This window comes from Pedobacter sp. Bi27 (assembly GCF_918698255.1).
Lineage (GTDB): Bacteria > Bacteroidota > Bacteroidia > Sphingobacteriales > Sphingobacteriaceae > Pedobacter.
Window position 1 is genome coordinate 346,029 of sequence record NZ_CAKKMW010000003.1, and the last position, 57,671, is coordinate 403,699.

Below are 57,671 nucleotides of genomic sequence, written 5' to 3' on the forward strand. Positions count from 1 at the left end.
ATTACGCCAGTACAGGCTTCTTGGGCGCAGGAAACCGTTAATCAATATCTGGCTGTATTTACCGAAGCTTATAAATTTTATGATGGCTACGATCCGCAATTTACCAAAGCCACCAAAGCGGTGTATCCCGATGTAGTAGATGCCATAAAGGATTATGCTGATGCACTGGGTAAAATAGCTAAACCGTCAAATGCCAAAGACGATGGAAGTGGCATTATTGGAAATCCGATAGGAAGAACAGCTTTATTAAGCAGCTTAAGGGATGAGATGATTGCTTATACCCCTGAGCAGATTGAGGCCATTGCCATGAGAGAATTTGCCTGGTGTGATGCCGAAATGCTTAAAGCCTCGCAACAAATGGGCTTTGGTAAGGAATGGAAAAAAGCACTGGAAAAAGTAAAAACAGATTATCCTGAATTGGGGAAGCAGCCCGAACTGGTTTATGAACTGGCTAATGAAGCCATAGACTTTGTAGAGAAAAATAAACTCATCGCCATTCCGGCCCTGGCTAAAGAAGGCTGGCGCATGCGCATGCTAAGTCCGAAGGAACAATTATTTGCGCCGTTTTTTCTAGGCGGCGAATCCGTATTAATTGCTTATCCAACAGAAGATATGACGGAGGATGCCAAAATGATGACCTTGCGTGGCAATAACAAGCATTTTTCCAGAGCTGTAGTTTTTCATGAGCTTATTCCCGGGCACAACCTTCAGTATTTTATGCAAAGCCGTTACAAACCTTATCGTAAAGTATTTGGTACGCCTTTCTGGACGGAAGGCTGGTCGCTGTATTGGGAGATGTTGCTGTGGGACCAGAATTTTGCAAAATCTCCGGAAGATAAAATTGGAATGCTTTTTTGGCGCATGCACCGTTGTGCGCGTATCATTTTTTCAATGAACTACCATTTAGGCAAATGGAGGCCTCAGCAGTGTATCGATTTTTTGGTAGATCGTGTTGGTTTTGAGCGTGCTAATGCAGAAGCAGAGGTGCGTAGATCGTTTACGGGAGGTTATGGGCCCTTATACCAAATTGGGTACATGTTAGGTGGATTACAGTTCAGGGCATTGCACAAAGAGCTGGTACAAAGTGGTAAAATGACCAATATTCAGTTTCACAATCGTGTATTGCACGAAAACAACATGCCTGTAGAAATGGTAAGGGCCTTGTTAACCAACCAGCAATTGCCCGAAAATTTCAGTACCAGATGGAAATTTGCCGGCGATATTAAATAGTACAATTTTGACATAGGTGTAGATAACATAAAGTAATAGATGATCAGACAAAGGGATTGATAAAATATTTATCCGTGATTCGCAAGAGCGACTTATTTAACCTGATAAATTGGCATTGATTTATTTTATCAAGACGGATACTGCCGATTCCTGCCATTCGTAAAATATCCACAGAAAATAGGGCTATTGAGGCCTGAAATTAAAGATTTTGATTTTGGAAGAACTAGAGAGCTTAAACGCTGCGCTTACTGTTTTATAACGTGTCTTTTAGTTTTATTCAACGTACGTAACCGTTTATTAGTGTTGAAAAGTTGATAAGTATTTTTACATGCTTGTATTTTTGGTATGGCTATTGCAATACGGGTGCCAACGCTTATTCAACGTTAAAAGAAAATTTATGAAACTACAACTATTTAAAACACTCCCGGTTGCACTCGCTGGTTTACTCATCGGGTCTGTTGCTTCAGCTCAAGAAAGCCCTGCAACTTCTACAACAACGTTCAGAACATGGTCTATCGGTGTAAACGCTGGTGTACTTACTCCATTGTCACCATTAGGTGGAAAAAATGATTTCAGTAATAACAAATCAAGTTTAGGTTATGGCCTTTACATTAAAAAACAATTTACACCTTATTTCTCTCTTCGTTTAGATGGGGTTCGTGGTAAATTAAAGGGAGATAATACCGAGCCTTATGAAAGTGGTTTGGTAAACAACTCTCCGGTAAAAGCATTTGATACAGAGTTATCTTATTCTGGAAGTTTAAACGCTGTAGTAAACATGTTCAATATTGATATGTTTAAAAAAGAGAATACATTACAGCTTTACGCTTCTGCCGGTGCTGGTATTGCGGCCTACAAACCGACTATTACTACAGCAGCTGGAACTTCGACACTTAATGGTGGGGATAACATCAATGAGTTGATCATTCCTGTAGGATTAGGTGCTAAGTTTAAAATTTCTGATGCGGTTAATTTAGATTTAGGTTGGACTATCAACTTTGTTGATGGTGATAACTTAGATGGTTATTACAAAAACGGAAACGATAAATACAATTATGCATATGCTGGTTTAGAGTTTGCTTTAGGTACCGGAAAACAATTGGCTTTCCATAATCCGGTAGCTTTAACGTACGATGAAGCTTTAAAAGCAAAACAAACTGCAGAAGGTTTAAAATCTGATTTAAATGCTCAAAAGGCTGAAAATGCAAAACTACGTTCAGAAATGAACGACATCTTGAAAGATACAGATGGCGATGGTGTTGCAGATAAATTAGACAAATGCCCTGATACACCAACTGGTACTGTTGTTGATGGTTCTGGTTGTCCGTTAAAAACTCCAGAAAAAGTTGTAGAGAAAGTAATCGTTACAGAAGAAGATCGTAAAGTTGTTAACGAAGCGATTAAAAACTTAGAGTTCGATTTAGGTAAAGCAACCATCCGTTCTAAATCTTATGCTTCTTTAAACAGAGTTGCTGCATTATTAATCCAGAAAAACTTTAGCTTAAAATTAGCTGGCCACACAGATAATACAGGCTCAAAAGAATTAAACTTGCGTTTATCAAAAGATAGAGCAGAATCTGTAAAAGCTTATTTAGTTTCTCAAGGTGCAAATGCATCACGTATTGAGGCTACTGGTTATGGTATGGGGCAACCAATTGCTACCAACAAAACAGCGGCTGGTCGTCAACAAAACCGTCGTGTAGAGTTTACCCTTTACTAGTCTGTTTTAACATACATTTTAAAGCGCCCCGATTTATTGGGGCGCTTTTTTGTAACAAATTTTTTCTCAAAATATCTTATAGCACTATCAGATTTTAGTTAGAACATTAATTAAATGTGATTAAAGTAAATAAGGTTAACTGACAGGTTTTGGAATAAAGAGATGTAGGGTTGTAGCAACGCAAGCGCAATTCTCAGTAATGCTTGTTTAACTAGGGAGGTAGATTATCATATCAGCTTTTATCACATAGTGATTCCTGTAGCAAATCGAATGTTTGAGAATATCTTCTGTGACAATTTTTTTTTAAAAAGTAAACGAATATTTTAAGAGAAATGTACGGTCTCTCAAAGGTATATCAAATACCAATAACTGGTTAGAAGTCGAATTTATCTGCTTATAAACCTTCTGGGTTATTAAATTGAGGCACTGAAACTCAAAAAAGCTTTTCCACTTTGTAGGAGCATATTTTACATTCATATCCAAAAAAACATTGTGCATAGGTTGTTGTAATTTCTGTTTGTACAAAGTGAAATTATAAGCCACATTGTATGATAGTTTTTGGTTTAACTGATGTTGCCAAGTAGATTTTAACTTCTCGATATTAGTAGTGTTTACAGTTTTACCATTTACTGTACTTTGCTCGTTTATAAATCTTGAAAACTCTCCACTTACCGAAACTGTAATTTTATTAAATATTTTTTTCCTGACAGTTAATGCAGTAGCGATACTTTTAACGTTGAAAGGCAGAATCTCGTTGTTATAAAAATTAAAACCCCTTTGTAGGCTTGTATTAGCATTTGCCATGATATTTAATGAAGCAAAATATAAATATTTAGAAATACTGCCACCCAAAGCGTATTTTTTTGCGGTATTTTTAAAATTAATAGCAGTAGATTTTGTTAGGCCATTATCAATTTCAAAAGAGTTGATAAAGTTTTGTTGCGTTTTATCGTAACCTAGGTTTAAATTGTAAAAGAACATTGCTAAAGGTTTGCGATAGCTAAACCTAACGTTTGCCGAGTTGTTATTTGTTATGGGTAATGGCGTTTCGTTAAAATTAAACTCCCTGTAATTTACCAAAATGCTGCCCGGGTATATGTCTTCCACTTCTCCAAAAGTAGTTTGTTTAAGATATCTAAAATTAATTTCACTGTACCGGCCTAAATTTTTACGAAAATCTATAGAAGGGTTCAGTGAAAAATATCTGTTTTTTTTATAGATAAAATCTGTTTTACTGTCGTAATCTATAAAGTTGAATGTTGGCGTTACCTCCGCAATAATAACGCCTTTTTTAAGGAGGTAAGTTGCAGATGCCTTGCCCAATAGTCCTAAATTATTAAATATTACATCATTTTTAAATCTATCGCCCACTGCCGAAGTAACGTGTAAGCTGTCGGTTTTGTATAAATTGCTGGTTAGTAGATTGCCATTATACGATAAACCTATTGCGGTAGAAAGTATAAATTTGTTGAATTTTGTTTTAAAGGTTATAGCTTGGTCAATGAACGTATTTTTGGTTTGCGTCTGTTGTGCTAAAAAGAGATAACTTTTATTGTTATTGATAATATTTTCATGCAACCCAGGAGCGGTTTCTAAACGCTCATTTAATTTGTAATACTGCGTCAAGCCATTGTACTGAAGTATATTGTTTATTCCCAGCGCTTTTATTACCACCGTTTCATTACTAACGGATAAATATTGTGTTGGCAAATTTTGCGTTAATTCTTGATCGTTCTGTATGGTGCTTCCATTTTTTTTCCATGTTGGTAAATCTAACTTGGTAAGAGATTTTACATAAATGGCATTACTGTTTTTTTCTATTTGAGATTGTATTTGCCACTGGTTAAGCCTGTGTAAATGGTTCTGTATTTCGGTGTACCTAACTGTATCGCGGTTAAGGAAATAATTAACCGAGTTGTTAAAATTATATCTCCTTTTTAACTGTAGCGTAGCCACATTCATTCTTAAGGTCCAATCAGATTTTAGTTTAAAAAGCGCATTAATATTTCCTGCAAAATCATTGTTCATCAAGTAATACTTTTCATCTAGTGATGGGAGTTCGCTACTTGTAATCGACAGGAATGGTGCAGCTTTTTTTAAAATGGTTTCGTTGTTTGAGGATACGCCAACGTCGGCATTTTCATGTTCTAAATTTTCGCCAACATTATTGGCTTTTAGGTTGTTGATGCTCTTATTTTTTGATTTAAAGAACATGTTATTAAACTCACCACTATAGGCACTATTTCCGAGACCAGCATGACCGGTATTAATGGTTATTGCTTTGGCGCTATCGGTAAGTTTAAGATTTAGGGCAACGTTATTGGTAACCGTATATCCGTTTAGGGCTTTTATAGGCTGGTCCCGTTCTATAACCTGTACTTGTTCTACAGCATTTACCGGTACATTGTTGGTGGCCAGTTTATATCTGCCATCCAACAGATTGTCGCCATCAAGGTAAACCTTTGATATTGGTTTTCCGTTGTAGCTGATAGCGCCTTTGTCGTCTATTTTTATGCCAGGCAACCTGCCAATCAAATCGGCAATCACCCTATCATTTTGTTCTTTAAAGGCTTTCACATTGTAACTTAAAGTATCGCTAACAAGCGATACTTTTTTTAGTGAAGTAACCTTAACTTCTTTTAAAAGATTTACTTTTTTTTTAAGGATGATGGTATAAGGCTGGCTTGTATAACTGCTAATAGGTACTATCTTTTGTTCATATCCCATTGCTGTTACTTTTATAGAAAGGCTGTTGTCATTTGTTTGGAGTTTACAGCTAAAAACGCCCTGTTGATTGGTATTGGTAAAGGCTAAACCCGAGCCATTCTTAGTAACTATTGCAATGGTGGCAACATCAAGCGGTACAGCTAAGCTATCTTTTACCACACCATTTATAGTAATTGTTTGCTGGGCCGATGCTAAGATAATCGATAACAACAAAGCCCAGGTTGCTAACAAATGTTTTAAATACAAGCTTTCTAATTAATTTGTTAATTCTAAGGGGTAGTTCATGGTAAACTTCTTTTTTGAGGCAGTACCGTTATTACCTCCGCCACTGCTGGTAACTTTATCTATTGTAATGCCACTTCCAAAATCATCCGTACCCAAGCCTTCAGCTTCTGCCTTTCTCATACGTTCGTATTCTTTTAACGAGGTTGAAATTATTTTTGTTGGTATATTTACCGATGGAATATTTTGAAAACTTCCAGTAGTTACCACTTTGGTGCATGTAAATTTTATAAAATAATTATCGTCGTATGCTTCTAAAATAAGCCCGGGCAAACCATTTAATTTCCATGGGCCAAAATTTGCGGCTATGTCGGTAGTAAACCATGCTGTATATTTACGCCCCTTAACCATTGCAGTGGCCATTTGTGCGGTATAACCTAACAATTGTTTGGTGTCTTTTTCAATTTTCCAATTGGTTTTTGCTGTGCTCTCGTTAATTAAATAGCTTTGCTGGTTATGGTTTTTTACTACCGATAGTTTTAGCTTATCAACATAAATATCATCTTCTGTAGCAGGCGAAATAACGCCCATGTTAATTACATTGTTGTTTTTGGTTTCGGCCTGTTTTAATGCCGCCTGAATGGTAGAGTCTTGCTTTAACCGCGTTTGGCTGGTGTAAAGGCTTTTCTCAGTATTAAATGCCAAAATAAAATCCTCGCTAAAAACTTTTGCTTTTTGTGTAGTATCTTTTATATGATAAAATTGGTAATAGGCAATAGTTGTGGGTTGCTCGGGCAGTTTTGTGCTTTTATAGCTGAACGAGTATAAAACGAACAGGGATAATACCGGTGCAATAAATTTTAAATATCTGTGCATCTTTTTTTTTATAATGAATTAAAAACCATCCTCTTGCTTAATTATGTTATATTAATAGGGGTGAAAACAACCGTCACCAAACCAACCATCAGCAATACCGTTGTCAAAATAATTTACAGCAGATTGCATTAACGTCATATCATCAACATGGTTAGCGCCAGATACATGTATATTCCATTTCGTGCCACATGCGTCGGTAAACTGGAAGGTCTTTGCCCTGCGTAACAAGCTACTTTGTTTGTTGTTCACATCTAAATAGATGTTTTTTACAATTGCAACATTTTTAAATAACTTGGCTACTGGAGAAGCCTTCAATTTTAAATCGTTAGCAGATGCACTAAATCCTATTAGTGTGCATATAACTGCGAAAAATATTTTCCTCATAACTTTTTTCTTTATATTTCTATTATTATCCTACCCAGAAACAACCAGTTATAAGATTGTCTTTAAAGTAATCCCATGCGAACTGCCACAACGAATGATTAGATGCACTACTTGCACCTGAAACATATATTGTAGTTTGTGCTCCACAAGCATCTGTAAATGTGAAATTCATCTGTCTGCGAAATAGGCCAAGTTGTTCATTTGCAATCTTTCCAATCTCAACTTTATTGGGCTGCGGCAAATTTTTTACAACAATATTTGCCGAGTTCGGTTTTGCAACAGGTAATCTTAAATCTTTTGCGTAAGCGCCGGTACCTAGTACCGCGAATGCGAGTGCGAATAATAATTTTTTCATTTTCGTTAAATTTTTAATAATCTACGTAAGATAAAGGATGGTCTTAATTCATTTTGTTAGTGTAAAATTCAGTACAAAAATCCCAAACCCAAACCCCTAATCCATATCCGAATGTTAAGTGCAAATATTCGTAGTGTTTCATCTCATATTCGAAATAATTAAACTCATCATTTTATGATATTGATTGTTTAACTACGGATATCAGATTAAATCCAACGAATATTTACCCGTAGTTTCTAATCCATTATCTATTGTTACTTTTAAAAATGTTTTACATCAAATGCTTTCTCCGCTTAGCTAAAAAATAATGAGCTTAAAAATAAATATTGCTGTTTCTATAATTTCCATATGCATTGTCTCATCCTGTAGGCCAAAAAAAACGCCGAAAAGCGATATCAAAAACCTACAGGTTAATACCGTTACAGAAAAGGATTACCTGCAAAAAATATTCGATTTGGATACAGTGCCAACCGGTAAGGTCAAAATGGCCATTATCCTAAAAGAAGATCATGTTTTTAAGCATGATGCCCACTACAATACCAACCCATTTTATCATTATTTTAAGGCAAGAGCTTATGAATTAGAAAGAAAAACAGATAGCGCCATAATTGCCTACAAAAAAATGAAAATCAAAAGGAAATGGGATGATATCGATTTGCTTAAAACTTGTAGCATAGTTGACCATACTATAAATAACAGCGTAATGGTAGAGGCTGTATTGATGAGTCAGATTGTTGCTGCCACGAAAATAGCCGAACGTAAAAAGAGCAAACTGGTTTACAAGTATTACGATTTATTAGCAAAAGCCTATTACCAGAACCAAAACAATAAACAAGCACTTTATTATTCGGAACTTTACTACCAACACCATCCGCATAAATGGCACAGGGTCGTTAAGCAACGCTATTACGATATTTGTTTTTTGTTGGCGTCCAGGCTTCAGGATTATAAAAAGATGGCTAGTTACAATACTAAAGCCCGCCTTTTGGCTAAAACTATTCCCGATAGCATGGCCCTGGCCCGTACGTATGATAATGAATCGCAGATTTATGCCCTGCAAAAAGATTACCGCAATGCTTTGGCAAGTAGTAAAATCTACTTTAATTATTTAGCTAAGATAAATATGCTACATGATGTTGCCTTCAATAATCTGGCAAAAAGCTATTTAAATGTCAATCAACCAGATAGTGCCATATTTTATTTGAAAAAAGGTATGGAGCTGGCCAAAAGTAACAACCCCGCAAAGCAGAAAAGTTATTTGTACAAGGGATTAATTGATGCCTATGCCATGAAGGGCGATTATAAACAAGCATTTAATGTTGCCCTTAAGGCCCACGCTATAGAAATAGAAGATTTAAAAGCTATTGATGTTGTTAAAATCCAAGAATTGCACGAAAAATACGAAGCAGGAAAAAAAGATCAGGATATTGCGGTTTTAAAAAGTAAAAACCAACTCAGCGAAAGTATTATCCGCCAGCAGAAATGGCTGATTTTTTCAGTCCTTATAGTGTTTTTAGGAACAATCGCATTAATTTACACCATATATAGACAGCGTAGTTTAAAAGAGAAGAACAAGTTATTGCGCAGCGAAAACCAAAGGCTAAACATAGAGCAAAAATTGTTACAGGCACAATTAAATCCGCATTTTGTTTTCAATGCCATAGCCAATCTGCAAAGCCTTATCGCATCGGGCGATACTTCCGAATCGGTACGTTACCTTTCTTTTTTCTCTAAATTGCTGCGCAATGTGTTGGAGCAAAGCCGGAGAGATTTTATACCTATAGATGAAGAAATTGCATCATTGCACAATTATATGCAGCTACAGCAAATGCGTTATCACCATCTTTTTGATTACGAGATTGTAGCTGATGAGCTGGATACAGAATCAACACTTATTCCACCTATGCTTGTGCAACCGTTTATAGAAAACGCCATTGAACACGGTTTTAGGAACATCCGGTATAAAGGTATGCTGAAAATTCAGTTTAAATTGGCCAATGAACAATTATTGATCACGGTAGACGATAATGGAAGCGGCATTACAAACAAAGGCAAGTTGCAGTCAGGTAAAACCTCGTTGGCACAGGTCATACTAAAACAAAGATTACAGGCATTGTTTAAACTAGACTGTCAACAGGCTAATTTTGCTATTGTAGATAAAAAAATAAATAACGATAAAGGTGTAAAAGTCCAGATCACTATTCCAGCGGTATATGAATAAAAACGGGATGAAACTTTATATTCTTGAAGATGAGGTGCTCATATTGCAGCACTTGTTGCAAATATTGCAAAAAATCAGTTTTCTTCAGGTTGTTGGCCACTCGGCCTATGTTGCAGCGGCATCAAAAGAAATTCCGCTTTTAAAGCCTGATGTCGTTTTGGCCGATATCAGGCTTAAAGACGGTGATAGCTTTACGCTGTTTAATAATATTGATATTGAAGATTTCCAGCTTGTATTTCTTACAGCTTACGATCAATATGCCATACAGGCGCTTAATTTAGGGGCTTTTGCCTACCTGTTAAAACCTATTGAGGATGATGCTTTAGCTGTAACATTAAAAAAGTGCTACCATCACCGTGAGCAAGAGCTATTTAATAAACAACAGCTGCAAATAGCCCGTAGCCATTATTTAGAAAATGGTATAAATAACAGCAAGCGTATAGCCTTAAAAAGTTTAGAATATATAGAAATTGTTTTAATAGAAGATATTATGTACTGCCAAAGCGATAAAGGGTATACCACTTTCTATTTAAAAGATAAACGCGAAATTCTGGTTTCTAAAGGATTAAAGGAATACGAACTGATGTTATTGCCAATGGGTTTTGTTCGATGCCATCAATCTTACCTCATTAACTTTAATTATGTAAAGAAATATTTTCGGGAAGGCTTTTTGCAAATGTACGATAGTAGCCAAATTCCGGTTTCTAGCCGTAAACGGGAAGAAGTGCTTAAATATTTGCAAAATATCTCTTAATGGTTTAAGGTTTTTAATGGGAACCATTTTGTTTTTACAGGCGTTTGGTTCAAAAATACTGTTAGTCTTTTCCAAATTGAAATCTGTTTTTGTTAGTCTAGTGTATTAGTTGGCCGTTTATATGAATTGCCCTCCTGAACGCAATGAAGGATCTTTTATGCAGACCTTAGTGAAAATGGCTTTGTGAGATTGTAACGTCAGTGGTTCTTCTGTTAGGGATTCTTCACTGTGTTCAGAATGACAGATTTTATAGGATGTCATTATCGGGAGGAACGACGAAGCAATCCTACTATTATTTATTTCTCAGAAAAACGATTTCTCAGAATGGTTAGTGATTAATCTATACGGATCGTCAAAGACATTTATTTAAGCGAAACAATTACCTTTTTGATTTCGCTTAAATCATTCATTTCAAAATTTGATGATTGTGGATAAAAACGCTGGTAAATGATTTTATCGTCTTTGCTATCATAAACACTGATTATTTTATCATTAGAACGTTGAGTGTAAACTACATACTTAATATTCGTTTCAGTATTCAAAATTAAACTATCCAATTCCTTGTACGATACAAATTTGAGTTTATAATTATAAGGTTCTAAAACTACCCCCGATTGAGGCAAAAGAGCCAGTTTGGACGAGAATACCTGCTTAATATACTCAGGCACATACAGCGTTTCTTTTGTTAATTCTGGTAAACGGACCTTATTGTAAAACTGGTAATCTAAATTACAATCCTTGTTTGCGAGCAATCCATCATTAATCTGTTTTAAATAACCCATTAAAAACCCTGGCGACCAGTTTAGGAAACTAGACTTGTTGTAGAAGTTTGATAAAATATTATTTTTTATACTTCTTTTTGTGCCATATTGTTGATCCTGTGTTTGAACCAGCAGATTTGTGTTCCAATCAGCAAAAAGTGTAACTGTTGCCAATATACTTTCTTCCTTTACCTTAGGTTTTTTAGATGGCGTAATTAATTTTAGCGCATAAACGATATTTACATTGGTTGTACTGTCTAGCTTTTCGGCATAACCATCAAAATAAAAAAAAGAGTAATTTGAAAGCGTATCGTAACGGGCAAGCTCTTCGGGTTTAATAATTTTATAAGGTGTAATGGTCCAGTTTTTTTTAATGGCCCGATCAAATTTTTCCAATTCAGCATAATCCGTATACTGTAAAGTAAACAAGGTTGTTGTTTTTTTAAATGTCTCTAATTTTTGACTGTTTAAAAGAGCAGCTCCGAAATAAGATACCTGACTTTTACAAATTGTAGCCCATAAAATAAATAGGCTAAATAAGAGAATTCCTCTAGCTTTTAACATATTAAGTGTTTTCATTTTGTGTTTGACTATGATAAGAAAAATTTGACAAATATTTTGAATTTTTCTATTGCATTAACAAAATACATTCATTAGCTTTGTTATGCAAGCATAATAAATTAGCAAAAATGAAACAACAACAAACCATAGATTACCACGTTAAGTTTGCCTGGCAAAATATGTTTAATAAGTACAATCAAATGGCATCTGGTTTTGGGATTACCCAGGCCATTGGTTATATGCTTATTAATATAGATGATGCCGAGGGAACTGCGGTTTCAAATTTAGCTGGCTTACTTGGGGTGAAAGCAACCAGTTTATCCCGTATGTTAAATAATATGGAAGAGGCCAACCTCATTTATCGTGAAACATCTGCAGGCGATAAACGATCGGTAAAGGTTTTTCTAACTGATTTCGGTAAAGAGAAAAAACAATTGGCCAAAGGTGTTGTTCGAAAATTTAATGAATATCTCGATGAGCATTTCTCTAAAAAGGAGAAAGAGACTTTTATTAACCTATTGATCAAACTAAATGATATCACTGTAGCCTATACTGTTGATTAACAAATATAATAATCAAATCTGTTTGGTAGGTTGCTGCATACATGGTACTATCAGACTAATGAAAAGCAAATAGATAATGAAACGAAGCATTAATAAAGTTGCAGTTTTAGGTTCGGGTATTATGGGGTCGCGTATTGCATGCCACTTCGCCAATATTGGTGTAGAGGTATTGTTATTAGATATTGCCCCGAAAGAGCTAAGTCCCGAAGAACAGGCAAAAGGATTAACACTGGATAACCCAGCTGTAAAAAATCGGATTGTTAATACAGCTTTGCAAACGGCTGTAAAAACAAATCCATCTCCAGTTTATAGCAAAAAGGCACTAAATAAGATCAAAACTGGAAATTTCGACGATGATATGCCGAAAATTGCCGGTTACGATTGGGTAATTGAAGTTGTGGTCGAAAATCTTGATATCAAGAAAAAAGTTTTCGAGCAGGTAGAGCAGTTCCGTAAACCCGGCACATTGATTACCTCGAATACTTCTGGTATTCCAATTCACTTAATGGCTGAAGGAAGGACTGATGATTTTAAATCGCATTTCTGCGGAACACACTTTTTTAATCCGCCCCGCTATTTAAAATTATTGGAGGTTATCCCTACGCCGCATACGCAACCTGAAATTGTTGATTTTCTGATGCATTATGGCGATAAGTTTTTAGGAAAAACAACTGTTTTATGTAAAGATACCCCGGCTTTTATCGCCAATCGTGTAGGTGTTTATTCCATCATGGCACTTTTGCATCTAGTTGAAAAATTGGATCTGACAGTAGAAGAGGTTGATAAATTTACCGGACCAGCCTTGGGTAGACCAAAATCGGCTACTTTCCGTACTTCGGATGTGGTGGGTTTAGATACCATGATCAAAGTAGCAAAAGGACTTTACGATAATTGTCCGGATGATAAAGCACATGATTTGTTTAAACTTCCAGTATACGTGCAAAAAATGGAAGAGAACAAATGGCTTGGCGACAAAACCAAACAGGGTTTCTATAAAAAGACAAAAACTGCTGATGGTAAAACCGAAATCCTTGCGCTTGATTTAAAAACTTTAGAATACAAACCACAGCAAAAAGTAAAATCGGCTACCTTAGAAATGACTAAGCCGGTTGAAAATCTTCGTGAACGCATGAAGATTTTTGCAAAGGGAAAAGATAAGGCAGGCGAATTGTTCCGCCATTCTTCATTTGGTTTATTTGAATATGTATCAGATAGGATTCCAGAAATTTCTGACGAACTCTATCGTATCGATGATGCCATGCGTGCAGGTTTCGGTTGGGAACTTGGTCCCTTCGAACTTTGGGATGCAGTTGGCGTAAAAGAAGCCATCGAAGGGATGGAGCAATATGGCAATAAAGCTGCGGCTTGGGTGCATGAAATGCTCGATGCCGGGAATACTTCATTCTATAAAGTAGAAAATGGCGTTAAAAAATATTACGATATCCCTTCAAAAAGTTATAAAGCCTTACCGGGAACGGATGAGTTTATCATTTTAGATAACCTCCGCGAAAATAAAACCCTTTGGAAAAACTCAGGTGTTTCCATTATCGATCTGGGCGATGGCATTCTGAATGTAGAATTCCATACCAAAATGAATACCATTGGCGGTGATGTGATTTCGGGTATCAACAAAGCGATTGATATGGCCGAGAAAGATTACCGTGGTTTGGTAATCGGCAATGATGGTGCAAACTTCTCTGCCGGGGCAAATGTTGGGATGATTTTTATGATGGCGGTAGAGCAGGAGTGGGATGAATTGAATATGGCGATCAGAATGTTCCAGAATACTTCGATGCGCATCCGTTATTCTTCTATTCCGGTTGTGGTTGCCCCACATAATTTAACCCTGGGCGGTGGTTGCGAGTTTAGTTTACATGCCGATCATGTTCAGCTCTCTGCCGAAACTTATATGGGTTTGGTTGAGTTTGGTGTTGGCGTTATCCCTGGTGGTGGCGGAACAAAAGAATTTGCTTTGCGTGCTTCTGATGAGTATAAAGATGATCAGATTGTGCAAAATGCCCTGAAAGACCGTTTCTTAACCATCGGAATGGCGAAAGTTTCTACTTCTGGTTACGAGGCTTATGAACTGGGCTATCTGCAAAAAGACAAATTCTCCATCTCGATGAACCGGAACCGCTTATTGGCCGATGCTAAAGCTAAAGCAATAGAATTGGCTGATGCTGGTTATACAAAACCCGTGCAACGGAACGATATTAAAGTGCTAGGAAAGCAAGGTTTGGGAATTGTTTATGCAGGTGCAAATAGCATGTATGCAGGGCATTTCATTTCCGAGCACGATAAAAAAATATCCGAAAAATTAGGTTATGTGATGTGTGGCGGCGACTTATCGGCTCCAACAGATGTAACAGAGCAATATTTATTGGATCTGGAAAGAGAAGCATTTTTATCACTTGCAGGTGAGCGGAAATCGTTAGAGCGGATTCAAAGCATTATTACCAAGGGGAAACCGTTGAGGAATTAGTGAGTTAAATGTTTAGATATGAGTATCAAGTATCAAGATACGAATGTTGAATAAAGTTTTACTTACATTAATAACAAATAAAACAATGCGAGGATTAGGTCTTGATACTTGATTCTGGCTACTAGATACTAAAACAATGGAAGCATATATTATAGCCGGATATCGTACAGCAGTGGGCAAAGCGCCCCGTGGCGTATTCCGTTTTACAAGAGCTGATGATTTAGCCGCAGAAGTAATCAGGGCTTTAGTGGCATCGGTTCCGAATTTAGATAACGAACAGATTGATGATGTAATTGTGGGTAACGCTACTCCAGAAGCAGAGCAAGGCTTAAATATTGGCCGTATGATTTCGCTAATGGGGTTGGATACTGATAAAGTTCCTGGTGTTACGGTAAACCGCTATTGTGCATCGGGTTTAGATACCATTGCTACAGCAGTTGCCAAAATTAAGGCTGGCATGGCCGATTGCATTATTGCAGGTGGTGTAGAGGTGATGAGTGGAATGCCTTTTGGAGGTTGGAAGCTTGTACCAAATGCGGAGGTTGCAAAAAACAATCCAGACTGGTATTGGGGTATGGGCTTAACCGCCGAGGCAGTAGCTAAAGAATATAATGTGAGCCGTGAAGATCAAGATGCTTTTTCGTTAAAATCTCATGAAAAAGCCATTCACGCTATAAAAAACGGTCATTTAAAAGACGGTATTCTACCTATCACAGTAAACGAAAATTACCTCGATGCCAACCTTAAAAAGAAAACCCGTTCTTACGTGGTTGATACCGATGAGGGCCCACGAGCAGATACTACTTTAGATAAGTTGGCGAAATTAAAACCCGTATTCGATGCTGTTGGAAGTGTAACCGCGGGTAATTCATCGCAAACATCTGATGGGGCAGCTTTTGTGCTAGTGGTGTCTGAAAAGAAAATGAAAGAATTAAACGCAGAACCGATTGCCAGGTTGGTAAGTTACGGTGTCGCAGGAGTTCCGCCACGCATTATGGGGATTGGCCCAATTGAGGCAATTCCAAAAGCATTGAAACAAGCGGGTTTGAAAAAAGAAGATATCGATTTAATCGAACTGAACGAAGCTTTTGCCTCACAGTCGTTAGCCGTAATCAGAACACTGGATTTAAATCCAGATGTAATTAATGTAAATGGTGGTGCAATTGCATTAGGGCATCCGTTGGGCTGTACAGGAGCAAAACTTACCGTACAGATTATGAATGAGCTAAAAAGACAGAACAAAAAGTACGGAATGGTAACCATGTGCGTAGGAACCGGGCAAGGTGCAGCGGGGATTTTTGAACTATTTTAGGCAGATCGTCATTTCGAGGCACTAAGCAATCTTAATGCTTTGTGTTGATAATAGGGACAGTTGTGTGATTGCGAGGCACGAAGCAATCACAACCGAGTAAGGCAAATGCTAAGAGCGATCGTCACCCCGAATTTATTTCGGGGTCTTAATTACAAAGTGGCTTAGCATGAAAGATGCTGAAATAAATTCAGCATGACGATGCGGCAAGAAGAATGAACAAAAAATGAAAATTAAGCGATTTCAATTGTCGCTACTAGATACTAAAACAATGGAAACAACTGAAAAAAAGACAATTAAAGGCGGTGAATTCTTAATTAAGGATACCACTTATCAGGAAGTATTTATCCCTGAAGAATTTGATGAAGAGCAGCAGATGATTGCACAAACCTGTCGCGATTTTCTGGCGGCTGAGGTTTATCCCAATTTAGATAAAATTGACAAACAGGAAGATCCCGAGCTCATGCCTACACTTTTAACCAAAGCTGGTGAACTGGGTATTCTTGGTGTTTCGGTACCGGAAGAGTACGGCGGTTTTGGTAAAAACTTCAATACTTCCATGCTGGTTGCAGACGTTGTAGGTGCAGGCCACTCTTTCGCCGTTGCACTTTCTGCTCATACCGGAATTGGTACCTTACCAATTTTATATTATGGTAATGAAGCACAAAAAGCAAAGTATATTCCTAAGCTAGGCTCTGGCGAATGGAAGGCTGCTTATTGTTTAACTGAACCAAACTCAGGTTCGGATGCGAACTCTGGTAAAACCAAAGCCACGCTGAGCGATGATGGTAAACACTATATCATTACAGGACAGAAAATGTGGATTACCAATGGTGGTTTTGCCGATATTTTTATTGTTTTCGCTAAAATTGACGATGATAAAAACTTAACTGCATTTATTGTAGAGAAAGATTTCGGTGGCATAACCATGAATCCCGAAGAACATAAAATGGGTATTAAAGGTTCTTCAACCCGTCAGGTTTTCTTTAACGATTGTCCGGTGCCGGTTGAGAACATGTTGAGCGATAGAGAAAACGGTTTCAAAATAGCGGTTAACATTTTAAATATTGGCCGTATTAAATTATCAGCGGCAGCTATTGGTGCTTCAAAAGCAACTTTAAATACAGCGATTAATTATTCGAATGAGCGGATCCAGTTTGGCCGCCCGATTTCTAAATACGGCGCCATCCGTTTTAAAATTGCAGAGATTGCTTCTAAGCTTTACGCTGTTGATGCGGCGAACTACCGTGCAGGTCAGAATATTGATGATACTTACGATCAACTGGTTGCAGGTGGAATGGAATCTGGTAAAGCAAGGTTAAAATCTGTTGAGCAATTTGCGGTAGAGTGTGCCATTTTAAAAGTATGGGGTTCTGAAGCTTTAGATTATACTGTGGATGAAGGTGTGCAGATTTACGGTGGCATGGGTTTTAGTGCCGATGCGCCAATGGATAGGGCTTATCGTGATGCACGTATCAACCGGATCTTCGAAGGTACAAACGAAATTAACCGTTTATTAACCGTTGATATGATGCTGAAACGCGCCATGAAAGGTGAACTGGATTTAATGACACCTGCTACAGCAGTTGCAGCTGAATTAATGAGTATCCCTGATTTTGGCGAAGAAGATACCACCTTGTTTGCTGCAGAGAAAAAAGTGCTCTCGAATTTGAAAAAAGCAACTTTAATGGTGGCTGGTGCTGCGGTTCAAAAATTAATGATGACCTTAAGCAAAGAGCAGGAAATTTTAATGAACATTGCAGATATGGCCAGTTATGTTTATGTGCTCGAATCGGCATTGTTGAGAACAGAAAAATTAGCAAGTATCCGTGGAGAGGAAGCAGTTGCAGGCCAATTAGATCTATTAAGAATTTATTTGGTAGAAGCAGTTGATGGTATAGCCAAAGCGGGTAAAGAAGCGCTTTGGGCATTTGCCGAAGGTGATGAGCAACGTATAATGCTTGTTGGTTTACGCCGTTTTACCAAAGTAGAACCATTTAATGTTAAAGATGCCCGTCAAAGAGTTGCCCAACAGCTTATTGAAGCAAATAAGTATATTTTTTAAGGTAGGTTTAGGGTAGAGGGTTTAAGGTTTAGGGTTTGGGTGCATTAACTCAGGCGCTAAACCTTTTTTGGTTTTTAATACATAGTGTTTTTTCATATGAGTTGTTTTTTATCCTATTTTGTCATGTTGAGCCTGTCGAAACACCTTAACCGAATTTTAACAAATGCTTCGTTCCTAACATTGATAGATTCCAAAAGAAAGTTCGTCATTGCAAGGAGGAATGACGAAGCAATCTTACAACTATGGGGTATAGCGACCGTATTAAGATTGCTTCATCATAATTGAAAAATTAGCTTAGTTTTTAAGGTTGCGTAATTAAAATCATATTTTCGCGCATGTTTAAATTTAGATTACTTCCGATACTTCTTTTATGTGTAGCTATGGTTTCATCTTGTAAAAAAGATGAAGACCCTGAAAAACAAATTGCCGATTTCATCAAACAAAATAATATTAACGCAGTTAGAGATGATTCTGGCTTATATTATCAGATCATTAAACCCGGTTCGGGGTCGTTCACTTATCCAAATAACACCAAAATAACCATTAAATATGAAGGTAGGTTATTAGATGGAACTGTATTTGATAATGGCGATGGCAAAGAGCAGACCTTTAATCTTGCCGAACTAATATCTGGTTGGAGAATCGGTATCCCTAAAATACAAAAAGGTGGAGAAATAAGATTAATCGTTCCGCCGGGTTTGGGTTATGGAAGCAGTTCGGTAGGTCCTATCCCTGGTAACGCTGTATTAGATTTTACCATACAGCTGTCTAATACACAATAAGCGTACAGACTAAGGATAAAAGACTAAATTCAAATCAAAATGCCGCTTTAGTCTTTTTGATTTTACCTTTAAGCGCCTTAAAATTGTTAAAATAGGTTAAAAATTGTAGCATCCGTATTAAAAGCTTATTTTTGCGATTGATGGTTAAGTTTAAATATTTTATACTCATGATCTGCTTTGCAGGGTGCTTAGCAGCCTGTAAGAAAAATGTGCCGGTTGATGATTACGACCCTACTCCACAATTTAAGGCCGATACTGCTGCAATAAGTGCTTTTGTTAAGACTAATAATATCTCGGCTACGAAAGATGCCAGTGGTATATTTTATCAGATATTAGAGCCTGGGACTGGAAGTGTAGAGTATAAAGCATCTACAAAAATCACGTCAGATTATGAAGGGAGATTATTAAACGGAACTATTTTCGATAGTACCAAAGGAACCCCAACCTCGTTTCTACTCGGAAACGTTATTGTAGGATGGCAATTTGGGATTCAAAAAATACAGAAAGGTGGTAAGATCAGATTGATCATACCTTCTTATTACGCTTATGGGACACAATCACCTTCAGCTTTGGTTCCGGCAAATTCAATACTCGATTTTACTATAACACTTACAGACGTACAATAATAAATGAACAAATTTACTAAACTTAGCCTATTTGCACTTTTACTGGCTACTACAATCTTCAGCTCATGTAAAAAGGAATATGAGTCTATTGAAAGTGTAGATGATGCCGCTATCCAGGCTTATCTTAAAAAGAATAATCTTACCTTCACTAAAGATACAAAAGGCTATTATTATAAACTCACCGACGTAGGTTCTGGTGCAAGTGTTGCAAACCAAGATTCGGTTTATTATTCATATATCTTTAAAACCTTATCCGGGCAGGTGCTAAATCAAACATCTGATTTAATGATTCCAGGAACCTTTTTGGGTTATACAGATCGATTTACCATTAATAACGTATCGTATGTATTTACACCAATTAGAGAAGTGTTAACCAAATTAAAAAGAGGTGGCAAAGCAACTTTAATTATGCCTTCTAGTATGGCTTTTGGTAGGAACGGCGTAAGTTTTTTAAATATTGGTTCGAATGAAAATATCCTTGTTGATTTAGGGATATATGCTGGAGCGAAAAGACATGAAATAGACGAGTTTGAGATCAATAAATTTATTACCAACAATAATTTAACACTGATTAAAGATCCTTCCAGAGCGCGATATAGTATTACCACCCCTGGAACAGGAACAGACGTAATTAATGTGAACTCTACAATAGTTGCTAACTACACCGTGCGCTATTTAGATGGAACAGTTTTACAAAGTAGTACCGATGGAACTTTTACTGATGTTCTGAGTAATTTATATAAAGGGTGGCAGTTAATATTGCCGGGAAAAGTAACAGCCGGGGGAAAGCTTCGTTTGATTATCCCTGCTGATTTAGCTAACGGGGTATCTCCTTTAGATTTCGATATTGAAATTGTAAAGGTTACGAATTAGATAACGCCTCTTTAAAAACTTTTAAAACCCTTTCTCTTGCAAATGTATGCTCAACTATTGGTTGGGCATATTTTTTTGTCCCAAATTCTGGCACCCACTTTTTAATATATTCGACCCTAGGGTCGAATTTTTTGGTTTGGAGTTCAGGGTTAAAAACCCTAAAGTATGGTGCGGCATCGTTCCCTGATCCGGCGGCCCATTGCCAGCCGCCTACATTGCTTGCCATTTCGTAGTCCAATAATTTTTCGGCAAAATAAGCTTCTCCCCACCGCCAATCGATGAGTAACTGTTTGGTTAAAAAACTGCCCACAATCATGCGTACACGGTTGTGCATCCAGCCGGTTTGGTTGAGCTGCCTCATGCCAGCGTCTACAATGGGATAACCCGTATTGCCATCGCACCAGGCCTTAAATTCAGCTTCGTTGTTGCGCCATTTAATTTTATCGTATTGTTTTTTAAAAGAATCGAAAGCGGAGTAGGGGAAGTGCCAGAGTATGGTCATATAAAATTCCCGCCATGCCAATTCTGAAAGCCAGACGTCCGATTTTGCTTCCAATGCATCCTTTACAGCTTTTCTGATGCTTAATGTTCCAAAACGCAAATGCAGTCCGATATGTGTGGTGCCATCGAGCGCAGGGAAATCACGTTCTTTTGCATAATCATCGAGTTTGTTTTTATAGTTGATTTTCGGGAAATCCAGTTTGCTCTTTTCAAAGCCCATCTCTTTTAACGTTACACCAGGCAAATGCTCAGTTTTAAGTAAATTTTCGAAGTATTTTTTAGTAGGATAAGCCTTCACATAAAAATCGTTTAGCTTGGCATGCCATTGTTTGTAAAAAGGGGTAAAAACAGTGTAAGGTGTTTTATCTGCTTTTAGGATTTCGTTTTTTTCAAAAATAACCTGATCCTTGTATGTTTTGAAGGCTATTTTTTCGCTGGTTAAAAATTCGGCCATGTTATCATCACGTTCGCGGGCATAAGGTTCGTAGTCATGATTGGTATATACACCCTTAACATCATATTCCTTTAAAATCTCTGACCATATTTTTTCGGGCTTGCCATATTTTACCAATAAATCTGACCCATGTAGCTGAAGTTCTTTTTTTAAATCCTCAATGGTTTGGTAAATGAAAGTTACGCGGGCATCAGCTGTTGGAAGTTTATCCAATATGTTTTGATCAAAAATAAACAATGGTAAGACCGGGTAACCACTTTTAAGTGCATGATACAAAGCAGTATTATCTGTTAAACGTAAATCGCGGCGAAACCAGTGAATGGATATTGAAGTCATTAAAGGGAATTATAAGGAAACAAATTATTTTGAAGATTTGAACAATTGAAGAAGCGTTTGGAGCTGAACGTTTGGCGTGGGTTAACCAATTAACCCTATTTGTACAGATCCTTCAAAGCATCCTCCAAATGGGTGAATTTAAATTTGAATCCTGCATCTAAGATTTTTTGAGCTGAGGTATTGTTGCTCATTAAAACAGCTTCAACACGTTCTCCCAATAACAATTCCAGTGCCTTTTTTGGAACCTTGATCGGCCAAACAGGACGGTGCAGCTGTTTAGCAATGGCTTTGGTTAGCGCCTTATTGGTGACTGGAAAAGGAGCACAGGCATTATAACAATTCTCCATTTTAAGATTTTCGATGGCTTCGATGTACATTTCTACCATATCATCAATATGCAGCCAGGGAGTCCATTGTTTACCTGTACCTAAAGCTGCTGCGGCAAATAACTTAACCGGTTTATCGAGTTGCGGTAAGGCGCCGCCATGATTGCTTAAAACGATTCCGGTACGGAGTTTTACAATTCTGAGGCTTAGCTTTTTACCTTGGTCTACAGCATCTTCCCAAAGTTTACAACATTCGGCTAAAAATCCGTAACCATTTGGACTTTCTTCGGTTAAAATTTCATCACCACAATCACCATAAAAACCAACTGCAGAAGCAGAAATAAACGATTTTAGCTGATTGTCGGGTTTTGATTTAATGGTTTTAAAGAGTAATTCTGTTGATTTTACACGACTATCGATGATCTGTTTTTTGCGTTCGTTGGTCCATTTTTTATCGGCCACAGGTTCTCCCGCTAAATGGATAATGGCATCTACACCATTCAAACAGTCAGCATCAATAGTTCCATTGTGAACATCCCACACAAAATTATTCGGATTTTTGTCTTTCTTTCTCGAAAGTGTGTTCACCTCATAACCTTTATTTAGTAAATGTTTTTTCAGCTTAGTACCCACAAGTCCTGTAGCCCCGGTAATCAGAATCTTCTTAGCCATCTTTTTAAAACAGCAAAGATACAAAAGGGTTTTTATGGCTTCATTTAAAACGATATTAATTCAGTTCTAATTCTTTTGTTACCTATTTGTAAAGAATTATTTAGGGGTTTGATGAAGAAGAAAAATAAGATAAATTTGTAAACGCGTTCTTACACCCTTTTCGATAAAAGATGTCCAAAAAAATTTTAGTCTGGTTTAGAAATGATCTTCGCTTGCATGACAATGAAATGCTGGTCGAGGCGATTGCTAAATCTGATTCAATTTTGCCTGTTTACATTCTCGATCGCCGTTCTTTTGGCGAAACAAAATACGGTACGTTAAAAACAGGTAATATTAGAGCACAGTTTATTTTAGAAAGTGTTTTAGGATTACGCAATTCTTTAAAACAGATTGGCGGTAACTTGCTTATCGCCGAAGGCAACCCCGAAGATATTATTCCTCAACTCGTTCAGGAATATGAGATTACCGAAGTTTACCATCACCGTGAAGTGGCACGCGAAGAAACGCATGTTTCAACTTTGGTAGAAAATGCACTTTGGAAATTACGCATCAACCTGAAACATTTTATCGGCCATACCTTATATAATAAGGAAGACCTCCCTTTTCCCATTAAGGATATTCCCGACGCCTTTAACCAATTTAAAAAGAAAATTGAACGCGATTCGATTATCAAGCCTTGTTTTGCGGCACCCGATCGGATTAACGTAGCCGAGGTGATTGACTGGGGAACATTATCTTCGTTAGAAGATCTTAATCTGTTGCCACAGCAAAAAGACCAACGTTCTGATTTTGAATTTGTTGGTGGCGAGGCCGAAGGATTAGCACACCTTCAAAAAGTGATTGTGGCTATGCAGCAGGCTGCAACAACCAAGAATTTAATTCTGGCTTCAAAACTATCAGCATGGCTGGCCATGGGTAGTTTATCGCCACGGAAAGTATACTGGGAAATTAAAAAGATGGAAGGTGTGCCCAATACAAAAGCCATGTTCAATCATATTTTATTAGGCCTGCTTTGGAGAGATTATTTCCGTTTCATGTTTAAAAAATATGGCAATACTTTTTTTAGTCCGGATGGATTTGGCAGCCAGGGACTGGTTGACATTGTGAATGAGCAGGATAATTTTAGTAAATGGAAAAATGCGCAAACAGGTTTTGCTGTGGTAGATGCGGTGATGACAGAGCTAAATCAGACCGGCTTCATTTCGAATATCGCCAGACAAACCGCTGCCTTATATCTAATCAATAATTTAGAAGTAAGCTGGGTTTTTGGCGCAGCATATTTTGAAGAAAAGCTGATTGATTATAATCCTGCAAGTAATTGGGGAAACTGGGCCAATGTGGCAGGTGTAGGTAACGATCAGAAATCAAAAAGTGTTTTCGACATAGATAAAAATATCAAAAACCTCGACCCAAAAGGCAATTACTCCTTAACTTGGGCATCATAGTTGTAATGACTGAATGATAGAGTATTGAATGATGGAACTGAAATTTTATCGACTAATACAAGTGGTATTTTTGTTATTCTCTCATTCAATAATTTTCTCATTCAATAATTCTCATTTTAATCGAGATTTTTGCCATTTATATAAGGTAAAATTCTAATTTTGTAATGCTTATAGTAAACAGTTAATAATGGATAAATTATCTTATCTTAATGGCGCAAACGCCGAATATATAGAGTCTTTATATCAATCTTATCAACAAGATCCCGAGTCTGTTGAATTTGGTTGGCAGAAATTTTTTGAAGGTTTCGATTTTGGAAGAGGATCAGAAGCGCCTGCAGTAACAGCGGAAACTCCTGAACAATTTTTAAAAGAGGTTAATGTTTTAAATCTGATTGATGGCTATCGTAGCCGCGGTCACTTATTTACGCACACCAATCCTGTTCGCGAAAGACGTAAACATTTACCAACATTAGATCTTGCAAATTTTGGATTATCGGATGCTGACTTGGAAACCGTTTTCAACTCTGGTGTTGAGATTGGTATCGGTGCGGCAAAATTGAAAGACATTGTAGCCTTTTTAAAACAAACATACGCACACTCAATCGGTGCAGAATATAAGTTTTTACGTACACCTGAAGTGTTGAACTGGATTCAGCAGAAAATGGAAAGTGCACGTAATACCCCTAATTTCTCAATCGATGAGAAAAAACGCATTCTCCGGAAATTAAACGAAGCGGTAAGTTTCGAAAATTTCTTAGGCACCAAATTTTTGGGCCAAAAACGTTTCTCGTTAGAAGGAGCAGAAGCTTTAATCCCGGCTTTAGATTCAGTAATCGAAAAAGGTGCTGAATTAGGTATTGAGGAATTTGTAATTGGTATGGCACACCGCGGTCGTTTAAACGTGTTGGCCAATATCATGCAAAAAACATATAAAGATATTTTTGCTGAGTTTGAAGGTAAAAGCTACAACCCAGATACGCCATTTGGTGGCGACGTAAAATACCACTTAGGTTATTCTACAGATGTAACTACCGTTTCGGGTAAAAGTGTTCACTTAAGTTTATGTCCTAACCCATCGCATTTAGAAACTGTTGATGGTGTGGTAGAAGGCATGAGCCGCTCGAAAATCGATTTCAAATATGGTGGCGATAACAGTCGTTTAGCACCGATTTTGATTCATGGTGATGCATCAGTTGCCGGACAAGGTATTGTTTACGAGGTAATTCAGATGGCAGGCCTTGAAGGTTATAAAACCGGTGGAACTATTCACTTGGTAATTAATAACCAGATTGGTTTTACAACTAATTATAAAGATGCACGTACCAGTACTTATTGTACCGATATTGCTAAAGTAACTTTATCTCCGGTTTTCCACGTAAATGGTGATGATCCTGAGGCTTTGGTTTATGCAATTAACCTGGCAATGGAGTATCGTCAGAAATATAAAAACGATGTTTTTATCGATATTCTTTGCTACCGTCGTTTCGGACACAATGAGTCTGATGAGCCCAAATTCACCCAGCCATTATTATACAAAACAATCGAAAAACACCCTAATCCAAGGGAAATTTATATTGATCAGTTAACCAAAGAGGGTAAGTTAGAAGCCGGTTTGGCAAAAGAAATGGAAAAAGATTTCCGTGGTATTTTGCAGGAACGCTTAAACGAAGCTAAAGAATTTGTTGCAGGTAATGCCGAAGTTAAATTTGGTGGTGCATGGGCAGATTTGCGTATGGCTACACCTAAAGATTTCGAATCTTCTCCTGTTACTGCGGTTAAAAAGTCTACTTTATTAGAAATTGGTAAGCGCATTACTGCTTTGCCATCTAATAAAAAGTTCTTCAAAAAAATCGAAAAACTATTTGCTGAACGTGGCAAAATGGTTAACGAAACCAATGTTTTCGACTGGGCAATGGGCGAGCAGTTAGCTTATGGTACTTTGTTATCAGAAGGTAAACGTGTTCGTTTAAGCGGTCAGGATGTAGAGAGGGGAACATTCTCTCACCGTCATGCGGTATTAACGCTTGAAGATAGTGAGGAAGAATATGTACCATTGGCAAATATTTCAGACCAACAAGCGGCTTTCGATATTTACAACTCACACTTATCAGAATACGGCGTTTTAGGTTTCGAGTATGGTTATGCCATGGCAAACCCGAATGCTTTAACCATTTGGGAAGCACAATTTGGCGATTTCTTTAACGGAGCGCAAATTGTTGTCGATCAATATATTGCAAGTGCCGAAACCAAATGGCAGCGCGAAAATGGGTTGGTAATGTTATTGCCTCACGGTTACGAAGGTCAGGGACCAGAGCACTCATCAGCGCGTATTGAGCGTTTTATGGAGCTTTGTGCCGACTACAACATGCAGGTAACAAACTGTACCACTCCGGCAAACTTCTTCCACGTTTTACGCCGTCAGTTTAAACGCGATTTCCGTAAACCTTTGGTGGTATTTACACCTAAAAGTTTATTGCGCCACCCTGCTTGTGTTTCTAAATTAGAAGAATTTACCGAAGGTGGTTTTAAAGAGGTAATTGATGATGTAAATGTTAAAGTTGCAGATGTAACACGTATAGTTTTCTGTAGCGGTAAAATTTACTACGAGTTACTGGAGAAACAACAGGCTGATAAGTTGAAACATGTAGCCCTGGTTCGTGTAGAACAGCTGTATCCAACTCCAGTTGATCAGATGGAAGCCATCCAGAAGAAATATAAAAATGCTAAAGAAGTTTTCTGGGTACAAGAAGAGCCAGAGAACATGGGCGCATGGCCATATTTGTTCCGCAGGTTATACAAAACAGCATTAAAAGGCATTGATGTAATTTCGCGAAGAGAAAGCAGCAGTACTGCAACAGGTTTTGCAAAACAACATGCTAATCAACAGGCTTATATTTTAGCAAAAGCTTTAGAGATTTCGGTAACGGATGATGTAAAGGATATCGCCAAAAAAGCAACAAAAAAATTAGTTCAGATCGATTAGGTGCATTGCGCTAAGCGTTTGGAGCGTGGCGTTTGATATTGATTATTAGAAGATAAAAAACATAACATTACAAAAATGAGTTTAGAGATAAAAGTTCCGCCTGTTGGTGAGTCGATAACCGAAGTTGTTTTATCACGTTGGATAAAAAACGATGGCGATGTTGTTGAAATGGATGAAGTTATTGCCGAATTAGAATCGGACAAAGCAACATTCGAATTAACTGCAGAACAAGCTGGAACTTTAAAAACCATAGCAGCCGAAGGCGATACATTAGCCATCGGTGCAGTAGTTTGTAAAATTGAAGATGGTGGTGCGGCTCCGGCGAAAGCTGATGCACCAAAAGCTGAAGAAAAGGCTGCTGTTGCTGAAGATAAAACTGCGGCTCCGGTGGCCGAAAAATCAGGCGAAAGCTATGCTACTGGAACTCCTTCTCCTGCTGCTGGTAAAATTCTTGCAGAAAAAGGAATTGATGCAGCTGCTGTAAAAGGTACTGGTGTTGATGGTCGTATTACTAAAGACGATGCTGTAAAGGCTGAGGCGGGTAAAAAACCAGAAGCAACAAAAGCAAGTGCTCCGGTTGTAGCTGCTGCTCCCGCAGGTAGTCGCGGCGAACGTCGTGAAAAAATGTCTCCACTACGTAGAACGGTTGCAAAACGTTTAGTTGCTGTTAAAAATGAAACCGCAATGTTGACTACTTTTAACGAAGTTAACATGAAGCCGATTATGGATTTACGCGGAAAATATAAAGATCAGTTTAAAGAAAAATTTGGTGTTGGTTTAGGCTTCATGAGCTTTTTCACTAAAGCAGTTACCGAAGCATTAAAAGATTTCCCTGCGGTTAATGGTCGTATTGAAGGTGAAGAATTGGTTTACAATGATTTCGCTGATATTTCGATTGCAGTTTCTGCACCAAAAGGTTTAGTGGTTCCGGTAATCCGTAATGCAGAAAGTATGACTTTAGCGCAGATTGAAAAATCGGTTTTAGAATTGGCTTTAAAAGCACGTGATAGCAAATTAACCATCGAAGAAATGACTGGTGGAACATTCACTATCACTAATGGTGGTGTGTTTGGTTCAATGATGTCGACTCCGATTATTAATGCGCCGCAATCGGCTATTTTAGGCATGCACAACATCGTTGAGCGTCCGGTAGCTGAAAAAGGTGAGGTAGTCATCCGTCCGATGATGTACGTTGCTTTATCTTACGATCACAGAATCATCGATGGACGTGAGTCGGTTGGTTTCTTGGTTCGTGTGAAACAATTGTTAGAAGATCCGGCTAGATTATTATTAGGTATCTAATCCCTAAGTCCCCTAAAGAGGGCTTATAATCTTTATAGAAAGTCAAGATAAAGAAGTCAAGTTTTAATGGCCAACGTGCTATAAAAACTTGACTTCTTTTTTTATACCTGAAAAATGAAATTAACGTTCAACTCAAAATTTCTCATTATTTTTCTCGCGCTTCTCATCGTAGAAATCTTAATTGGCAAATACCTTCATGATGCATTTATTCGTCCGTTTGGCGGAGACGTATTGGTTGTTATCTTGATTTACGCATTTTTGAGGATTTTCCTTAAAACCAATTATAAGCAGTTATCATTAGGCGTCTTAATTTTTTCTTTCGTAATTGAGTTCCTCCAAAAGGCAAATTATGTTACCTGGTTTGGCTGGGAAAACAACAAAATAATGAGCACTATATTGGGCACTTCCTTTAGCGTTTACGATCTGCTCGCTTATTTTGTAGGCTATCTGATCTGTTTGTGCTTTAAGGATTGAGCTAAAGCACTTTTCTTATTTTGAAAGCGCTTTAATTGCTTTTAAATCCAATTGTTTAAATTCTACTTCACTGCCCTCGGCTTGCAGTGCAATCTGGCCGCTACTTGCAGTGCAATTTGTGCCATAGTTTACCAATATGCCATTTACCCAAACTTTAACTTCGTTATTCAAACATTGAATAACCATGGTATTCCATTCGCCAAGCGGTTTTTCACTGTCATCTGTTAAATTTTTAATCCGGCGGAGTTTATTTCCATTTACACCCCAGTTTTCTTGAGGCCCACGTCTGGTAACCATATCCGGTACTGTAATATCTTCTTCGATACACCAGAAATCGCCAGCATCTTTATGTTGCATCTGCACTTCCAGCGATTTTGGAAACATACCATACAATGCCCTTGGCGTAGATGCATGAACTAAAACGCCACAATTTCCTGGCTTGCCAGCAAAGCGGTATTGTACTGTTAACTGGTAATTTTTATAAATTTTATCGGTTATTAAATGCCCACCTGGCGTACCTAAACTTACCAACATGCCATTGCGAACAATAAATGGATTAATAGTATCAGGCTTTTTATCCATTGCAGGTACATCTACATGCCAACCGCTTAGATTTTTTCCGTTAAAAAGGCTTTTTTGAGCAAATGCTGAACTGCTCATAATAACTAGTAGTAAAAAGGCGTAGTAAAGTTTCATGATATATTTGGTTTTTGTATTCCAAATATATTAAATATAAATGGCAGAAGAATTGTAAGAGGGTTCGTCATTTCGACTGGAGTGCAACGGAATGGAGAAATCTATGATTACGGTATTTATAGATCTCTCCACTTCGGTCGAGATGACGATACCCCGCTGCCTAATCTGGTCTTTAGCGTCTCGCTAAGACTCCAATTTCAATAATTCTTCGTACGCATTTCCATCAAGCCTCAATAGTTTAGCAAATGCTGGCTCGGTTTTATAACCTTGGTTTTTGAGATCAATGATGTCCTGCCTAAATTTTTCGTCCCTAGCTAAGAGTAATTTGTGTTCAATGAGCATATGCCGATATGCATTTTGTCGTGCGGTGGGAATATTTTGGCCGAATATTTCTATTTCGAAACCATCGATGATAAAATTCGCTTTAATCGCATCGAATTTGAGGCTTTCACGAATGATGAAGTCTTTTTCAGATCTAAACAGTACATTTAATTTGTCGATAAATTCATTCTTATCCGAAACTTCGCAGATAATATCCAAATCGCTGTTTTCGATGTCGATATTGATTGGAATGGTACCCACAAGTATTGGATGGTAAGGAGCAAGCTTTCCTATAATTTCATTATCAGTTAGCACCTGATAAGCCTTCTTTTGCCTTTCATTGCCAAGCTTTAAGTAAGATATATCAAGAAAGTTGATCATTCGTTATGGGCTATGGGTTTTTGACCTTTGTTTCTTGCAGCATCCAAAGTTACTAAACCCGATAGTATGAATGCCAATGCGTTCTAATTCTGCCCTAATTTTTTCTGAAGAAACTGAAGCAAAGCACAAGAGGCATTGGCAGAAAGGATAGCGGGAACAGACTTTGATATTTGTTGCTGTACCTGCTTTCCAAACACTACTGTTATCGTCATTGCGAGAAGGAACGGCGAAGCAATCTTTCATGCTTTCGGATATTTCACAATAAAGATTGCTTCGTCGGCTGAAAAGGCCTCCTCGCAATCACGAATTCATTGAAAAAACAAAGCCCATCTCAGTTAAGAAATGGGCTTTGTTTTATAATAGTATGATGCCGTTCTTCGACAGGCTCAGAATGACAACGGATTTATTTAATCTTCTACAATCTCACTGTTGATGCTCACATCGTCTTTTACATCTTCTTTAAAGTAGTTTTTCTGGAAGATGAGGATCAGTATCACTCCAACTGAAATGGCTGCGTCTGCAAGGTTAAAAACAGGCCTGAAAAAAACAAACTCTTCGCCTCCCCAAATCGGGAACCAGGTAGGGAAGTGGCCTTCTGCAATCGGGAAATAGAACATGTCTACTACACGACCGTGAAACCAGCTTTCGTAACCATAAATCTTTCCGTAAAATACAGAATCGATAATGTTTCCTAATGCGCCAGAAAAAATCAGTGCAACATTTAAGATTAAACCGCGGTGATATTTATGCTTAATTAGATAATGTAAGCCATAGCCAATTCCTGCAACAGCTGCAATACGGAAAAGTGATAAGGCTAATTTGCCAAATTCACCACCAAACTCCATCCCAAAGGCCATCCCATTATTTTCGGTAAAATGGATAATACACCATTTGCCAATAATATGGAATTCCTGACCGAGGTACATGTGCGTTTTAACCCAGGTTTTCACCAGCTGATCGGCCAGTAAAACTAAAAAGATAACAATTAAAGGTTTTGTATAGCCTTTCATTAACTCTGCTTTAATTTAGCTTCCATGCTTAATGTTGCATGAGGAACAGCGCGTAAACGTTCTTTTTGGATTAATTTTCCGGTTTCGCGGCAAATACCATAAGTTTTGTTCTCGATACGCACCAATGCATTCTCCAGGTTGTCAATAAATTTTTTCTGACGTGCAGCCAATTGATTGATCTGCTCTTTTTCCATTGTTGCAGAACCGTCTTCTAATGTTTTGTAGGCACCTGAAGTATCTTCTGTTCCGTTTGCGTTTGGATTACTCAAAGAAGTGGTTAAAGAGTTAAGTTCCTCTTTCGCCATGCGTAATTTATCTTGAATTAATTCTTTAAATTCTTGTAATTCACTGTCTGAGTAGCGTGTTTTGTTGCTGTTTTCCATGTTCTTTTTCTAATTTTCTAATATATGGATTTATATTTTAGTTACTGAAATGCTTAACTCAACATCGTCGATAACGATTTTGTTTGCATTATTTACAGTATCTGTTAATTCAAATTCATCGGCCAATATTTCCGCGCAAATGTAATCCTTGTTTTTGGCAACTGCGCCGGCCACCAAGTTATCATTTTGTAACGAAACTTTAATCCTATCTGTTACTTCAAAGTTTAATTCTTTTCGCAAGTTTTGGATACGGTTAACCAATTCGCGGGAAATACCTTCTTGTTTCAGCTCTTCTGAGATGGTAACATCCAAAGCAACAGTTAAACTGCCCAGGTTAGTTACCTGCCATCCCGGAATATCTTCGGCAAAAACCTCAACATCATCATTTAAATTGATGGTAAATTCTTCACCATTATTACCAACTACGATGATGAAGCCATCATTTTCTAAACGTTGGATATCATCCTGATTGGAATTTTCTAAAGCCTCTTTAACCAGGCTCATCTCTTTTCCAACTTTTTTACCCAAAGATTTGAAGTTTGGTTTCAGCTTTTTCTTAACGATACCATGCGTATCGGTAATGAACTCAATATGTTTAACATTCGTTTCAGAAAGGATATAATCTGCAACCTTTGATATTTTTTGTTCGAAATCGCCACTTAAAGATGGAATTAAGATTTTCTCAAGTGGTTGACGCACATTGATGCCCGATTTTTTACGCAGCGATAAAACCATCGATGAAATATCCTGAGCGTAAACCATACGCTCGTTCAAATCGGTATCAATTAAACTTTGATCAGCCTCTTTCCATAAAGTTAAGTGGACAGATTGTTCCGCATGTGCATCGGTAATGGTTAAGTTTCTATATAACCAATCGGCAAAGAAAGGCGCAACAGGACTCATCAACTGTGCCAAGGTTTCTAAACAAGTATATAATGTTTCGTAAGCTGCACGTTTATCATCGGTCATTTCGCCTTTCCAGAAACGGCGACGACTTAACCTGATGTACCAGTTACTCAAATGTTCATCAACAAAAGCCTGAATAGCACGGGTAGCTTTCGTTGGTTCGTAAGTGTTGTAACTTCCATCAACTTCGTTGATTAAGGTTTGCAATAACGATAAAATCCAGCGGTCTAACTCCGTCCTTTCTTCAACTTTGCTTAAATTATTTTTATCGATCTCGAATTTATCGATATTGGCGTACAGGGCAAAGAAAGCATAGGTATTGTAAAGTGTTCCGAAGAATTTACGGCGCACTTCAGCAATTCCATCAATGTCAAATTTTAGGTTGTCCCAAGGATTTGCATTAGAAATCATGTACCAACGCGTGGCATCAGCACCATATTCATTAATGGTTTGGAATGGATCAGCGGCATTGCCCAAACGTTTAGACATTTTTTGTCCGTTTTTGTCCAGAACCAGTCCATTCGAAACTACATTTTTGTACGCTACTTTATCAAAAACCAATGTAGAGATCGCATGTAGCGTATAAAACCAGCCACGGGTTTGGTCTACGCCTTCGGCAATAAAATCTGCAGGGAAATCTTCATTTCCATCAATTGTTTCTTTGTTTTCAAAAGGGTAGTGCCACTGCGCATAAGGCATAGCACCAGAATCGAACCAAACATCAATTAAATCACTTTCGCGGCTCATTGGTTTGCCTGATGGAGATACCAAAACAATTTTGTCGACCACATTTTTATGTAAATCGATCAAATCATAGTTCTCTTCAGACATGTTCCCGATTTCGAATCCCTTAAAAGGATTTTCTTTCTGGAAACCAGCTGTTATAGATTTTTCAATGGCATTATAAAGTTCCTCAACAGAACCAATTAACACTTCTTCTTTTTTATCTTCAGTTCTCCAGATTGGCAAAGGAATTCCCCAGTATCTCGAACGTGATAAATTCCAATCGTTGGCGTTTTTTAGCCAGTTTCCAAAACGACCTTCGCCAGTTGACTTTGGTTTCCAGTTAATGGTTTCATTAAGGTCGAACATCCTGTCTTTAACATCTGTAACTTTAATAAACCATGAATCTAAAGGATAATATAAAAGTGGCTCATCAGTTCTCCAGCTGTGTGGGTAACTGTGAACATATTTTTCTACTTTAAAAGCTTTATTTTCTTCTTTTAATAAAATAGCAATTTCTACATCAACCGATTTTTCAGGTGCTTCGCCAGCATTGTAATATTCGTTTTTTACATATTTGCCTGCAAAAGGACCAACATGTTTAGTGAATTTACCCTGTAAATCTACTAATGGAACGGGGGTGTCATTCTCGTCTAATACCAACATTGGCGGTACTTCAGGAATGGCTTCCTTAGCTACTTTAGCATCATCTGCGCCAAAAGTAGGGGCGGTATGAACAATACCGGTACCATCTTCTGTAGTTACGAAATCTCCAGAAATTACCCTAAATGCATTTTCAGGATTTTGATACGGCAATGCGTAAGTTAATAGTTGTTCATATCTAATGCCAACCAACTCACTTCCTTTGCATTCGGCAAGTATTTGATAGGGGATTTTTTTATCGCCAGCTTTAAAATTTGTAAAATCTTCAACTTCGTTGCTTTCAAAGAAAATTTTACTGAATTGCTTGCCAACCAGGTTTTTTGCCAAAATTACATTTGTTGGCAAGAATGTATATTGGTTGAAAGTTTTGACCAAAACATAGTCGATTTTTGGTCCAACCGTTAAAGCTGTGTTTGATGGTAAAGTCCATGGAGTAGTCGTCCAGGCCATCAGGTAAATATCTCCAAATGTTTGTAAAAACGGAGGTAACGTATCCGCTATCGCCTTAAATTGAGCAACAATTGTTGTATCTGTAACATCTCGGTAAGCGCCAGGCTGATTTACCTCATGCGAACTCAATCCTGTCCCAGCTTTTGGAGAATAAGGTTGGATAGTATAACCTTTATAGATTAATCCTTTATCGTAAATCTGCTTCAAAAGCCACCACACCGATTCCATGTATTTCGACTTATAGGTAATGTATGGATCATCCATATCTACCCAATAGCCCATTTTTTCGGTCAATTCGTTCCACACATCAGTGTAACGCATTACTGTTTTTTTACAGGCTTCGTTATAGTCTTCAATAGAAATAGTTTTACCAATATCCTCTTTGGTAATCCCTAATTCCTTTTCAGTTCCAAGCTCAACAGGTAGGCCATGCGTATCCCAGCCAGCTTTTCTTTTTACCTGATAACCCTTAATTGTTTTATAGCGGCAAAAAATATCCTTAATTGCACGCGCCATTACGTGGTGGATCCCCGGCATGCCATTGGCAGACGGTGGCCCTTCGTAAAAAGTAAACGGATTAGATTTAGGACGGGAAGAAATACTTTTTTCAAAGATATTTTCCTTTTTCCAAAAATCCAGTATTTCTTGCCCTATTTTGGCAAGTTCCAATTGTTTAAATTCGCTATACATCAATCAAGTACCTCAAAAAATTAAAGGTTGCAAAGTTAACAGAATTGACTGAATTTTGGTAGTTTTGATGTAAATACTTTTAATGTGAAATTATTTAATATCGGGCTTACATTGATGATTGTTGCCGTAATTGCCTTGCCAATTGTTGCGGTAATAAACCCTTCAGACCGGGATTTTGTACTTTATGCTTTTTATTTCTGTGGCTTGCTCGAACTAATCGGGCTTATTTTTGTTTTAATCCATATTGTAACACTAAAAAGAAAGAACCCATGATTAAGCTCTTAAAATTGCAGAAAGCCGTTTTCATCCTCATAGCTGGCGTACTTTCTTTTATCGCCTATAAAATTTTAGATGCAAATGAGGTAAAAGGAAGTATCTATTTACAGATGCTGGCCGGCGTACTCATCATCATTGGTGCATTATGGTTGTTATATCCAATTTTATTCGCCAAAAAAGATAATGATGGCAATGCCGAAATCATTACCGACCCAACGGTCGAAGTTCCGGTAGATGAAGAGGATCAAAAGCCTGCAGCTGAATAAATCTTACCCTCATAGCCGGTTTAAACCCAAGGCCATGAAAAAAATAAAATCCACGTAGGGGTAAATTTCTTGTGAGTTGTATTAGCTCTAAATAACAAATAGAGATAACTATGATTCCTGCATTAATTATTTGGCTCTGCAAGAAATATTTTGCTCCAAAAACCTACAAAACATTCTCTTCCAAAAGCCTAATCAATCCAAAAAGTGTTGCTTCGGTGCTCTTTCTTGTCTGTTCATTTTCATCAGCTTTTGCACAGCAAAGTAAATTTAACATCAAGCGTAATGGAGAAGTAATCGGCCAGATGTATTTTCAGCAAAAAGACGATGGCGATAATGTTTACCTAAAAATAACTTCGAAAGTACAAACCCGTTTTGTTTTCAAAATTGATGTGGAAACAGAGGATATAGCACATTTTAAAAATGGCAAACTCCTCAGCTCAAATGTAAATCGGGTAGTAAATGGCAATGCAAAAGAGGCTAAGAAAACAAGTTGGATAAATAATGTTTACCAGCTTAAAACAGGCGATAAAACCAGTACAATAAATCAGCCCATCAGTTATAATATGATGCTACTGTATACCAAAGAGCCTGTTAATATCCCCGAAATTTATTCTGACAACTTTCAGTGTTTTATTCCCATTCAGAAAAACGGGGCACATCAGTATCGGATCAATCTTCCCGATGGGAATTATAACGATTACCATTTCGAAAACGGAATATGTAAACTGGTAGTTGTAAATCACTCTTTGTACACCATTAGAATGGAAAGGGTTTAATATGGAAACAGTTGCAAATAAGTGCCTGAGGGTTTTGGTTACGGGTGCATCTGGTTTTATCGGCCGGAAGTTAAGTTTTACCCTTGCAGAAATGGGCTATGATGTAGTGGCACTTTGCAGAAATGTTAAGCATCCCTTTCTTATTCAGCACCGAAATATCCAGTTTGTAAAAGGCGATGTTTTGGATCCTGAAAGTTTAGAAAACGCAATGAAAGATTGTTATCAGGTTTACCATACGGCGGCGATGGCCAAAATGTGGTGCCGGAATGAGCAGGATTTTTACGATGTGAATGTAATTGGAACAAGAAATGTGCTTAGCTGTGCATTAAAATTGGGTGTAGAAAAGGTTGTGCATACCTCAACTTGCGGGGTGTGGGGGCCAACACTAAATCTGCCGGTTTCAGAAAACGATCCAAGAGCAGTCGGCTTCCCAATTAGCTATGAACGCACAAAATACCTTGCTGAATTAGAGGTGAAAGAATTTGTAAAAAAGGGATTGGAAGTGGTAATTGTAAACCCATCAAGAGTATATGGCGATGGACCAATAACTGATAGTAATACGGTGAGTAAAATGGTTACAGGTTATATAAATGGTACATGGCATTTTATTCCGGGCGATGGAAAAGCAATTGCCAATTATGCTTTTGTAGATGATGTGGTAGATGGACATATTGCGGCGATGCAAAATGGCAGGAATGGCGAACGGTATATTTTGGGTGGAGTTGATATTTCTTTTAATAGTTTTTTCGGCACACTAAGGCAGATCACTGGTAAAAAAAGAAGTTTGTATAAAGTCCCGGTAGGCATTATTAAAGCTTATAGTTTGCTGGAGGCTTTAAAATCGAAACTTTTTAACCTTACCCCGTTTTTTCTTCCAGAATTTGCCGATAGGTTAAAATGTAATCAGCAATATTCGAGCAATAAAGCCATTGCCGAACTAAATTATCGGATAACACCTTTTGCAATTGGTTTAAGAAAAACCATTAATCACTTTAAACATAATTAGAGATTATCGTCCTCGTTTGCAACGAGGATGCAAGAGAATGTCGATTGTATCGACTTTTATAACTCTATATTCCACATTGCAAATGTGGATCTCAACCATCCTCGTTGCAAACGAGGACGATATAAAATATAAAAATGAAACAATTAACAGTATTAATTACAGGAGCAAGCGAGGGCTTGGGCAAATCTTTCGCTATCGAATCGGCCAAACGTGGTTTAGGTTTGGTATTGGTTTCGCTACCAAATAGTGGGCTGGAACATTTAGCAAATTACCTGCGTGTAAACTTTAACAGTAAGGTGTTTTGTATTGAAATAGATTTGACCAAAAATACCTCCGCAAGCGAAATTTTTGAAAAGGTAAGCGCTCATAACATCGGGGTAAATGTTTTGATCAATAATGCTGGTTTAGGGAACTGGAGTTGGTTTGAAGATAAAAATGTCGATTTTTACAGAACACAGATCGACCTCAACATTACCAATACGGTGTTGCTTACTCGATTGTTTTTAAACCATATCGATAAAAGTACAGCAAGCTATATTTTAAATGTTGGCAGTTTAGGCGGACATTTTATCGTTCCAAAAAAACAGGTTTACGGGGCAACCAAATCCTTTATCGGTTATTTTACCCGTTGTTTGCAACTCGAATTGAGCGGTACAAACGTGCATATTAGTTTACTTAGCCCTGGCGGCATTAATACGAAACCCGAGCTGTTGGTAATGAACAATGAATTAAAGGGGTTTGCAAAAGCGACGATTTTAGAGGCCGATTACGTTGCCAAAACAGCAATGGATGGCATGCTGAAAGGCAAGAAAGAAATTATACCAGGTTTTGCAAACCGTTTTTTGGTGGTGTTGGATAAAATTATACCTGGCTTTTTAAAAGAAATTATAATTAGGCGTAAATTGAAATCGATTTTAACAACATAGACTTAATCATCACCACAGATAAAAATGATGGACACAGATAGCGTTTTGTGCTAAAAAGATGTTGGCTTAAACAAAGCGTTGGTCAGTCTCAGGTTAGTCGAAGACGCTTTCGCTGAGTTATGTAAATGACTAACCCGCATCCGTGTTTATCAGTGTCTATCTGTGGTTAATATAAAAATAGAAACATCATTAACGGGCTTGGAAAGTAACGACACCAATCTTATCGGATTAATTAAAAGCGGTAATAAGCAGGCTTTCGACGAAGTGTTTTTAAAGCATTTCAAAAGCCTGCATGCCTATGCTTTTGCGATAATTAAAGAAAAAGATGATGCCGAAGAAATTGTTCAAAATGTGTTTGTACGCATCTGGACGAAAAGAGCGCAACTTAAAACAGATGGATTTTTAAAACCATTTCTTTATCGTTCGGTACACAACGAGAGTTTAAATTATTTGAAACATCAAAAAGTGAGATCGAATTTTAACGTTCATTATGCCGATGCTGTGAAAAACGATACAGGAAACTTAAATACAGAGATCATGGCAACAGAACTGGAAAAGAATATCCATTCGGCGATAAATGAGCTGCCCGAAAAATGCAGAAATGTATTTCAGTTGAGCCGGTTCGACCAGATGAAATATCAGGAAATTGCCGATGCATTAAATATTTCTATCAAAACGGTAGAAAACCAGATGGGGAAGGCCTTAAAGATTTTGCGCCTTAGGGTGGTAGATTTTTTGATTCTCATTTTTATTTTATTGAAATAAGTTCATGGATAAAAACTATATACCTATTAATGATGATTTACTTGCAAAATACTTGCTTGGAGAGGCTACTGTGCCCGAAAGTGAGCAGGTTGAAGCATGGGCAGCATCAAATCCAGATCACCTGAAACAGTTAGAAGATTTCAGGATGATACTAGAGAAAAGCAAACTGCAGATTGATCCCGAAATTGATGAATATCAGGCTTTAGATCGGTTAAATACCCGTTTAGAAACCGAAAAAAAAACGATCAGCTATACATTTGTTTTGCGTTGGGTGGCTGTGGTATTTATATTTTTTAGTGCTGGCTTATTTTTCTACAACAATTTAATCGGCAATAAAATAAATGTAAATAGTGGCGGAAATACTTTAACACAAATGTTGCCTGATGGTTCTATTGCAATTTTGAATAAACAATCTGAACTTTCTTTCGTGGGCGGGTTTTTTAATAAAACCCGCAACGTTAAATTAAAGGGCGAAGCTTTTTTTAAAGTAAGCGCCGATAAGTCGAAACCATTTATCATTCGTGTTAATGATGTTCAGGTAACTGTTGTAGGCACTGCGTTTAATGTGAAAAGCGATAGGACAGCTGTTATTGTAATTGTAGAAAGCGGGATCGTTAAGGTGAACAACCGAAATGACAGTGTGCGTTTAACTGCTGGAGAGAAAGTAGAGGTAAGTCAAAATCAGCGGCATTTATCTAAAGGAGAAAATCAGGGTAAGTTGTATAATTACTATTATTCGAATGAATTGGTTTGTGATGGCACACCGCTTAGCGAATTAGTTGCCGCACTTAATCAAAAATTTAAATCCAATATCGTTATTGTAAATCCTGAATTAAAGGCGCTTCCAATTAGCACAACTTTTAAAGATGAATCGCTTAAAGAAATCTTGAATGTGATTGCCGAAACTTTTAAAATAAAAGTTGAGTACGGGCAAGGTATAATTAAACTTAAATAAAAACCAATGCGTACGCTCAAAATAACTGTTATTTTTCTCCTCTTTTTTAGTCCCTTGATAAAAGCACAATCCAATCTATCCAGAAATATTTCACTCAATATCGAGCAGCAGAAACTAAGTTCAGTACTGGCGATGATAGAGGAGAAAGGCGGATTCAGGTTTTCTTACAACAGTAATATATTACCTGTAGATAGTTTGATCAGTATCCGCGAAGACAACTTAAATATTGCCGAAACACTGGATAAAATTTTAAATCACAGGTTCGAATACCGCCAATCGGGCAATTTTGTGATTATCCGGTATGCACCGCTCGAACTGGTGTTGCTGGTTAACGAATCTGTTGGTAATGCCGAACTTTATACCATTACGGGCCAGATTGTAGATAAACAGACCAATAAACCACTCCAGGATGCCAGTATTTACGAGCGAAACCTATTGGTTTCTGAAATATCGGATGGGAACGGTTATTTTTCGATGCGGTTAAAAAACATTACGCGGCCTATATCGCTAACGGTAAGTAAAGAAAATTATAAGTCTACCCTTACCCATTTTCTGGCAGAGGTGAACATTACCAATAAAAAAGAAAATCCAAGCGAAAGGTTTATCAGCGGAAATTTGGGCGATGTAGAAAATACCTGGCTGGGCAATACTTTGGTTACCGCACAACAAAAAATCCAATCGATCAATATCGGTGGTTTTATCTCAAAAGCCCCGTTTCAGTTTTCGCTTATTCCTAGTTTAAATTCCCATGGCTCATTGAGCGGTCAGGTGGTGAATAAATTTTCACTTAATGTTATTGGTGCTTATAGCGCAGGAGTAGATGGCGGAGAAATTGGTTTTGTTTTCAATATTAACAAAAGTAATGTGCAGTATTTTCAGTTTGCTGGAGCCTTTAATTTAGTTGGGGGGGGTGTTCGTGGAGCGCAGATTGCTGGCCTGTTTAATTATGTAATCGGCGATATTCGGGCGGCTCAGATTGCCTTGGCTTATAACCGCGTAGGTAAGAGTTTCGAGGGTTTCCAAGTAGGTGGAATTTATAATCATGTTAATCAAGATGTGAAAGGCATTCAACTTTCCTTAGGTCTTAATACCATAGGCGGAACCTTAAAGGGTTGGCAAACAGGTGCGTTAAACCTGGTTAATGAAGAGACGAAGGGTGTTCAGATTGGAATTGGTGGTAACATAGTAGCTGGTAGAACAAGTGGAATACAAGTTGGAGGGATTGCCAATATCAACAAAGAAAGCAGTGGCGTAAATCTTGCGGTGCTCACCAATTTTACCGGACAAACTGCTAGTGGATTGCAAATTGGAGCAATTAATTATGCCAAAAACCTAAAAGGAGCCCAAGTTGGGGTATTAAATGTTTCAAATGAAAATGATGGTTATTCAATCGGGCTGATCAATATTGCTTTAAAAGGTTATCATAAATTTAGCTTTAGCACCAATGAAAGCACTACTTTTAATGTGGCTTATAAAGGTGGCAGCAAACGTTTATACAATATATTAATGTTTGGAACGAACAAAAAATCAGCTGAAAAAATATATACCGGCGGCTTAGGTTTTGGCAAGGAAATTAATCTTTTTAAAAGTGTTTCACTAAATCCTGAAATAAGTAGCCAATATGTTTACCAAGGGAGCTGGGATTACCTCAATCTGCTGAATAAATTTGAGCTGCCAATAAACATCCGTTTAAATAAATGGTTAGCCATACAGGGCGGTCCATCGGTTAATGTGTATTACACCAAACAAAACACCAAAATTGGTGAATTTGGTTTGTTGCAGGAAAAACATAAAGATTTCTCTTTTAACAATTCGAGGTATACAGGTTGGTTAGGTTGGAATGTAGGGTTGACGATTTGGTAAAAATAGCCTTGGGTTTAAACCCAAGGCCATGAATGATATCTATTTTGTAACCGCTAACTGAAAACTCCCAACTGATTAATGGTCAAACTTCCTAGCATTCTTCGCCGACTCTTCATCAGATACCAGTTTTCTTACTTTTCCATGCCTCGGTACGTGTCTCCACGGACCGATAACTGATGGTTCGTGAGGACACGAACCATGGGAGACTTTTTTATCTAAAATAAAATAGCCTTGGATATAAACCCAAGGCTATGAATAATATTTATTTTGTTTCAGGTTTAAGGCGTCAAGAACTCCAAACGGCCAACTGAAAACTCCCAACTCAATTAATGGTCAAACTCACTAGCATTCTTCGCCGATTCTTCATCAGATACCAGTTTTCTTACTTTCTTTTTATCTAACCATAATACCAGTGCAGGTAATAAAGTTAAATTGAAAATTAAAGCGACCAATAGGGTTATGGATAGGAGCAGGCCAAGTACTACCGTTCCTCCGAAAGTAGATGCGGTGAATATTCCGAAACCGAAGAATAAGATTAAAGCAATGTGTGTCATGCTTACGCCTGTTTCGGTAATGGTATCGGTAATCACTTTTGGTACGCTGAAATTGGTCAGGTTTAATTCCTGCTGGTAACGGGTTAAGAAATAAATGGTCTGATCGGAAGCTAAACCAAAGGCTATGGTAAAAATTAATATGGTAGAAGGTTTTAAGGAAATTCCAAAATAACCCATAATCCCTGCAGTAATGATTAGCGGAACAATGTTGGGCAATAGCGAAATAAACATAATGCCCAAACTCTTAAATTGTGCCAACCTTAAAAGGGAGATCAATACGATGGCGAGGGCTATACTTTCAACCAAATGCTTTAACATATAATCCGTTCCTTTAGAAAAGATAATGCTCGATCCCGTAAGTTCTACATCAAATTTAGATGGAGGTAAAATACTGTCGATCCGCGGTTTTAATTCGGTCATAATGGCGTCTAAACGTTTTGAGCCAACATCAGCCATTTGAAAACTGATCCTTGTACTTTGATTGCCCTTGCTGATAAAGTTGGTTAACAGACTTGCATTTCCTTTGCCGCCATTGGCGATGTAGGCCAGGATAAAGTTCTTTTCTAAATTATCTGGCAAGCGGAAAAAGGTAGAATCGTTATTGTAAAATGCTTGGGTGGCATACTTTAAGCCCATATTTACTGAAATGGAACGCGAAAACTCCGGATAGGAAGAAATCATCTTCTCTAGTTTCTCCATTCTTTTCAGATTGGTTAAATTGAAAACGCCGTTCTTTTTCTTGGTATCTACACTTACTTCTAAGGGTAAAATACCTTCAAAATTTTTCTCAAAGAACTTTAAATCTGTTAAAATTTCCGAGTTTTTAGGCAGGTCATCAACCACATAACCATTAACATTGATTTTCATTACACCAATAAAGGCAATGATGGATATGATAATCGTTCCGATATAAATCAATCCACTTTTGTGCTGTACCAGTGTATCGGTTTTGACTAATAATTTATGCAAAAATCCTTCTTCAACGTGGTTTTGTGCCTTAAGTTTAGGCGCTGGCAAATAACTAAAGATAATTGGGATTAAACATAAACACATTAACCAGGTAATCATTACGTTTACAGAGGCTACACTGCCAAATTGCATCAATAATTCGCTTCCTGTAAAATACAATACGCCAAATCCAATGGCTGCGGTAATGTTCGCAATTAGTGTAGTAATGGCAATTCTTTCTATGGTTACGCTTAAGGCACGCTGTTTATCGCCGTCTTTTCTAAGTTCATTCTGGTATTTATTCAACAATAAAATACTGTTCGGAATGCCAATAATCACAATAAGCGGTGGAATCAGCCCTGTTAGAATAGTAAGTTCGAAACCAAATAGTACCAAAGTGCCGATACTCCAGATAACCCCCATCACAACCACTAAAATAGGGAAGAATACGGCATAAAATTTCTTGAAAAAAAACAATAAGATTAGCGCAGAAACCAAGATAGATAAGCCTAAAAACAATACGAATTCGTTACTTACCAATTTACTCACCGCTGTGCGGATATAAGGTAAACCCGAAATATGTACCTGTATCTTAGTTGTGGCCTGGAAAGCTTTGGCTTTTGCTTCAATTTCTTTTAAAATAGGGTTACGCTCAGCAGTATTTAAGATTTTGGTATCAAAAGTAATGGCCATTAAGGTGGCATTCTGACGGTTGTAAACCAGTCCTTCGAAAAAAGGATTGCTATAAATGGTATTTTTGATCGAATCCATTTCAGCATCAGTTTTAACCAAACCACCAGGGAGCGGCTTTAAAACAAATTTTTGGTTTACAGTATCTTTTTCCAGTTGAAAAATCCTGCCTGATGATAAAACCTGCTTAATGCCTTTTAATTTCTGAATGTCGTTAGAAAGCTGGACCCATTGGTTGTAAACTTCTTTTTTAAAAATATCAGGCGATTGTATTCCCACCACCATTACACTTCCATCTTCGCCAAAGGTCTTTTTAAAGGCATTATATTTTACAAAAGCACTATCGGTAACGGGCAGGATTTTGCTCCCTGTATAAGAGAGTTTTACATTTTTGGCCTGATAAGCCATGAAAATTGTACCTAATAAAAAAAATACGATGATTGCGATACGGTTCTGAAGAATGAATCTCGATAGCTTAACCCACATGTGCAGCTTAGTTTAATAATAATATTAACGGCAAAACTAATCTTATTTGTAAAACGTGATTACTTTTTGCACAATTAAATTTGCACAAATAACATACTTTTGAAAAAATTGTTTTAACCGGATGTTGCACAAAGTTAGGGGCATTGTTTTAAAAACCACCAATTACAGTGAAAGCAGTGTAGTAGTGCAGGTGCTTACCGATAAATTCGGTATGCAGTCTTACCTCATTAATGGTGTTAAAAAGCCAAAAGCGAAGATTAAGATGAACATGCTGCAATCGCTCCATTTGTTGGATATGGTGGTTTATCATAAAGCAAATACCAATATTCAAAGGGTATCAGAGGTTCGGCAAACGCCTGTTTTTAAAAGCATCCCTTACGATATGATTAAAACCAGTATCGTTATTTTTTTAAATGAGGTATTGTATAAAAGCATCAGGCAACAATCAGCCGATGAGAGTTTATTCGATTATATTTTTAATTCGATTGCCTGGTTTGATGAAATTGAAGAGATCAATCCCAATTTTCATTTGTCGTTTTTATTAAAACTTACCCGTTTTTTAGGTTTCTCGCCTAATGAGAAAAGGAGAAATGACCAGATTTATTTCGATCTGCAAGAGGGCGAGTTTACTTCCAGACTGCCAATCCACTCCAATTATCTCCTATTAGAAGATGCCATCGGGTTTATTTCGCTTTTTAATACACCACTCGAAAAAATTTCTGAAATAAAAATGAGCAATGCACAGAGACGGTTTCTGTTAGATAAGATATTGGTTTTCTATACCTTACATACGGCGTCGTTCGGGGTGGTACAATCACATAAAATCCTCGAAACTTTGTTAAGTTGAAAAAAAAGAAAAAAAGATTTGCAGAACAGTTTTATAGCGCTATATTTGCATTCCCAAACGGAGGATGGGACATTAAGTTTGACAAAATTATAAAAGGGAAATTAGCTCAGCTGGTTCAGAGCACCTCGTTTACACCGAGGGGGTCGGGGGTTCGAACCCCTCATTTCCCACCAAGCCTTTCAGTACAACTGGAAGGCTTTTTTATAAAACTTTGAATACACCCAAAAAAGGGAAATTAGCTCAGCTGGTTCAGAGCACCTCGTTTACACCGAGGGGGTCGGGGGTTCGAACCCCTCATTTCCCACTTAAGTCCTTCAGTTTACTGAAGGACTTTTTTGTTTGATAATTATTGAAGCTGGTTCAGAACACCCCGTTTACGCCGAAGGGTCGTCCCGATTGGGATCGGGATCATTTCCCACTAAGCCTTTAGTAAAATTAGACGGCTTTTAATTCATATAGAAATCACTTTCCTATTAAGATTTCTAAAAGAAATAGACATCCCACAATAATTAAACAGTTGTTAAAGATGTTTTACACCTATATTCTATATTCCAAAACACGCGATAAATATTATATCGGTTCTACTGTTAACCTAACGGAACGGTTAAAGAAGCACAATACAAACCATTCAGGTTTTACCGGGCATACTGGTGATTGGTTTATTGTCTGGTTCGGGATTTTTGATAATTTAAGAGATGCAAGAATTAAGGAAAACCAGATTAAAAAATGGAAAAGCAGGGTTATGATAGAAAAATTGATTGCATCAACTGGTTTATAGCACCCCGTTTACACCGAAGGGTCGTCCGGATTCTGATCGGGATCATTTCCCACAACTAAAGCCTTTCAATTTATTGAGAGGCTTTTTTGTTGTAAATCAAATCTGAAATATAAAGACTTCTCAGAATCTTTCTCTAATGCGGTCGTCATGCTGAATTTATTTTATTAGCAGTTTTTATTGTTTTTAAGGCCTAATAGCTACTTCGTGGTCAGCATCTGCTATAAAAACCACTTATTGAGCGCTGTCATTCTGAACGAAGTGAAGAATCCCTAACATAGAGCAATGATCATGTTGGATCCTGAGTATCTTAAAAAGATTCTTCAATGCGTTCAGAATGACAAAAAATGCTATTTAGGCTCCCACAACTCAATCTTATTACCCTCTCCATCCATAATATGGATAAATTTCCCATAATCGTAGGTTGCAATCTCATCGAGTATGGTTACACCGTTTTCTTTGAGCTTCTCAATAAGGCCCTCAATATTCTGTACACGGTAATTAATCATGAAATCTTTTTTGGATGGCGAAAAATATTCATCCCCTTTTTTGAACGGACTCCATTGAAGTGATTCGATCTCATCAGGATTGTTAAGGTTTCTGGATTCAAAACTTGAGGTGCCCCAAGCGCTCATTTCAAATCCTAAATTTTTAGCATACCAATCTTTCGTTTCCTGCGGATTATCTGAAAAAAAGAAAATGCCACCAATTCCTGTCACTTTTGGAGTGGTATCCGTAGTCGAATTTAAGTCGTCTTTATATTCTTCCATATTATTTTTCTGTTTGGCTGAATGTAAGTGGTGTTACAATCAATATCGTTATTGTTAGTTTTTCTTACTGGCTCAATATAGCAGAAAATCACTTCTTCTAAAAAATGTTTTTCTTTGCAGAAATGAGTTTAAATAGAATGTAATTTATATTTTATTTACCTTATTCGATTATATATCCGAAATTGCCTGTCGATAAACAGTAGCAAATGTTTGGTAAAGTTATCAGGTTCATTTTCTTTGGAAACTACTTTGTGGGTATTCTGGCTGTTGCCCTAACGCTCGAGGCTACCTTGCAATTAAAACTGCCGCTTAATTCATTAAATTACTACCTGTTGTTGTTTCTGGCGCCAACCATCTATTATACCTACGCTTACAATAAGGTTTCTACCAAGCCATCTGTAACTAACCCACGCAATCAATGGTATTTCAAACATAAAACATTTATCAACTGGAGTCAGGCTGTGCTTTTTATTATTTGTATGCTGTTGGCCATAAACCTGCTTTACAAAAACTTTCAGCATATTATGGGCTTGCCCATCAGTTATTGGATCGCAATATTGATCATCATCACTGCAGGCGGCTTATATTACGGTTTATTGCCCAGATCTTTCCTTAAATTTAATCTGCGCAATACAGGCTGGTTAAAGGCTTTTGTAATCGGTTTTGTGTGGGCCTGCTGTGCCAATGTGCTGCCGCTGATTATGCTTAAAATTGAAACTGGGGTTGGCTACCACGATTCTGTATTGTGGACCTGGCTATTTATTAAAAACTGGATGTTCTGCACCGTAAATGCAATCATTTTTGATATTAAAGACTACCCAACGGATGCTAATAGACATTTAAGAACATTCGTAGTACGTTATGGCCTGCGAAAAACAATTTTCAGTATCCTGATTCCATTGCTGATTATAGGTTTAGTTTCTTTAGGCATATTTGCGCGTTACAAAGGTTTTGGATTGCCACAGGTTTTATTTAACGTGTTGCCTTTTATCCTGACCATTTACGTAGCTTATTCCATGCACCGAAGAAAAAACATTCTCTATTATTTAATGGTAATTGATGGGCTTATTTTGTTTAAGGCGATATGTGGAATAATCGGGATGCAGTTTATTTATTAAGTAGAAAGGCTAAAGCAGAAAGACCAAAGCCAATGTTATATTTGAAAGTGCAATCTTGATACCTGATTCTCGTTACTTGATACTATGCTTAACAACTACGATAAAATAGCCGGTCATTATGATACTTTAAGCCGTTTGGTGTTTTTTAAATCGCAGGTTAATGCGCAGATAAATCAACTTCGATATATTCAGGAGAATAGCCATATATTAATTGTTGGTGGAGGAACCGGGTGGATCTTAGAGGAGCTCGCGAAGATTTATTCTAGTGGATTAAAGATCGTTTATGTAGAAATATCTGCTAAAATGATTGCGCTTTCTCAAAAACGAAGCTATAAAAATAATCATGTTGAATTTGTAAACATGGGTATTGAGGATTTTAAAACTGATGTATTATTTGATGTAATTTTAACACCTTTTTTGTTTGATAACTTTGGGGAACAACGCGCTGCAAAGGTGTTTGCACAATTAAATGAGTATTTAAAAAGAGATGGATTGTGGTTTCTGGTCGATTTTTCGTTAAATAAAATCAACGGAAACTGGTGGAAATGGTTGTTGCTCAGATCGATGTACAGCTTTTTTAAATTATTGGGTATTGTAGAAGCGCATCAGCTTATCGATATGAATCCTTACTTTTTCAAAGCCAATTATCTGATTGTTGACGAACGGCTGTATTATGGGAGTTTTATTAAGGCAACAATCTTCCGAAAAATAAAAATGACATTAATTTAATGCAATTATGTTGCATTTGATAATTCATTTCTGATCTTTGCATTAAAAGATTTAGATATGGATTTTGATGTAATCATAATTGGCGGAAGCTATGCTGGCTTATCTGCCGCATTAACTTTGGGTAGGGCGACCAGAAATGTTTTGGTAATTGATGCCGGTAAACCGTGCAACAGGCAAACGCCACACTCCCATAATTTTTTAACGCACGATGGCCATGAGCCTGCAGCTATTTCTAAAGCTGCTAAAGCAGAAGTACTGGAATATCCAACAGTTAGATTTTTAGAAGGGAAAGCCATTTCGGCCATACAAATAGATGGAGGTTTTAATGTTGGTACAGAAAACGGCGAAAATTTTACCGCACGAAAAATATTGTTGGCCACAGGTTTAAAAGATGTGCTGCCTGATATTAAAGGTTTGGCTGAGTGCTGGGCTATTTCTGCTATACATTGCCCTTATTGCCATGGTTACGAGGTGAGGAATGAAAAAATAGGCCTGTTAATGAATGGCGAGCATGCATTTGAGATGGCCAAAACCCTGAACCATTGGAATAAAGATTTAACGGTTTTAACCAATGGTAAATCGCAGCTAAGCACCGAGCAGACTGAAAAACTGAAATCCAAATCAATTAGTATTATAGAAGACGAAGTTGTTGAACTATTGCACAATAATGGTTATCTCGAAGATGTTGTTTTTAAAAATGGTGAAAAAATAACCTTAAAAGCGATCTACCTCAAATCGGATGTTGAACAACATTGCAACTTCGACGAACAGCTCGGTTTTGAATTAACAGATTTAAAAACAATAAAAGTAGATGAGCAGCAGCAAAGCACTGCCAAAGGCGTTTATGCCGCAGGAGATTGTGCAACCTTGTTCAGGTCGCTATCTATCATCACAGCTGCAGGAACAATGGCCGCAGTGGTAATGAATAAGGAAATGATTTCTGAAGATTTTTGATCAACCATCGGAAATTTAAAATAAGATTGCGCCAACAATTGTTGCAATAAACATCGCTGCTATTACGATTCTATCAGCAGTAATCCATTGCGCTCTTGTAAGTGGTGTAATAGTTTTTTTTTCGCTTTCTGCTTTGTGTCTGGAAAGCCTGAAAACTGATGTGTCTAATTTAATAAGCATAGGGATGAGTTTAATAGGGTCAATTTTCTTAAGACAAATCCCAAGCCAAAAATTAAGAAAAATGTTGAATTGTTAATAACTTATACTTTTTTGTTATTCCGCTGATATTTATATGCTTATCAGTGCAATTAGTTGGGTAGCCACTGATTAAGCTGTCTAGGAAATGAAACAGCTTAATCATGTTATGTGTATAGTAATGAGTTTATTACCTATCGTTCTGTTTTGTCTTTCTGTGCTTTTAATTTGCTATTCTTTTTACCGTACCAGAAGTAAATGGCTAAACCAATAATTAACCAAACCGCTAACCTGACCCAGGTTTCCCAAGGTAAAAATACCATCATGGCAATACAGGTTAAAATGCCCAAAATAGGGATTAGGGGCACAAAAGGAACTTTAAATGGACGTTTAGCCTCGGGATCTGTTTTTCTTAAGATCAAGATGCCAACACAAACCATTAAAAAGGCTAACAAGGTACCAATGCTTGTCATTTCGCCTACCACATTCATGGGGACAAATGCAGCAAAAAGTCCAATAAATACACAAAGTATAATGTTCGATTTGTAAGGCGTTTTAAATTTAGTATGTACATCAGAAAACATCTTTGGCAATAAGCCATCCTTACTAATGGAGTAGAACATTCGCGATTGAGCCATTAAATCGATTAAAATTACAGAAGTATAACCGATTAAAATCGCCAAAATAATAGCCTGGCTTAACCAGGCGTAAGGTGTTTTTTCGATGGCAATGGCTACCGGGGCACCGCTGTTGGCAAATTCTTTATAATTGGCCAGACCAGTCATTACATGCCCGAACAAGCCAAATAAAACCGTACAAACCACTAAAGATCCAATGATGCCGATTGGTAAATCCCTGGCTGGATTCTTTGTTTCCTGTGCCGAAGCTGCTACGGCATCGAAGCCGATAAATACAAAAAACACTAAACCAGCACCGCGTAAAACACCACTCCAGCCAAACTGACCAAAGGTTCCGGTATTTTCAGGGATGTATGGATGATAGTTTGCAGGATCGATATATTGCCAGCCCAGCGCAATAAAAACCAATACCACACCAACTTTAAGAAACACAATAATTCCATTTACAATGGCAGAGCCTTTGGTGCCACGGATTAATATGGCCGTCATTAAAACCACCACCAATGCTGCAGGGATGTTTACAATGCCATTAACGGTAGAACCATCGACAAGTTTAGCAGTTTCGAAAGGGGATAAGGTTAATTGCGGAGGGAGATAAATATGCAGGCTGGCTAAAAACCTGGTTAAATACTGCGACCAGCTGATGGCTACGGTTGCACAACCCACAGAATATTCCAATACCAGATCCCAGCCTATAATCCAGGCAAAAAGTTCGCCCATGGTAGCATAAGAATAGGTATAGGCACTACCGGCAACCGGAATCATCGATGCAAATTCTGCATAACATAGTGCTGCGAAACCACAGCCTAAAGCGGCAATTATAAACGATAAGGTAACTGCCGGACCGGAGTGATTGGCCGCGGCCAAACCTGTAATTGAAAATAAGCCTGCACCAAGCGTTAAGCCTACGCCAATTAAAATAAGGTTTATCGGCCCTAAGGTTCTTTTGAGCGTTCCTTCGCCGCTTTCGTTTGCCTCAGCAACAATGCTGGCAATAGATTTTTTCATGAAAATAAGTTAAAACGTTGCAAAATTATTAAAATATATTAAATCTATAGTATTTATATATTTAATTCCTCGAAGCCTGGACGAGCGTGTGTGCAAGCGGATCTTTGAAATCTAAAACGGTCACTACAAATTTCTTCTTTTAGAAAATCTGCGCCCTGTTTTTCATGGGAGCTGCAGTCCCGCCATCGCTTGTAGTCCTCTCCCGATGAAAAATCGGGATGCGGGCTATCCACTCTGTCGGGTTTATTTACAAGGGGCTGTTCTGGCATTATCCCAAAAACCATTAATCGTAAAACCAGCCCTCTCCACCTTAAACCTGATAGAACCAAATAGCTCCCGATTTTATCGAATATTTTATATTTAAAGGGTGTCTAAATCGGGACTATAGGTGATAGCAGGACTGTAGAAACCTAAGGATTACAGCACCCTGCTTTACAAAAAAAGGCTACAAATACTTAGATTTTATTCATTTAACCTTAAACATAAAATTTTTATTAAAAATTAATTAACTGATAATAAGGTGTTTATGTATTTACTTTAATTTATTTTAGTACTATGTATTGCATGGTAGTATATAAAACATATATCTTTGTTATATGATAGCAGAAAATACGCAAACACAAATGCGGAAGGGAATTCTGGAGTACTGTGTTTTATCAATCATCTCACGGGGCGAAATATATGCTTCGGATATTATTGCCGAATTAAGGACGGCAAAGCTATTGGTGGTTGAGGGTACATTATATCCATTATTAACGAGGCTTAAAAACAATGGTTTATTAAGCTACAACTGGGTAGAGTCTACCTCGGGCCCACCGCGTAAATATTATACCTTAACCGAAGATGGTCGGGGTATTTTATCACAACTAGATCAAACCTGGCAGGAGCTGGCTTATGCTGTAGGTATTTCACAAAAAGGAGCCAATTCATAAATATTAAAAAGGAAATGGAAAAGACCATCATCATAAACATAGGGAACACGATTATTCATATTGAAGAAAGTGCTTACGAACTCTTAAAGGCCTACCTGAACGAAGTAAAACAATATTTTGCCAACCATGCAGATGACCTTGAAATTGTAACGGATATCGAAAACCGGATTGCCGAACTGTTAACCGAGCAATTGGAAGAGCAGAAAAAACAAGTGGTAGATTCGGCCAACGTAAATTCGGTGATTGCGCAAATGGGCAAGGTGCAGGATTTTGACACGGTAGAGGAAGGTGAAGAAGCGCCAGTGATCAATAACAACTATCAATACCAATACACAGAGAAAAAACTGTACCGCGATATGGACGACCGCGTGGTAGCGGGAGTTTGTGCAGGTATTGCACATTATGTAAACGCAGATCCTAAATGGATCAGGCTGGCGACCTTGCTAATCAGTATTGCCGGTGGATTTGGAATACTGGTATATGCCATACTCTGGATCATCATGCCAAAAGCCAAATCGCGTATCGAAAGGATGGAAATGAAAGGCGAACCTGCAAATCTTCAGGGTTTCCAAAAGAACTTAGATGAAGAGCTACAGGCCGTTAAGGAACGCTTGGGCGAAGTAAATAAACATGCTCAGCCAATATTTGCCCGTTTAGGGAATTTTATAGGAGAGTTTTTCGAATGGCTTGGCCGGTTTATTTCGGGCACCGGAAAGGTGATTTTTAAGATCATTGCGGGGTTCATCATTGTTTTTGGCGTACTCTTTTTAATTACCTTAATTATTGGTACGGCCGCTTTTCAGGGGTTTTGGGATGCGAGTATCTATGAATATTTTCCCTTCTCTATTATAAATGAAGGCAATAGGGGGGCAATTTTATTTGGTGCATTTATTGTTTGCTTTGTGCCGATTTTAGCCCTGGTGTTATTCTCGATCAGGGTAGCTTTTAACAAACAGGCCATTAACAAAACACTTTCTTTTGCCCTGTTAATTATCTGGTTGGCCGGGGTAGCTATAACAGGTTATCAAGCCGCTAAAATATCATCAGAATTTAAGCAACATGCAGAGTTAACACAAACAACCGACCTGAAAGCTTATCCAGTGTACACCATCAATATTGATAAAAGTAAATATTTCAGTAAAGAAGATAGCGCGGCTTACCACATTGATGCGAATAACCGCCACCAGATTGTAGTTGACGATTTTGAAGACGGACCTTTTGTTTCACCGAACCGTATCCGCATTGATATTAACAAAAGTGAAACCGGTGTTACGCGTTTAACGCAGAAATACGAATCACAGGGTAAAACCTTTCAAAGTGCCTTGCAAAATGCACAGAACATTAGCTACAATTATGTAGTGAAAGATGCTGAACTGATTTTTAGTCCGCGGTTTCAATTGAGAAAGGGAACCATTTGGAGAAACCAGGAAGTAAGGTTAAACCTTGAAATTCCGGTGGGTACAAAATTAATTTTAAAGCAGGATGCTTACCGCTATGTTAATAATTACTGGACCTGGGAATGTAACGACAGCGAAAATGATCATAACGATTCTAGTGTATGGATTATGACGGATGATGGTTTGAAATGCGTTGCAAAATTAAAAGAAGAAGCGTTAAAAAAGGAAAAGTTAGAGCAAGAGCTACGTGATTTAGATCATTTGCACCTAGAAAGACCTAATGATACCCTTTACCAGGATTCTGTATCAAACCGGATTAAGGAAGTTAAGGAAGAATTGGGGATAGCGCCTGAATAATACGATCCGATAAACATCATAAAAGTACCTATAAGAAAAAACCAATGAAAACATTATTTACGCTAGTTGCATGCTTTATGGCATGTGGGGCTTCTTTTGCCCAGAAATTAAATAAACTTACAGGGAAAATTGTTGATGAAAAGACTGTTCCGGTATCGTTTGCGGTTGTTAGGGTGCTGAATTATCCTGATACCACTGTGGTTAAAAGCGTATCGACCAATATCGAAGGAGCGTTTGCGATCGATCAGTTGAAAAGTGGCGAGTATGTATTGTCGATTTCTATAGTGGGCTTTAAAAGTAAAAAAACTAACCGTTTGTCGCTTAACGAAGACATGAAATTACCTGCCATTACGATCGAAAGTTTAAGCAAACAATTAAAAGAAGTGAGCGTTCAGGGCAAAAAACCTTTTATTGAGCATCAGATTGATAAAATGGTACTGAATGTAGAGAACAGCATTATTGCAACAGGCGGTACGGCGCTCGAAATTTTAGAGAAAGCGCCGGGCGTACAGTTAGACAGGCAAAACGACCAGATTTTATTGAACAATAAATCGGGTGTAATGGTGATGATTGATGGGAAGAACAACTTTCTATCGAGTGCCGATTTAACTGTTTATCTGAATGGCTTAAGTAGCAGCCAGATTGCTACCATCGAAATTATTACTAACCCATCGGCTAAATATGACGCTGCCGGCAACGCGGGCATCATCAACATTAAACTTAAAAAGAACAAAGCATTTGGTACCAACGGAAGTGTCTCGTCAACCTATCGCAATGCAATAAGGGCTAACTTACCCACCAATATTTACGGATCGGAGCTTAACTTCAATTTAAATCACCGTGTAGAAAAGTGGAATTTTTTCACCAATGCAAATGCTTCAAAGAATAATAATTTTTCGAATTTATTTTTAGAGCGGAGCACCAATGCCAATGGTTTACAAAGTATGTTTAACCAGAATTTTCAGAAAATATATACAGGATCGCGGTTGGCCGCAAAACTAGGTGCAGATTATTACGCAGGTGAAAAAACAACTATCGGTATTATGTTTGATGGCAGTACGAATACACGTAAATTGGATAATTTCTCTCAAACCTTTATAAATGAAATTAAGGATGGGGTTGCGGGCAATAATTCGTTAATCCAATATTCTGATGCGAATACCCCAAACAAAAATTATAGTGCAAATTTTAATATCAGGCATGATTTTAAAAAAGAGGGTGCCAGCTTAAATTTTGATGCCGATTACTCCGGCTTTGACTACTCGGGGCTGGAAAATTTTAACACTAACTTTTACGATGAAAAAGGGGCTGTTTACAACAATACAATTATTAAAAATGATAGTAAAACAGCCATTGATATCTATGCTGCAAAAACAGATTTTACCTGGCCGCTATCAAAAACTACAAAACTGGAAACCGGTTTAAAAAGTGCTTATGTAAAAACCAATAATGATTTTTTGTCGTTGGCATTGGTAAATAATGAATGGCAAAATGTTGTAGGGCAAAGCAATAATTTTATTTACAAAGAAAACGTAAATGCAGCTTATGCAAACTTATCAAAAGATCTGGGCAAGTGGCAGGTTCAGGCTGGTTTACGGGCAGAGTTTACCCAATCTACCGGAACATCAGTAACCAATAATACATCGGTAAAACAACATTATTTGTCATTATTTCCAACGGTTTTTATTAACCAGAAAATTTCTGAAAGTAGTAATCTACATTACACCTATGGCCGACGGATAGATCGACCAAATTACCAGCAATTAAATCCGTTTAATTTTTACATGGATCCTTATACCATAGCACAGGGAAACCCATACTTAAAACCACAGTTTACCAATAATTTTGAGGTGAGTTACAATTATAAAAGCGGATTGTTTTTTTTATTGAGTTATGCCAAAACAAAAGATTTAATTTTAGATAGTAAAACCGCACAAAACGATAGCACCAGAATAGTTACTGTAGGCCAAGGGAATATTGGCAGCGGGGAATATTACTCGGCCGGGTTATCTGTTCCGCTAACCATTGCCAAATGGTGGAATTTGCAAAACAATTTTAGGGTTTCTTATAATAAATTTAATGATGATAATTTAGAGGGCGCCCCCTTTGTTTTAAGTAAAGTCTTTTACAATTTTAATACGGTGAATTCGATTATTTTGGGCGATAACTGGGCATTTGAGACCAATTTTTGGTTAAACTCACCAAAAGTTAGGGGTTTAGAACGGACCACTATTTATCAGTATGCTTTAAATATTGGTGTGCAAAAAAGTTTCCTGAACAAAGCTTTAAAGCTTAAGTTAAATGTTGATGATATTTTTCAAACCAACTACTGGAAAGGAACGCTCGATTATCAAAATGTGAATTTAAGGGTGCAGAATAATTACATCAGTAGAAGGGTATCTTTCAATATCAGTTATAGTTTTGGCAATCAAAATCTAAAATCAAACCAGGACCGGAAAACGGCGGCAGACGATGTTAAGAACAGAGCCGGGGGGTAGTCTGGACTCTAAGTTTGGAGTTTGGAGTTGAGAGTCTGGGGGTGAAAGTTTGGAGGCAGAAGTTCCGGGTCGACTGAGTTTCGCAATTACAAATTTGTCTCAGCATTAAAAATAGAACGCCTAAAAAGAAGAAATCATGAAAATATTACTTACGCTAGTTGCATGCTTAATGGCATGTGGGGCTTCTTTTGCCCAGAAATTAAATACTTTGACGGGAAAAATCGTCGATGAAAAAACTGTTCCAGTGTCGTTTGCCATTATTCGGATTTTAAACTATCCTGATACCACCGTGGTTAAAAGTGTATCGACCAATATTGAAGGAGAATTTGCAATTGATCAGTTGAAAAGTGGTGAATATATGTTGTCGATCTCGATCGTTGGTTTTAAGCGTAAAAAGACGGATCACTTTTCAGTCAACGGTGATTTAAAGTTGCCAATCATCAGTATCGAAAGTTTAAGCAAACAATTAAAAGAGGTGAGCGTTGAGGGCAAAAAACCTTTTATTGAACATCAGATCGATAAAACGGTGCTGAATGTAGAGAACAGCATTATTGCAACTGGAGGCACGGCTTTAGAAGTGTTGGAAAAAGCCCCAGGCGTGCAGATCGACCGCCAAAAAGACCAGATTAAACTGAATAACAAAAGCGGTGTGATGGTGATGATCGACGGGAAATCGAATTTCCTATCAGGTGCTGATGTTACCACGTTGCTGAGC

48 protein-coding genes and 2 tRNA genes (2 of these 50 cut by a window edge) are annotated in these 57,671 nt (G+C 37.6%); 34 read left to right on the top strand and 16 right to left on the bottom strand.

Annotated elements, in window-relative coordinates:
• Window positions 1–1,230, top strand: partial view of a DUF885 family protein gene (locus LQ227_RS11565; protein WP_230149427.1) — the 3' portion only. Its footprint begins 480 nt before the window's first position; the window shows 1,230 of its 1,710 coding nt (coding positions 481–1,710); its start codon lies off the left edge, out of view; the stop codon is at window positions 1,228–1,230.
• A gap of 397 nt (window positions 1,231–1,627) precedes the next feature.
• Window positions 1,628–2,950 carry a DUF6089 family protein gene (locus LQ227_RS11570; protein WP_230144503.1) on the top strand — a complete coding sequence of 441 codons (1,323 nt, stop codon included), beginning with the start codon at window positions 1,628–1,630 and terminating at the stop codon, window positions 2,948–2,950.
• Window positions 2,951–3,253: 303 nt separating this feature from the next.
• Here LQ227_RS11570 and LQ227_RS11575 read toward each other — a convergent pair whose 3' ends face one another.
• The 4 genes from LQ227_RS11575 to LQ227_RS11590 are packed head-to-tail and all read right to left on the bottom strand — an operon-like array spanning window position 3,254 to window position 7,514.
• Window positions 3,254–5,923, bottom strand: coding sequence for a hypothetical protein (locus LQ227_RS11575; RefSeq protein ID WP_230149429.1), 2,670 nt, complete (start codon window positions 5,921–5,923; stop codon window positions 3,254–3,256).
• A 9-nt stretch (window positions 5,924–5,932) separates the two neighbouring features.
• The gene (locus LQ227_RS11580) at window positions 5,933–6,775 is read right to left on the bottom strand and encodes a GLPGLI family protein (RefSeq protein ID WP_230149431.1); all 843 of its coding nucleotides are present in this window, start codon (window positions 6,773–6,775) and stop codon (window positions 5,933–5,935) included.
• Window positions 6,776–6,826: 51 nt separating this feature from the next.
• Window positions 6,827–7,159, bottom strand: coding sequence for a hypothetical protein (locus LQ227_RS11585; RefSeq protein ID WP_230144506.1), 333 nt, complete (start codon window positions 7,157–7,159; stop codon window positions 6,827–6,829).
• A 25-nt stretch (window positions 7,160–7,184) separates the two neighbouring features.
• Window positions 7,185–7,514, bottom strand: a complete 330-nt coding sequence (locus LQ227_RS11590) for a hypothetical protein (protein ID WP_230144507.1) — start codon at window positions 7,512–7,514, stop codon at window positions 7,185–7,187.
• A gap of 307 nt (window positions 7,515–7,821) precedes the next feature.
• Between LQ227_RS11590 and LQ227_RS11595 the strand changes: the two genes are divergently transcribed.
• Entirely contained in the window at window positions 7,822–9,735 is a 1,914-nt protein-coding gene (locus LQ227_RS11595; RefSeq protein ID WP_230144508.1) for a histidine kinase, read from the top strand.
• 7 nt (window positions 9,736–9,742) lie between these two features.
• Window positions 9,743–10,489 carry a LytTR family DNA-binding domain-containing protein gene (locus LQ227_RS11600; RefSeq protein WP_230144509.1) on the top strand — a complete coding sequence of 249 codons (747 nt, stop codon included), beginning with the start codon at window positions 9,743–9,745 and terminating at the stop codon, window positions 10,487–10,489.
• Window positions 10,490–10,851: 362 nt separating this feature from the next.
• On the opposite strand, the gene LQ227_RS11605 is transcribed toward LQ227_RS11600, so the two are convergent.
• Window positions 10,852–11,829, bottom strand: a complete 978-nt coding sequence (locus LQ227_RS11605; protein WP_230144510.1) for a hypothetical protein — start codon at window positions 11,827–11,829, stop codon at window positions 10,852–10,854.
• Between the two features lie 110 nt (window positions 11,830–11,939).
• Here LQ227_RS11605 and LQ227_RS11610 point away from each other — a divergent pair, with 110 nt between their 5' ends.
• The 7 genes from LQ227_RS11610 (at window position 11,940) to LQ227_RS11640 (ending at window position 20,511) form a co-directional block, all read left to right on the top strand.
• Window positions 11,940–12,374: a MarR family winged helix-turn-helix transcriptional regulator gene (locus LQ227_RS11610; RefSeq protein ID WP_029277114.1), complete on the top strand. Its 435-nt coding sequence runs from the start codon at window positions 11,940–11,942 to the stop codon at window positions 12,372–12,374.
• 76 nt (window positions 12,375–12,450) lie between these two features.
• Window positions 12,451–14,856, top strand: a complete 2,406-nt coding sequence (locus LQ227_RS11615; protein ID WP_230144511.1) for a 3-hydroxyacyl-CoA dehydrogenase/enoyl-CoA hydratase family protein — start codon at window positions 12,451–12,453, stop codon at window positions 14,854–14,856.
• Between the two features lie 136 nt (window positions 14,857–14,992).
• Window positions 14,993–16,168: an acetyl-CoA C-acyltransferase gene (locus LQ227_RS11620; RefSeq protein WP_230144512.1), complete on the top strand. Its 1,176-nt coding sequence runs from the start codon at window positions 14,993–14,995 to the stop codon at window positions 16,166–16,168.
• A 268-nt stretch (window positions 16,169–16,436) separates the two neighbouring features.
• Window positions 16,437–18,230 carry an acyl-CoA dehydrogenase family protein gene (locus LQ227_RS11625; protein WP_230144513.1) on the top strand — a complete coding sequence of 598 codons (1,794 nt, stop codon included), beginning with the start codon at window positions 16,437–16,439 and terminating at the stop codon, window positions 18,228–18,230.
• A 335-nt stretch (window positions 18,231–18,565) separates the two neighbouring features.
• Window positions 18,566–19,012, top strand: a complete 447-nt coding sequence (locus LQ227_RS11630; RefSeq protein ID WP_230144514.1) for an FKBP-type peptidyl-prolyl cis-trans isomerase — start codon at window positions 18,566–18,568, stop codon at window positions 19,010–19,012.
• 140 nt (window positions 19,013–19,152) lie between these two features.
• Window positions 19,153–19,638 (top strand): FKBP-type peptidyl-prolyl cis-trans isomerase, encoded by a 486-nt coding sequence (locus LQ227_RS11635; RefSeq protein WP_230144515.1) that lies wholly within the window; start codon window positions 19,153–19,155, stop codon window positions 19,636–19,638.
• A 3-nt stretch (window positions 19,639–19,641) separates the two neighbouring features.
• Entirely contained in the window at window positions 19,642–20,511 is an 870-nt protein-coding gene (locus LQ227_RS11640; RefSeq protein WP_230144516.1) for an FKBP-type peptidyl-prolyl cis-trans isomerase, read from the top strand.
• On the opposite strand, the gene LQ227_RS11645 is transcribed toward LQ227_RS11640, so the two are convergent.
• Together LQ227_RS11645 and LQ227_RS11650 are read right to left on the bottom strand one after the other, a co-directional pair.
• Complete coding sequence (locus LQ227_RS11645) at window positions 20,501–21,802, bottom strand: deoxyribodipyrimidine photo-lyase (protein ID WP_230149433.1); 1,302 nt, start codon at window positions 21,800–21,802, stop codon at window positions 20,501–20,503. The two genes, LQ227_RS11640 and LQ227_RS11645, sit on opposite strands and share 11 nt — an antisense overlap.
• A gap of 95 nt (window positions 21,803–21,897) precedes the next feature.
• Window positions 21,898–22,800: a TIGR01777 family oxidoreductase gene (locus LQ227_RS11650; RefSeq protein ID WP_230144518.1), complete on the bottom strand. Its 903-nt coding sequence runs from the start codon at window positions 22,798–22,800 to the stop codon at window positions 21,898–21,900.
• A 170-nt stretch (window positions 22,801–22,970) separates the two neighbouring features.
• Here LQ227_RS11650 and LQ227_RS11655 point away from each other — a divergent pair, with 170 nt between their 5' ends.
• From LQ227_RS11655 to LQ227_RS11670, 4 genes are all read left to right on the top strand, one after another.
• Window positions 22,971–24,245, top strand: a complete 1,275-nt coding sequence (locus LQ227_RS11655) for a DASH family cryptochrome (RefSeq protein WP_230144519.1) — start codon at window positions 22,971–22,973, stop codon at window positions 24,243–24,245.
• A 187-nt stretch (window positions 24,246–24,432) separates the two neighbouring features.
• On the top strand, window positions 24,433–27,228 hold the full coding sequence (locus tag LQ227_RS11660; protein WP_230144520.1) for a 2-oxoglutarate dehydrogenase E1 component: 2,796 nt from the start codon (window positions 24,433–24,435) through the stop codon (window positions 27,226–27,228).
• Between the two features lie 75 nt (window positions 27,229–27,303).
• Window positions 27,304–28,530 carry a 2-oxoglutarate dehydrogenase complex dihydrolipoyllysine-residue succinyltransferase gene (odhB, locus tag LQ227_RS11665; protein ID WP_230144521.1) on the top strand — a complete coding sequence of 409 codons (1,227 nt, stop codon included), beginning with the start codon at window positions 27,304–27,306 and terminating at the stop codon, window positions 28,528–28,530.
• A gap of 114 nt (window positions 28,531–28,644) precedes the next feature.
• On the top strand, window positions 28,645–29,004 hold the full coding sequence (locus LQ227_RS11670; protein WP_230144522.1) for a DUF2809 domain-containing protein: 360 nt from the start codon (window positions 28,645–28,647) through the stop codon (window positions 29,002–29,004).
• Window positions 29,005–29,019: 15 nt separating this feature from the next.
• Here the strand turns inward: LQ227_RS11670 and LQ227_RS11675 are convergent, their stop codons facing one another.
• The 5 genes from LQ227_RS11675 to ileS form a co-directional block, all read right to left on the bottom strand.
• On the bottom strand, window positions 29,020–29,700 hold the full coding sequence (locus tag LQ227_RS11675; protein ID WP_230144523.1) for a DUF1080 domain-containing protein: 681 nt from the start codon (window positions 29,698–29,700) through the stop codon (window positions 29,020–29,022).
• A gap of 183 nt (window positions 29,701–29,883) precedes the next feature.
• Window positions 29,884–30,402 (bottom strand): DUF4269 domain-containing protein, encoded by a 519-nt coding sequence (locus LQ227_RS11680; RefSeq protein ID WP_230144524.1) that lies wholly within the window; start codon window positions 30,400–30,402, stop codon window positions 29,884–29,886.
• 407 nt (window positions 30,403–30,809) lie between these two features.
• The gene (locus LQ227_RS11685) at window positions 30,810–31,412 is read right to left on the bottom strand and encodes a lipoprotein signal peptidase (RefSeq protein WP_108198061.1); all 603 of its coding nucleotides are present in this window, start codon (window positions 31,410–31,412) and stop codon (window positions 30,810–30,812) included.
• Entirely contained in the window at window positions 31,412–31,795 is a 384-nt protein-coding gene (locus LQ227_RS11690; protein WP_025144123.1) for a TraR/DksA C4-type zinc finger protein, read from the bottom strand. Before LQ227_RS11690 ends, LQ227_RS11685 begins: the two co-directional genes overlap by 1 nt.
• 30 nt (window positions 31,796–31,825) lie before the next feature.
• Window positions 31,826–35,227 (bottom strand): isoleucine--tRNA ligase, encoded by a 3,402-nt coding sequence (gene ileS, locus LQ227_RS11695; RefSeq protein WP_230144525.1) that lies wholly within the window; start codon window positions 35,225–35,227, stop codon window positions 31,826–31,828.
• Window positions 35,228–35,311: 84 nt separating this feature from the next.
• Between ileS and LQ227_RS11700 the strand changes: the two genes are divergently transcribed.
• The 8 genes from LQ227_RS11700 to LQ227_RS11735 all read left to right on the top strand — a co-directional run bounded on the left by LQ227_RS11700 (window position 35,312) and on the right by LQ227_RS11735 (window position 42,060).
• Window positions 35,312–35,500 (top strand): hypothetical protein, encoded by a 189-nt coding sequence (locus LQ227_RS11700; RefSeq protein ID WP_131031924.1) that lies wholly within the window; start codon window positions 35,312–35,314, stop codon window positions 35,498–35,500.
• Window positions 35,497–35,769, top strand: coding sequence for an isoleucyl-tRNA synthetase (locus LQ227_RS11705; protein WP_230144526.1), 273 nt, complete (start codon window positions 35,497–35,499; stop codon window positions 35,767–35,769). Before LQ227_RS11700 ends, LQ227_RS11705 begins: the two co-directional genes overlap by 4 nt.
• A 110-nt stretch (window positions 35,770–35,879) precedes the next feature.
• On the top strand, window positions 35,880–36,545 hold the full coding sequence (locus LQ227_RS11710) for a DUF6134 family protein (protein ID WP_230144527.1): 666 nt from the start codon (window positions 35,880–35,882) through the stop codon (window positions 36,543–36,545).
• Window position 36,546: 1 nt separating this feature from the next.
• Window positions 36,547–37,551: an SDR family NAD(P)-dependent oxidoreductase gene (locus LQ227_RS11715; protein ID WP_230144528.1), complete on the top strand. Its 1,005-nt coding sequence runs from the start codon at window positions 36,547–36,549 to the stop codon at window positions 37,549–37,551.
• 134 nt (window positions 37,552–37,685) lie between these two features.
• Window positions 37,686–38,477, top strand: a complete 792-nt coding sequence (locus LQ227_RS11720; RefSeq protein WP_230144529.1) for an SDR family oxidoreductase — start codon at window positions 37,686–37,688, stop codon at window positions 38,475–38,477.
• Between the two features lie 162 nt (window positions 38,478–38,639).
• Window positions 38,640–39,242, top strand: coding sequence for an RNA polymerase sigma factor (locus LQ227_RS11725; RefSeq protein WP_230146652.1), 603 nt, complete (start codon window positions 38,640–38,642; stop codon window positions 39,240–39,242).
• A 4-nt stretch (window positions 39,243–39,246) separates the two neighbouring features.
• Window positions 39,247–40,197 carry a FecR domain-containing protein gene (locus tag LQ227_RS11730; RefSeq protein ID WP_230149434.1) on the top strand — a complete coding sequence of 317 codons (951 nt, stop codon included), beginning with the start codon at window positions 39,247–39,249 and terminating at the stop codon, window positions 40,195–40,197.
• A 6-nt stretch (window positions 40,198–40,203) separates the two neighbouring features.
• A complete protein-coding gene (locus tag LQ227_RS11735; RefSeq protein ID WP_230149435.1) occupies window positions 40,204–42,060 on the top strand; it encodes an LA_2272 family surface repeat-containing protein in 1,857 nt (618 codons plus the stop codon).
• Window positions 42,061–42,386: 326 nt separating this feature from the next.
• Here LQ227_RS11735 and LQ227_RS11740 read toward each other — a convergent pair whose 3' ends face one another.
• Window positions 42,387–44,738 carry an RND family transporter gene (locus tag LQ227_RS11740; RefSeq protein ID WP_230149436.1) on the bottom strand — a complete coding sequence of 784 codons (2,352 nt, stop codon included), beginning with the start codon at window positions 44,736–44,738 and terminating at the stop codon, window positions 42,387–42,389.
• 121 nt (window positions 44,739–44,859) lie between these two features.
• On the opposite strand from LQ227_RS11740, the gene recO reads away from it, so the two are divergent.
• The 4 genes from recO (at window position 44,860) to LQ227_RS11760 (ending at window position 46,363) form a co-directional block, all read left to right on the top strand.
• On the top strand, window positions 44,860–45,585 hold the full coding sequence (recO, locus tag LQ227_RS11745; RefSeq protein WP_230144534.1) for a DNA repair protein RecO: 726 nt from the start codon (window positions 44,860–44,862) through the stop codon (window positions 45,583–45,585).
• 95 nt (window positions 45,586–45,680) lie between these two features.
• Window positions 45,681–45,758, top strand: a tRNA-Val gene (locus LQ227_RS11750).
• A gap of 56 nt (window positions 45,759–45,814) precedes the next feature.
• Window positions 45,815–45,889 (top strand) — tRNA-Val (locus LQ227_RS11755).
• 222 nt (window positions 45,890–46,111) lie between these two features.
• Complete coding sequence (locus LQ227_RS11760) at window positions 46,112–46,363, top strand: GIY-YIG nuclease family protein (protein ID WP_230149437.1); 252 nt, start codon at window positions 46,112–46,114, stop codon at window positions 46,361–46,363.
• 347 nt (window positions 46,364–46,710) lie between these two features.
• Here LQ227_RS11760 and LQ227_RS11765 read toward each other — a convergent pair whose 3' ends face one another.
• Window positions 46,711–47,130, bottom strand: a complete 420-nt coding sequence (locus LQ227_RS11765; RefSeq protein WP_230144535.1) for a VOC family protein — start codon at window positions 47,128–47,130, stop codon at window positions 46,711–46,713.
• Window positions 47,131–47,336: 206 nt separating this feature from the next.
• Between LQ227_RS11765 and LQ227_RS11770 the strand changes: the two genes are divergently transcribed.
• From LQ227_RS11770 to LQ227_RS11780, 3 genes are all read left to right on the top strand, one after another.
• On the top strand, window positions 47,337–48,248 hold the full coding sequence (locus LQ227_RS11770; RefSeq protein ID WP_230144536.1) for a hypothetical protein: 912 nt from the start codon (window positions 47,337–47,339) through the stop codon (window positions 48,246–48,248).
• Between the two features lie 84 nt (window positions 48,249–48,332).
• On the top strand, window positions 48,333–48,977 hold the full coding sequence (locus tag LQ227_RS11775; protein WP_230149438.1) for a class I SAM-dependent methyltransferase: 645 nt from the start codon (window positions 48,333–48,335) through the stop codon (window positions 48,975–48,977).
• A 57-nt stretch (window positions 48,978–49,034) separates the two neighbouring features.
• Window positions 49,035–49,931 (top strand): NAD(P)/FAD-dependent oxidoreductase, encoded by an 897-nt coding sequence (locus tag LQ227_RS11780; RefSeq protein ID WP_230144538.1) that lies wholly within the window; start codon window positions 49,035–49,037, stop codon window positions 49,929–49,931.
• Between the two features lie 15 nt (window positions 49,932–49,946).
• On the opposite strand, the gene LQ227_RS11785 is transcribed toward LQ227_RS11780, so the two are convergent.
• Together LQ227_RS11785 and LQ227_RS11790 are read right to left on the bottom strand one after the other, a co-directional pair.
• A complete protein-coding gene (locus LQ227_RS11785) occupies window positions 49,947–50,111 on the bottom strand; it encodes a hypothetical protein (protein ID WP_230144539.1) in 165 nt (54 codons plus the stop codon).
• Window positions 50,112–50,320: 209 nt separating this feature from the next.
• Entirely contained in the window at window positions 50,321–51,772 is a 1,452-nt protein-coding gene (locus LQ227_RS11790; protein WP_230144540.1) for an amino acid permease, read from the bottom strand.
• Window positions 51,773–52,368: 596 nt separating this feature from the next.
• Between LQ227_RS11790 and LQ227_RS11795 the strand changes: the two genes are divergently transcribed.
• From LQ227_RS11795 to LQ227_RS11810, 4 genes are all read left to right on the top strand, one after another.
• A complete protein-coding gene (locus LQ227_RS11795; RefSeq protein ID WP_029275299.1) occupies window positions 52,369–52,704 on the top strand; it encodes a PadR family transcriptional regulator in 336 nt (111 codons plus the stop codon).
• Window positions 52,705–52,718: 14 nt separating this feature from the next.
• Entirely contained in the window at window positions 52,719–54,458 is a 1,740-nt protein-coding gene (locus tag LQ227_RS11800; RefSeq protein WP_230144541.1) for a PspC domain-containing protein, read from the top strand.
• A gap of 44 nt (window positions 54,459–54,502) precedes the next feature.
• Window positions 54,503–56,956 carry an outer membrane beta-barrel family protein gene (locus LQ227_RS11805; protein ID WP_230144542.1) on the top strand — a complete coding sequence of 818 codons (2,454 nt, stop codon included), beginning with the start codon at window positions 54,503–54,505 and terminating at the stop codon, window positions 56,954–56,956.
• A gap of 136 nt (window positions 56,957–57,092) precedes the next feature.
• Window positions 57,093–57,671, top strand: the start of a protein-coding gene (locus LQ227_RS11810) for a TonB-dependent receptor domain-containing protein (RefSeq protein ID WP_230149441.1). Its footprint extends 1,869 nt past the window's final position; 579 of the gene's 2,448 nt are visible here — the first part of the coding sequence; the start codon lies at window positions 57,093–57,095; its stop codon lies beyond the right edge, outside the window.

What these genes read in the sequence shown, in the direction of transcription:
- LQ227_RS11780 (WP_230144538.1), top strand. Translation starts at nt 49,035, where the DNA reads ATGGATTTTGATGTAATCATAATTGGCGGAAGCTATGCTGGCTTATCT.
- LQ227_RS11630 (WP_230144514.1), top strand. Translation starts at nt 18,566, where the DNA reads ATGTTTAAATTTAGATTACTTCCGATACTTCTTTTATGTGTAGCTATG.
- LQ227_RS11770 (WP_230144536.1), top strand. Translation starts at nt 47,337, where the DNA reads ATGTTTGGTAAAGTTATCAGGTTCATTTTCTTTGGAAACTACTTTGTG.
- LQ227_RS11800 (WP_230144541.1), top strand. Translation starts at nt 52,719, where the DNA reads ATGGAAAAGACCATCATCATAAACATAGGGAACACGATTATTCATATT.
- LQ227_RS11570 (WP_230144503.1), top strand. Translation starts at nt 1,628, where the DNA reads ATGAAACTACAACTATTTAAAACACTCCCGGTTGCACTCGCTGGTTTA.
- LQ227_RS11715 (WP_230144528.1), top strand. Translation starts at nt 36,547, where the DNA reads ATGGAAACAGTTGCAAATAAGTGCCTGAGGGTTTTGGTTACGGGTGCA.
- LQ227_RS11785 (WP_230144539.1), bottom strand. Translation starts at nt 50,111, where the DNA reads ATGCTTATTAAATTAGACACATCAGTTTTCAGGCTTTCCAGACACAAA.
- LQ227_RS11690 (WP_025144123.1), bottom strand. Translation starts at nt 31,795, where the DNA reads ATGGAAAACAGCAACAAAACACGCTACTCAGACAGTGAATTACAAGAA.
- LQ227_RS11805 (WP_230144542.1), top strand. Translation starts at nt 54,503, where the DNA reads ATGAAAACATTATTTACGCTAGTTGCATGCTTTATGGCATGTGGGGCT.
- LQ227_RS11675 (WP_230144523.1), bottom strand. Translation starts at nt 29,700, where the DNA reads ATGAAACTTTACTACGCCTTTTTACTACTAGTTATTATGAGCAGTTCA.
- LQ227_RS11660 (WP_230144520.1), top strand. Translation starts at nt 24,433, where the DNA reads ATGGATAAATTATCTTATCTTAATGGCGCAAACGCCGAATATATAGAG.
- LQ227_RS11795 (WP_029275299.1), top strand. Translation starts at nt 52,369, where the DNA reads ATGATAGCAGAAAATACGCAAACACAAATGCGGAAGGGAATTCTGGAG.
- LQ227_RS11685 (WP_108198061.1), bottom strand. Translation starts at nt 31,412, where the DNA reads ATGAAAGGCTATACAAAACCTTTAATTGTTATCTTTTTAGTTTTACTG.
- LQ227_RS11710 (WP_230144527.1), top strand. Translation starts at nt 35,880, where the DNA reads ATGATTCCTGCATTAATTATTTGGCTCTGCAAGAAATATTTTGCTCCA.
- LQ227_RS11765 (WP_230144535.1), bottom strand. Translation starts at nt 47,130, where the DNA reads ATGGAAGAATATAAAGACGACTTAAATTCGACTACGGATACCACTCCA.
- LQ227_RS11600 (WP_230144509.1), top strand. Translation starts at nt 9,743, where the DNA reads ATGAAACTTTATATTCTTGAAGATGAGGTGCTCATATTGCAGCACTTG.
- LQ227_RS11730 (WP_230149434.1), top strand. Translation starts at nt 39,247, where the DNA reads ATGGATAAAAACTATATACCTATTAATGATGATTTACTTGCAAAATAC.
- LQ227_RS11775 (WP_230149438.1), top strand. Translation starts at nt 48,333, where the DNA reads ATGCTTAACAACTACGATAAAATAGCCGGTCATTATGATACTTTAAGC.
- LQ227_RS11590 (WP_230144507.1), bottom strand. Translation starts at nt 7,514, where the DNA reads ATGAAAAAATTATTATTCGCACTCGCATTCGCGGTACTAGGTACCGGC.
- LQ227_RS11645 (WP_230149433.1), bottom strand. Translation starts at nt 21,802, where the DNA reads ATGACTTCAATATCCATTCACTGGTTTCGCCGCGATTTACGTTTAACA.
- LQ227_RS11760 (WP_230149437.1), top strand. Translation starts at nt 46,112, where the DNA reads ATGTTTTACACCTATATTCTATATTCCAAAACACGCGATAAATATTAT.
- LQ227_RS11640 (WP_230144516.1), top strand. Translation starts at nt 19,642, where the DNA reads ATGAACAAATTTACTAAACTTAGCCTATTTGCACTTTTACTGGCTACT.
- LQ227_RS11635 (WP_230144515.1), top strand. Translation starts at nt 19,153, where the DNA reads ATGGTTAAGTTTAAATATTTTATACTCATGATCTGCTTTGCAGGGTGC.
- LQ227_RS11650 (WP_230144518.1), bottom strand. Translation starts at nt 22,800, where the DNA reads ATGGCTAAGAAGATTCTGATTACCGGGGCTACAGGACTTGTGGGTACT.
- LQ227_RS11595 (WP_230144508.1), top strand. Translation starts at nt 7,822, where the DNA reads ATGAGCTTAAAAATAAATATTGCTGTTTCTATAATTTCCATATGCATT.
- LQ227_RS11605 (WP_230144510.1), bottom strand. Translation starts at nt 11,829, where the DNA reads ATGAAAACACTTAATATGTTAAAAGCTAGAGGAATTCTCTTATTTAGC.
- LQ227_RS11610 (WP_029277114.1), top strand. Translation starts at nt 11,940, where the DNA reads ATGAAACAACAACAAACCATAGATTACCACGTTAAGTTTGCCTGGCAA.
- LQ227_RS11580 (WP_230149431.1), bottom strand. Translation starts at nt 6,775, where the DNA reads ATGCACAGATATTTAAAATTTATTGCACCGGTATTATCCCTGTTCGTT.
- LQ227_RS11735 (WP_230149435.1), top strand. Translation starts at nt 40,204, where the DNA reads ATGCGTACGCTCAAAATAACTGTTATTTTTCTCCTCTTTTTTAGTCCC.
- LQ227_RS11680 (WP_230144524.1), bottom strand. Translation starts at nt 30,402, where the DNA reads ATGATCAACTTTCTTGATATATCTTACTTAAAGCTTGGCAATGAAAGG.
- LQ227_RS11705 (WP_230144526.1), top strand. Translation starts at nt 35,497, where the DNA reads ATGATTAAGCTCTTAAAATTGCAGAAAGCCGTTTTCATCCTCATAGCT.
- LQ227_RS11615 (WP_230144511.1), top strand. Translation starts at nt 12,451, where the DNA reads ATGAAACGAAGCATTAATAAAGTTGCAGTTTTAGGTTCGGGTATTATG.
- recO (WP_230144534.1), top strand. Translation starts at nt 44,860, where the DNA reads ATGTTGCACAAAGTTAGGGGCATTGTTTTAAAAACCACCAATTACAGT.
- ileS (WP_230144525.1), bottom strand. Translation starts at nt 35,227, where the DNA reads ATGTATAGCGAATTTAAACAATTGGAACTTGCCAAAATAGGGCAAGAA.
- LQ227_RS11655 (WP_230144519.1), top strand. Translation starts at nt 22,971, where the DNA reads ATGTCCAAAAAAATTTTAGTCTGGTTTAGAAATGATCTTCGCTTGCAT.
- LQ227_RS11585 (WP_230144506.1), bottom strand. Translation starts at nt 7,159, where the DNA reads ATGAGGAAAATATTTTTCGCAGTTATATGCACACTAATAGGATTTAGT.
- odhB (WP_230144521.1), top strand. Translation starts at nt 27,304, where the DNA reads ATGAGTTTAGAGATAAAAGTTCCGCCTGTTGGTGAGTCGATAACCGAA.
- LQ227_RS11670 (WP_230144522.1), top strand. Translation starts at nt 28,645, where the DNA reads ATGAAATTAACGTTCAACTCAAAATTTCTCATTATTTTTCTCGCGCTT.
- LQ227_RS11625 (WP_230144513.1), top strand. Translation starts at nt 16,437, where the DNA reads ATGGAAACAACTGAAAAAAAGACAATTAAAGGCGGTGAATTCTTAATT.
- LQ227_RS11790 (WP_230144540.1), bottom strand. Translation starts at nt 51,772, where the DNA reads ATGAAAAAATCTATTGCCAGCATTGTTGCTGAGGCAAACGAAAGCGGC.
- LQ227_RS11720 (WP_230144529.1), top strand. Translation starts at nt 37,686, where the DNA reads ATGAAACAATTAACAGTATTAATTACAGGAGCAAGCGAGGGCTTGGGC.
- LQ227_RS11620 (WP_230144512.1), top strand. Translation starts at nt 14,993, where the DNA reads ATGGAAGCATATATTATAGCCGGATATCGTACAGCAGTGGGCAAAGCG.
- LQ227_RS11740 (WP_230149436.1), bottom strand. Translation starts at nt 44,738, where the DNA reads ATGTGGGTTAAGCTATCGAGATTCATTCTTCAGAACCGTATCGCAATC.